The 44,889-nt window shown below is 71.9% G+C and carries 34 protein-coding genes (1 of these 34 running past the window's edge); 19 read left to right on the top strand and 15 right to left on the bottom strand.

The genetic code is table 11. The features are described 5' to 3' along the window. The 3 genes from CED_RS24940 to CED_RS01225 form a co-directional block, all read right to left on the bottom strand. A partial coding sequence (locus CED_RS24940) for a WD40 repeat domain-containing serine/threonine protein kinase (RefSeq protein ID WP_235186848.1) occupies nucleotides 1-1,595 on the bottom strand: 1,595 nt, incomplete at its 3' end. Between the two features lie 471 nt (nucleotides 1,596-2,066). Continuing rightward, entirely contained in the window at nucleotides 2,067-4,145 is a 2,079-nt protein-coding gene (locus CED_RS01230; RefSeq protein WP_235186841.1) for a DUF2142 domain-containing protein, read from the bottom strand. A gap of 511 nt (nucleotides 4,146-4,656) precedes the next feature. Then, nucleotides 4,657-5,331 carry a DapH/DapD/GlmU-related protein gene (locus tag CED_RS01225; protein ID WP_011435182.1) on the bottom strand — a complete coding sequence of 225 codons (675 nt, stop codon included), beginning with the start codon at nucleotides 5,329-5,331 and terminating at the stop codon, nucleotides 4,657-4,659. 212 nt (nucleotides 5,332-5,543) lie between these two features. Between CED_RS01225 and CED_RS01220 the strand changes: the two genes are divergently transcribed. The 10 genes from CED_RS01220 (at nucleotide 5,544) to CED_RS01175 (ending at nucleotide 16,597) form a co-directional block, all read left to right on the top strand. Next, nucleotides 5,544-6,527 (top strand): glycosyltransferase family 2 protein, encoded by a 984-nt coding sequence (locus CED_RS01220; protein WP_023839898.1) that lies wholly within the window; start codon nucleotides 5,544-5,546, stop codon nucleotides 6,525-6,527. Nucleotides 6,528-6,532: 5 nt separating this feature from the next. Continuing rightward, nucleotides 6,533-7,726, top strand: coding sequence for a glycosyltransferase family 4 protein (locus CED_RS01215; protein ID WP_011435184.1), 1,194 nt, complete (start codon nucleotides 6,533-6,535; stop codon nucleotides 7,724-7,726). 151 nt (nucleotides 7,727-7,877) lie between these two features. Next, the gene (locus CED_RS01210) at nucleotides 7,878-8,591 is read left to right on the top strand and encodes a class I SAM-dependent methyltransferase (protein WP_011435185.1); all 714 of its coding nucleotides are present in this window, start codon (nucleotides 7,878-7,880) and stop codon (nucleotides 8,589-8,591) included. Nucleotides 8,592-8,594: 3 nt separating this feature from the next. Beyond that, nucleotides 8,595-8,870: a hypothetical protein gene (locus CED_RS01205; RefSeq protein WP_035908212.1), complete on the top strand. Its 276-nt coding sequence runs from the start codon at nucleotides 8,595-8,597 to the stop codon at nucleotides 8,868-8,870. Between the two features lie 81 nt (nucleotides 8,871-8,951). Next, nucleotides 8,952-10,367 carry a glycosyltransferase family 1 protein gene (locus CED_RS01200; protein WP_011435187.1) on the top strand — a complete coding sequence of 472 codons (1,416 nt, stop codon included), beginning with the start codon at nucleotides 8,952-8,954 and terminating at the stop codon, nucleotides 10,365-10,367. 82 nt (nucleotides 10,368-10,449) lie between these two features. Beyond that, entirely contained in the window at nucleotides 10,450-11,580 is a 1,131-nt protein-coding gene (locus tag CED_RS01195) for a glycosyltransferase family 1 protein (RefSeq protein WP_011435188.1), read from the top strand. Between the two features lie 136 nt (nucleotides 11,581-11,716). Next, nucleotides 11,717-12,637 carry a glycosyltransferase family 2 protein gene (locus tag CED_RS01190; RefSeq protein ID WP_200875351.1) on the top strand — a complete coding sequence of 307 codons (921 nt, stop codon included), beginning with the start codon at nucleotides 11,717-11,719 and terminating at the stop codon, nucleotides 12,635-12,637. A 205-nt stretch (nucleotides 12,638-12,842) separates the two neighbouring features. Beyond that, complete coding sequence (locus CED_RS01185) at nucleotides 12,843-13,916, top strand: sugar phosphate nucleotidyltransferase (protein WP_035908211.1); 1,074 nt, start codon at nucleotides 12,843-12,845, stop codon at nucleotides 13,914-13,916. Nucleotides 13,917-14,091: 175 nt separating this feature from the next. Continuing rightward, a complete protein-coding gene (gene dnaN / locus CED_RS01180) occupies nucleotides 14,092-15,348 on the top strand; it encodes a DNA polymerase III subunit beta (RefSeq protein ID WP_035730754.1) in 1,257 nt (418 codons plus the stop codon). A gap of 364 nt (nucleotides 15,349-15,712) precedes the next feature. Next, nucleotides 15,713-16,597 carry an alkaline phosphatase family protein gene (locus CED_RS01175; RefSeq protein ID WP_023839902.1) on the top strand — a complete coding sequence of 295 codons (885 nt, stop codon included), beginning with the start codon at nucleotides 15,713-15,715 and terminating at the stop codon, nucleotides 16,595-16,597. Between the two features lie 98 nt (nucleotides 16,598-16,695). On the opposite strand, the gene CED_RS01170 is transcribed toward CED_RS01175, so the two are convergent. From CED_RS01170 to CED_RS01155, 4 genes are all read right to left on the bottom strand, one after another. Further along, nucleotides 16,696-17,502: a DUF3105 domain-containing protein gene (locus CED_RS01170; RefSeq protein WP_035908339.1), complete on the bottom strand. Its 807-nt coding sequence runs from the start codon at nucleotides 17,500-17,502 to the stop codon at nucleotides 16,696-16,698. Between the two features lie 160 nt (nucleotides 17,503-17,662). Next, the gene (locus CED_RS01165; RefSeq protein ID WP_011435194.1) at nucleotides 17,663-18,991 is read right to left on the bottom strand and encodes a coenzyme F420-0:L-glutamate ligase; all 1,329 of its coding nucleotides are present in this window, start codon (nucleotides 18,989-18,991) and stop codon (nucleotides 17,663-17,665) included. Then, complete coding sequence (cofD, locus tag CED_RS01160) at nucleotides 18,984-20,003, bottom strand: 2-phospho-L-lactate transferase (protein ID WP_023839904.1); 1,020 nt, start codon at nucleotides 20,001-20,003, stop codon at nucleotides 18,984-18,986. Before cofD ends, CED_RS01165 begins: the two co-directional genes overlap by 8 nt. 162 nt (nucleotides 20,004-20,165) lie before the next feature. Continuing rightward, nucleotides 20,166-20,774: a TetR/AcrR family transcriptional regulator gene (locus CED_RS01155; protein WP_035908209.1), complete on the bottom strand. Its 609-nt coding sequence runs from the start codon at nucleotides 20,772-20,774 to the stop codon at nucleotides 20,166-20,168. Nucleotides 20,775-21,052: 278 nt separating this feature from the next. On the opposite strand from CED_RS01155, the gene CED_RS01150 reads away from it, so the two are divergent. The 4 genes from CED_RS01150 to CED_RS24935 all read left to right on the top strand — a co-directional run bounded on the left by CED_RS01150 (nucleotide 21,053) and on the right by CED_RS24935 (nucleotide 30,392). Further along, a complete protein-coding gene (locus CED_RS01150; protein WP_011435197.1) occupies nucleotides 21,053-21,349 on the top strand; it encodes a hypothetical protein in 297 nt (98 codons plus the stop codon). A gap of 135 nt (nucleotides 21,350-21,484) precedes the next feature. After that, nucleotides 21,485-24,169 carry a bifunctional FO biosynthesis protein CofGH gene (locus tag CED_RS01145; protein WP_035908207.1) on the top strand — a complete coding sequence of 895 codons (2,685 nt, stop codon included), beginning with the start codon at nucleotides 21,485-21,487 and terminating at the stop codon, nucleotides 24,167-24,169. Nucleotides 24,170-24,617: 448 nt separating this feature from the next. Next, nucleotides 24,618-25,223 (top strand): WhiB family transcriptional regulator, encoded by a 606-nt coding sequence (locus tag CED_RS25960; protein ID WP_035908206.1) that lies wholly within the window; start codon nucleotides 24,618-24,620, stop codon nucleotides 25,221-25,223. A gap of 27 nt (nucleotides 25,224-25,250) precedes the next feature. After that, nucleotides 25,251-30,392, top strand: coding sequence for a DUF5719 family protein (locus tag CED_RS24935; RefSeq protein ID WP_051868611.1), 5,142 nt, complete (start codon nucleotides 25,251-25,253; stop codon nucleotides 30,390-30,392). A gap of 139 nt (nucleotides 30,393-30,531) precedes the next feature. On the opposite strand, the gene CED_RS01125 is transcribed toward CED_RS24935, so the two are convergent. Then, nucleotides 30,532-31,833, bottom strand: a complete 1,302-nt coding sequence (locus CED_RS01125) for a type I phosphomannose isomerase catalytic subunit (protein ID WP_035908205.1) — start codon at nucleotides 31,831-31,833, stop codon at nucleotides 30,532-30,534. 70 nt (nucleotides 31,834-31,903) lie between these two features. Further along, nucleotides 31,904-32,296, bottom strand: a complete 393-nt coding sequence (locus CED_RS01120) for a metallopeptidase family protein (protein ID WP_035908331.1) — start codon at nucleotides 32,294-32,296, stop codon at nucleotides 31,904-31,906. Nucleotides 32,297-32,697: 401 nt separating this feature from the next. Between CED_RS01120 and CED_RS01115 the strand changes: the two genes are divergently transcribed. The 4 genes from CED_RS01115 (at nucleotide 32,698) to CED_RS01100 (ending at nucleotide 36,015) form a co-directional block, all read left to right on the top strand. Then, on the top strand, nucleotides 32,698-33,063 hold the full coding sequence (locus CED_RS01115; RefSeq protein WP_035908204.1) for a DUF3499 domain-containing protein: 366 nt from the start codon (nucleotides 32,698-32,700) through the stop codon (nucleotides 33,061-33,063). A 232-nt stretch (nucleotides 33,064-33,295) separates the two neighbouring features. Beyond that, nucleotides 33,296-34,654, top strand: a complete 1,359-nt coding sequence (locus CED_RS01110; RefSeq protein WP_035908203.1) for a phosphomannomutase/phosphoglucomutase — start codon at nucleotides 33,296-33,298, stop codon at nucleotides 34,652-34,654. Then, nucleotides 34,654-34,851, top strand: a complete 198-nt coding sequence (locus tag CED_RS01105; protein ID WP_011435205.1) for a Trm112 family protein — start codon at nucleotides 34,654-34,656, stop codon at nucleotides 34,849-34,851. Before CED_RS01110 ends, CED_RS01105 begins: the two co-directional genes overlap by 1 nt. A 15-nt stretch (nucleotides 34,852-34,866) precedes the next feature. After that, entirely contained in the window at nucleotides 34,867-36,015 is a 1,149-nt protein-coding gene (locus CED_RS01100) for an SIS domain-containing protein (protein ID WP_011435206.1), read from the top strand. 36 nt (nucleotides 36,016-36,051) lie between these two features. Here the strand turns inward: CED_RS01100 and CED_RS01095 are convergent, their stop codons facing one another. Both CED_RS01095 and CED_RS01090 read right to left on the bottom strand, forming a co-directional pair. After that, a complete protein-coding gene (locus CED_RS01095; protein ID WP_235186847.1) occupies nucleotides 36,052-38,295 on the bottom strand; it encodes a transglycosylase domain-containing protein in 2,244 nt (747 codons plus the stop codon). Between the two features lie 718 nt (nucleotides 38,296-39,013). Beyond that, nucleotides 39,014-39,976 carry an RDD family protein gene (locus tag CED_RS01090; RefSeq protein ID WP_035908201.1) on the bottom strand — a complete coding sequence of 321 codons (963 nt, stop codon included), beginning with the start codon at nucleotides 39,974-39,976 and terminating at the stop codon, nucleotides 39,014-39,016. Between the two features lie 167 nt (nucleotides 39,977-40,143). On the opposite strand from CED_RS01090, the gene CED_RS01085 reads away from it, so the two are divergent. Continuing rightward, nucleotides 40,144-41,154: a stage II sporulation protein M gene (locus CED_RS01085; RefSeq protein WP_011435209.1), complete on the top strand. Its 1,011-nt coding sequence runs from the start codon at nucleotides 40,144-40,146 to the stop codon at nucleotides 41,152-41,154. 30 nt (nucleotides 41,155-41,184) lie between these two features. On the opposite strand, the gene CED_RS01080 is transcribed toward CED_RS01085, so the two are convergent. From CED_RS01080 to CED_RS01065, 4 genes are all read right to left on the bottom strand, one after another. After that, the gene (locus tag CED_RS01080; protein WP_011435210.1) at nucleotides 41,185-42,060 is read right to left on the bottom strand and encodes an ABC transporter substrate-binding protein; all 876 of its coding nucleotides are present in this window, start codon (nucleotides 42,058-42,060) and stop codon (nucleotides 41,185-41,187) included. Between the two features lie 311 nt (nucleotides 42,061-42,371). Further along, nucleotides 42,372-43,667, bottom strand: coding sequence for a DUF58 domain-containing protein (locus CED_RS01075; RefSeq protein WP_035908200.1), 1,296 nt, complete (start codon nucleotides 43,665-43,667; stop codon nucleotides 42,372-42,374). A gap of 9 nt (nucleotides 43,668-43,676) precedes the next feature. Continuing rightward, on the bottom strand, nucleotides 43,677-44,732 hold the full coding sequence (locus tag CED_RS01070) for a MoxR family ATPase (protein WP_035908199.1): 1,056 nt from the start codon (nucleotides 44,730-44,732) through the stop codon (nucleotides 43,677-43,679). Continuing rightward, nucleotides 44,729-44,889: the end of a DUF4350 domain-containing protein gene (locus CED_RS01065; protein WP_235186839.1), read on the bottom strand. 1,402 nt of this gene lie beyond the right edge of the window; the window shows 161 of its 1,563 coding nt (coding positions 1,403-1,563); the start codon falls outside the window, past its right edge; it ends in the stop codon at nucleotides 44,729-44,731. The genes CED_RS01070 and CED_RS01065 overlap by 4 nt, the downstream gene beginning before the upstream one ends.

The raw sequence follows: 44,889 nt of genomic DNA, 5'->3' as shown, positions 1-44,889 counted from the left end.
CGGCGCGGATCGGTGACGTCCCACAGCCGGGCCGTGTTGTCATAGCCCGAGGTGGCGAGGACCTTCCCGTCCGGGCTGAACGCGGCGTCGAGTACCCAGCCGTTGTGTCCGAGGATGACGGAGAGTTCGACGGGGTGGCGCGGATCGCCGAGGTCCCACAGGATCACCGACCGGTCGTAGCTGACCGTGGCGAGCAGCCGTCCGTCCGGGCTGAACGCCGCGTCGAGCGTCCACGAGGTGTGCCTGGCCAGGGTGGCGAGCTTCACCGGATGGGAACGCGCGGAGATGTCCCACAGCTGGACGAGGTTGTCGGCACCGGTCGAGGCCAGCAGGCGCCCGTCCCGGCTGATGTCCACACCGAGCGCCGACTGCGTGTGCCCGTCGAGCACCGTCGCCGTCGCGGCGGCGAAGGAGGTGCGCAGGGCGGCGCGGGCCTCCCGCACCGGGCTGATGCGGTAGGCCGCCAGGGACAGCCGGGCGGCCAGGTTCGCATCGGAGTTGCGGACGGCCTCGGCGGCCAGAGCGACGCGAGCGGCCGTCTCCTCCCGGCTCGGCCGCCGGTCACTGCCGGTGGTGAGCGCGAATGGTATGAGGGCCGCGATGAGCAGGACCGCGAGGAGCGGGGCGGCCAGCAGCGCGACGCGGCGCCAGTTCCACCGGCCGCGGTCCCGTGCCGACAGGTCGACGGGCGGCCCGGCGCCGACCGACCCGCTTGAGGCAGACCCGCCCGGGGCAGACATCTGTCCGGGCGCGCAGCGGTCCGGGTCGGTCCGCTGCGGGGGCGCGGGCATCGACACCCCGGCACGGATGACGCGGGTCACCTCCGGGTCGGGATGCGTGGTCGGACCCATTCCGACCAGACGCAGGAACAGCTCCTGGGCACTCGGCCGGGTGGCCGGGTCCTTGCGCATGGCCTCTTCGACGATCGGCCGCAGGGCTGGAGCGAGACCGTCGAGCAGTGGTTCGCGGTGTACGACGCGGTAGAGCTGCACCGGCGTCGGCCCGTCCCCGAAGGGGAAGGAACCGGTGCCCGCATAGGTCACCAGGCCACCCCACGCGAAGACGTCCGCCGCCGCCGTCACCGGCTCGCCGTTGGCCTGCTCCGGGGCCATGAACGCCGGTGTACCGATCCGCTGGATCTCCTGGCTGAGCATCGTCGGGGCGTCCAGCGCCCGGGCGATGCCGAAGTCGATGACGCGGGGACCCAAGGCTGAGAGCAGCACGTTGGACGGTTTGAGATCACGGTGTACGAGGCCGGCGCCGTGGATGGCGGTCAGCGCCGCGGCCACGCTGACCGCGACGCGCTCCAGGTCGGCCGACCGCAGCGGGCCGTCCGCGGCCACCGTCTGGGCGAGGGTGAGGCCGTCGATGTACTCGGTGACGAGGTAGGGCCGCCCGTCCGGCGGATCGACGACGCCGAGTACCTCGGCGGTGCAGAAGCGGGCGACCCGGCGCGCGATGTCGGCCTCCCGGCGGAACCGGGCCCGGAACTCGGGCACCCGGGCCAGGTCGGGCCGAATGACCTTGACCGCGACGAGCCGGCCGGCGTGCTCGGCGACGTCCGGCCTGCCCCGCCCGAGGAAGACGGTCCCCATCCCGCCCTCACCGAGGCGTCCCAGCAGCGTGAACTGGCCCAGTTCGGTCGGGTCGCCGCTGTCGAGGGGCTCGATGGACGGCCCCGTCAGACCGCTGCCGCCCACCGGGCCGAAGCCCGGCGCCGAGGACGTCCCCCGTCCCGACCGAGCGGCGGGTCCGGNGGGCGTCTCGGGTCCCACGGGGTTCGCTTCGGAGGCGGGGTCGGGTCGAGCGGGCGATGCGGACGGGGGCGCCACCGTCCCCGCGTTGCCCGTCTCCCGCTTGCGGCGCAAGACCCCTCCCGAACCGAGATGGTTGACATCGCGGATCCTATGCGCCTCGGAATCACCATCCGAGGCCCCCGAGCCCCGATGCGCAGCGCCGCCGTGGCCGGTTGCGCCTTGTCCGAGGCCCAGGATTCAGTGTTACTCTCCGTGAGAGAACGCGCACGATGGTCGGATGGTTTCCGGTTCCTTGTCGGCGATGCCGGATCAGGGGGAGCGCGGATGCCCCGCGGCGGAGGGGCCCTGGCCGGTGGGCTCCGGACTCGTGCCGGCCGCCGGGCCCGAGCCGGTGACCGCCTTCGAGCCGGTGGTGGCATCCGGCGCGCCGGCGGTCCGCGGCCGTTTCGGCGGCAGGTGCGACGGATACGGCGCGAGGGGTGGAGCCGGCCGCTGTCCCGTCGATGGCGACCGTCCCCTGGACGAGGACGGAGGCTGAGCGGGGGCCTCGCCGGCGGAGCGGGTGGCCGGACCGCCGGTGACAAGGACCCCGATGCAGCAGGCCAGGGCTGCCACGGCGAGGACGCACACCGCGCCGGCAAGCCACGTCAGGGCGCCCTGCGGCCATGGGGCCCACGCCACCATCGCGTCCCACGCGTCGCTGAGGTCGCCGCCCGTGGGTCGCCAGAAGTGCGGAAACACCATCGAGATCGCCCAGGCCTGCAGGGTGGTCGCGCCGGCCAGGAAGAGCAGCGGCATGATCCGGGAGAGATAACGGCCGGTCGCCGCCGCACCCATCCCGACCCCGATCGCCAGCGACGCCAGGCCCGCGTACAGGTAGCGGCCGGAGATCCCGCTGACGTGGAAGTACCTGTCGAAGTTCTTCGCGGACTGCAGGGTCATCAGGCCGAACAGCGCCCAGGTGGGCCAGAGCAGGAACAGCAGGTCCACCCGGATGCGTCCGGTCCGGGCCCGGATGAGGGCGAGGGCGAAGAAGACGATGACGACGGCGGTGCCCGTGCGCACCGGGACCGTCGTCAGGTTGACCTCGAACCATCCGAAGGATCCCCACCAGCGCAGGATCGTCCCGTTGATCAGCAGCTCGGTGTAGGCACCCCAGTCGTCGCCCAGATACTGGCCGAGCGGGAATCCCGGCGTCTCCGGTTGGAAGGTGCCGTAGCGGACGATGTTGACGATCCACCACCAGCCGCCGAGCGCGATCGCCAGCGCGCCGCCAAGCAGCAGCTGGCGCCAGGGCACGCGAAGCGCGGAGGCGGGTGGTCCCGCGGGTCCGGCCTCGGCGAGCAGGAAGGGCTCCGTCCCGGTGGGGTGAGGGCCCGTTGTGCGGGGGGCGGTTGTGCGGGGGCCGGCGGGGNAAGGGGNGGCCGGGNAAGGGGCGATGGCGGCTGGTCCGGTTACTGCCACGGCGACCGCTGGTCCCCGCGCCCACGCAGCCCGGGCGTCGCGTCGGGCCCGGCCCCAGGCGACGAGGTAGGCCAGCGCCGCCATGGGAACCAGCGTGATCGCCAGTGACTTCGTCATCAGGGCGAGGCCGACGAAGACCCCCGTCCAGGTCGCGGTGCGCAGGGAGGTGTCCCCGCGCAGCACGTAGACGATCGAGACCGTGGCCAGGCCGCTGGTCAGAACCAGCAGGTTGTCGTTGTTGACGCTGGATCCGATGTGGGTGAGCTGGGGGATCCCGAGCGGTACCAGGGCGGCACAGATCCCCGCCACCCGGCTGCCACCGCTGAGCCGGTTCGCCCCGGCCCAGGCGAGCAACGGCAACGGCGCGACCATTGCCACGCTGATCAGGCGCAGGATCCCGATGATCTCGTCCCAGCGCAGGTGGTCGCCACCGCCGGGGACGGCCTTGAGAATCATGGCGTCAACCCAGTAGTACAGCGGGGGATGCTGCACGAGCTGCTGGATGCTACCCTCCGGCGCCGGCGTCCGGTCCAACTCCTCCCAGCTGGGACGATCGTGGCGGGGGNCGGCGTCGGCCGCGGNGAACGGGCCGGCGGNCAGGNCGCGGGGCCGCTCCTCGGATCCGTAGGGGGCAGCCATGATCGCCCCCACGCCGCCCTGCGTCACGATCGCATGGCCCGGATGCGGCCAGCCCTTGCCCTCGACGAGCCGCATCACAGCGTCCACGTGGTTTGGTTCGTCGGGCGCATGGTATTGCGGCATCATCACCGACCAGCCGGCCAGCAGCGCGGTGAAGAGCAGGGTGATCACCCAGATGGCCGCGGGGATGGTGCGGAGAATCCCCCACGGCCGGAAGCGCGTCCCCATCGGGAACACGTCTCCGCCGGCCTCGGCGTCGGCGCGGGCCGTTGCGGTCGAATCCACAGAGTCACCCACGAGTGGCAGAGTCCCATCGGACGAAGGTGGAGTCATGCTACGGACCCCCGATTCCCCGTCGACATCATGGGTGCCCTTCTCCCGTCAGCCCTGGTCGCGCACGGTGGTGAGGGTGCTCCCGGGCGGGTGTCCAGACCGTTGTCGCGGTGTTCCCGGACCGTCAGTGTTCCCGGACCATCAACGTCGCAGCCCGCAACCATCATCCTGACCGCCCGAGGGCCGGTTCACCGTCATTGAATCGGGAGGTCGATACGGATGTCCTCGGCTATCCGGCTGCGAAGTCCGCCGGATAGCAGGACCTGTCGGATAGCAGGATCTGTCGGATTTCGGCGAGGCGAAGATTCCGGTTTAGGCGTGGCCGCGGAGGTGTCCGCGTGGCACGCGGACAGCCGAGGCCGCCTTTGACGTCCGACTGCCCCCGACGTCCGGCTTCCCACCCTGGCGTCCGAGGTCCGAGGTCCGAGGTCCGGCGTCCGGAGCGCGTGATCCGGACGCCGGATCAGCGCCAGGAGTCGATGTGGCCGACGATCTTCGCGGGGGATCCGGCGGCGACGGCTTTGGGCGGCACGTCCCGGGTCACCACCGAGCCCGCGGCGACGACGGCGCTCTCGCCGATCGTCACGCCCTTGAGCACGATGGCCCCCGCGCCGATCCAGGCCCGGTCCTCCAGCACGATCGGTCCGCTCATCGGCTGCTCCACGCCGTCGACGACCATCGGGTGAAAGTCGTTGTCGAGTAGCTGGGTGTCCCACGAGACGTTGCAGCAGGCGCCGATCGAGACGCGTTCGCGCACGAGGATCTTGGCGAACCCGTTGATGTTCGCCCCGGGGCCGAGTTCCAGCACGCCCGAGTCGACGACGATCCGCACGCCCCGCTGCAGCGACACGACACCTTCGCAGCGCAGGCGGCCCTCGGGATGCACCCGGATGATCGAGGTATCGCGTCGGGTCGACAGCCCGAACGCGCCGAGCCCCACCCGCAGCGCCGCGCCCTCGGCGAACTCGATGCGCTCCCGGCCTTCGATCACGGTGGGGGAACCGGTCCAGATCGGTTGCCTGTATGCGAGCGGGTAACGCAGCCCGGCCACGAACGAGCGGGCCGAGGTCTCCTGCGCCGCCCGCAGCGAACGAACGTGCCGCACATACTCCCGCAGATCACTTTTGAACGCACCCACGGAGCAACAGTAGGCGCTGCCCAGGTGGCCGGACCGCCCGGCTGTCGGCTCGCCGGGTCGGGCGTGCCACCCTAGAGTCGTGCGCGAGCCCTCGACGGAGCGTGCACCACCGCCACGGACCGGCGATCGGAGCGGGAACGACGACGTCGGACCGCCAGGACGCCGGCCCGGGACGCCGCTGGGCCGGAACGACGACCGGGAGCCACACCGACGTGAGTGTCAGCGCCATCCACCGACCTGAACATCCGCAGGCCGGCACCCCAGTGCAGGCGGCTTCCGGGGACGGCGTCGCCGCCGTCGGTCCGGACGCCCCCTACGTGACCATCGTGCTGCCCTGCTACAACGAGCAGGACCATGTGCTGCTCGAACTCGAGCGCATCACCGCCGCGATGGACGCGAGCGGTTACTCCTACGAGGTCCTGGCGATCGACGACAAGTCGACCGACAACACGCTCGCGGTGCTGCGCGAGGTGGCCCCGCGGTTTCCGCGCATGCGGGTGATGCCGTTCCGCCGCAACGGTGGTTCCGGCACGGCCCGCCGGATCGGGACCCAGGAGGCCCGCGGCAAGATCGTCGTCTGGACCGACGCGGACATGACGTACCCGAACGAGCGCATCCCGGAGTTCGTCCGTTACCTGGACGACAACCTCGACGTCGACCAGGTCGTCGGGGCGCGCCGCACCGAGGAGGGCACTCACAAGTGGGCCCGGGTGCCGGCGAAATGGTTCATCCGGATGATCGCCCAGCGGCTGTCCGGCATGAAGATTCCCGACCTCAACTCCGGGCTTCGCGCCTTCCGCCGGGACGTCTCCCTGCCCTATCTGCGGCTGCTGCCCCCCGGTTTCTCCTGCGTCACCACGATCACGATGTCCTTCCTGTCGAACCAGCATCCGGTGGATTACATCCCGATCGATTACGCAAAACGGTCCGGAACGTCGAAGTTCCATCCCTTCCGGGACGCGCGGCGTTACATCCTTCAGGTGCTGCGGATGGTGATGTACTTCGATCCGATCAAGGTTCTCATGCCGGTCGCCCTGTGGATCATGGGCTTGGGTTTCGTCAAGCTGATCGTGGACCTGATCCGCTACGACTTCCATGTGGCGACGTCAACGCTGCTGGCGATTCTGGTCGGCTTCCAGATCGTCGTGCTGGCGTTGATCGGCGATCTGGTGGCCCGCTCGCGCAGCGACACCTGACCGGCGTGCGCATCGCGATCGTCGGTCCGACCCATCCCTACAAGGGGGGGATCGCGCAGCACACCACCGAGCTCGCGCACCGGCTGTCGGCGCGGGGCCACGAGGTGGCGGTCGAGTCCTGGTCGGCGCAGTACCCCGCGCGGCTCTATCCCGGCGTGCAGCGCGTCACCGAGCCCGAGATGGAGCCGTTCGAGGTCACCCGCTACCCGTTGTCGTGGCGCCGGCCGGACGGATGGATCCGGCTCGGCAGGCGCCTGCGGCGGCAGGCCGACGCGGTGATCCTGGTCGTCGTCACTCCCGTGCAGGCCCCGGCGTACCTGGGCGTCCTCGGCGCACTGCGGGCCCGGGGGCCGCGCGGCCGGGGCACGGCTTCCGGGCGAGCGGGTTCCGGGGGTGCGGACCCCGGGGGTGCGGGTCCCACGGTCGTCGCGCTCTGCCACAACGTCCTGCCACACGAGCGCCGGGCCGTGGACGAACCGCTGACCAGTGCGGTGCTGCGCCGGTCGTCGGCTGTTCTCGTCCACACGCCGGCCCAGGCGGAGCTCGCCGCGCGCCTCACCCCTGCTCCGGTCCTGGTGGCCGAGATGGCCACGCACCTGTGGTCCTCGGCTCTGTCGTCCTCGCCGCCCGGGCCGGTGGCCGGCCGCGGTGGGCCATCCGCCGACGTCACCCGGCGCAACCTGCTGTTCTTCGGGCTGGTGCGGCCGTACAAGGGACTGGACGTCCTGCTGCGGGCGTTGGCCCGCGGGCCGGCGGACGTCCGTCTCACCGTCGCCGGCGAGTTCTGGGGCGGGACGGGGGAGATCGCCCGGCTGGTCGAGGAGCTCGGCCTGGCCACCCGGGTGGACCTGCGGTCGGGCTATGTCGACGCGGCGGAGGTGCCCGCGCTGTTCGCTGGTGCCGACGCCCTGGTGCTTCCCTACCGGGCCGGAACGGCGTCGCAGAACGTCGGTCTCGCGCACCTGCACGGCGTGCCGGTCGTGGCGACCACGGTGGGAACGCTCGCCACCACGGTCCGCGATGGGGTGGACGGTCTACTCGTGCCGCCCGACGACGCGGAGGCGCTGGCGGTGGCGCTGCGGCGGCTCTACGAGCCCGGCGTGCTCGCCGGTTTGCGCTCGAAGGTCATACCGCCGGACGTTGACGGGGCGTGGGAGCGTTACCTTGATGTGACGTTGGGCGCGCTTGGGCGCACATGAGCCGTGGCGCATACGCGAGTCACGGCCCATCCATGGGTCACGGCCCATCCATGGGTCACGGCCCACGGGTGAATCGTGGACTCGGAAGGCGGAGTGGAATGAGCAAGGCGGACCGGATCGGCGGGGCTGACTGGACGGGCGGGGCCGACCTGTGAGCCCGGTGCGGGACGACGCCCTCGCCTTCGTGGGCCATCAGGTACATGTCATGCGCCGCCGGGAGGTCGGCACCCTGCTGTCGTGGGCGGGAGAACTGGCCGGGCGCACCCTGCTCGATGTGGCCGGCGGTGACGGCTACTGGGCCGGCCAGGCCGTCCGTCGCGGGGCTCGGGCGGTGTGCCTCGACCTCGCCCGGCACAAGCTGCAGTTCGGTCGCCGGCTGCGCGGGCATCCCGGGCTCGTCGAGGGGGACGCCTTGGCGCTGCCGTTCGCCGCGGCCACGTTCGACGTCGTCATGTCGGTCTGCGCCATCGAGCACTTCGACGATGGTCCGGCCGCGCTTGCCGAGATGGCGCGGGTGCTGCGTCCGGGTGGCGACCTGGTGATGTCCGCCGACGCCCTCACCCGGGCGGCGTCCTGGCCGGACCTGTTCGACCGGCACCGCGAGCGCTACCACGTCAGGCACACCTATTCCGGCGACCATCTCGCCAAGCTGCTCGATGATGTCGGGCTTGAGGTCATCCGGCAGACGTACATGTTCCGCAGCGAACGCGCCGAGCGGCTCTACCTGACTTTGTCCGCCAAGGGCGGCAGGACGGGATGGAACGCCGCGGCCGTGCTCTCGCCGGCCGTCGCCCTGTCGGACCGGCGGGCTCCCGACACCGCGGGCAGCGTCGTACTCACCCACGCCCGCAGACGGGAGGGCTGAACGATGGCGCCCGCCGGCCGGTCGGCAGGCCCGGGCCCCGGCCGTGAACCGCGCCGGCAGCCGGAGCACGACCCGCGGANGGGCCCGCCGGCGCCCCCCACCTCCCTGCGCAACCAGCGCATCCTCGCCGCCGTCCTGACAGTGCTGCTGTTCGGGCTGATCGTGGCCGGGACGGGTGCCGGGTTCGCGCTCTTCGGCCATCGGGGCTGGGGATACCTGGTCGGCGGGATCTCCTGCGTCGTGATGGTACTCGCGGCTCTGCGCGCCCGCGGCCGCTGACCCGCTGACCCGCCGGCCCCGGCTGTCCGGGGACCGGGCCGGCTGTCCGGGGACGGAGGAGGCAGGGGCAGACTGTGACCCGTGCGTGTGGGTTTCCTTGTCGAGCAGCTGCTCGCGCCGGTTCCCGGCGGGACCGGGCGCTACTCCGCCGAACTCGCGGCGGCGCTCGCCCGCACCGCCGCTCCCGAGGATCGGGTGACCGGGTGGTGTGCCGGGCGCCGAGAGGTCGGTCCGGCCGTGCTGCCCGGCGTCCTCGGTCCGTTCCGGCTCGGTCTGCCTCGCCGCGCACTCGCCGTGGCCTGGGCGCGTGGCGTGGGTCCGGCTCCGACGGGGGTAGACGTCATTCACGCTCCGACCCTGCTGGTGCCACCCGCGGGTGGCACCCGGGGGTTCGTGACCGGTTCGGTGGCGGACGCCCTGCGCGGCCTCGACGACCGGACCGGGTCCCGGCGCGGGCAACGGTCCGGTGGCTCCCGGCGTTCTCCTGGTTATCGGCGTTCTCCTGGTTATCGGTGCTCCCCTGGTTATGTGGACTCATATCCACCTTCCGGACTTTCCGGCGCGCCGCCCCGTCCGTCGCTGGCTTCCTGGGCCTCCGGAACCGTCGCGCCGGCCCTGGGCGATGCCCTGGACCGGCGCCGGCCGCGCCCGAAGCTCGTCGTGACGATCCACGACGCCGTTCCCTGGACGCATCCCGAGACCCTGACCCCGCACGGGGTCCGGTGGCACCGGCTGATGGGCGAACGGGCCGCACGCCACGCCGACGCGATCGTCGTGCCGACGCTCGCGGTGGCGGCCGAGATCGCCCGGCATCTGCCGATCCCCGAAGATCGCCTGCACGCGATCGGGGAGGGAGTCGCCGACGCGGTGGTCCGGGTTCCGCCCGATGCCGACGCCCGCGCCGCGCGGATGGGGCTACCCCCTCCGGGGCGTTATCTACTCACCCTCGCCACGCTCGAACCCCGTAAGGGCCTCGACACCGCGCTCGCGGCGCTGCGACGACCGGACGATCCGGGCCTGCCGTTGGTCCACGTCGGCGCGACCGGCTGGGGTGGGCTGGACGTGCGCGCGGCGGCGGCCAGGCACGGTCTGGGCGCGGACCGGGTGCGCACCCTTGGGCGGCTCAGTGACGAGGATCTCGCCGTGGTCCTGTCCCGTGCGGGCGTATTGCTCGCGCCGAGCCGGTCGGAGGGCTTCGGGCTGCCGGTCGTCGAGGCGATGGCGCACGGTGTGCCGGTCATCGTCTCGGATGCCCCCGCGCTGGTCGAGGTCGGCGGGGACGCCGCCGTGGTGGTCGGGGTGGACGACCCGGCCGCGCTGGGCGCCGCGGTGGCGAAGGTCATGGGCGATCCGGACCTGCGGGGGCGGCTGTCGGAGTCTGGACGTCTCCGTGCCCGGTCATTTACCTGGAAAGGGGCAGCACTGGCGACGTGGGCGCTCTACCGTCGAGTCAGCGGTTCCCCCGCCGTGTCCGTCGCCGACGACGGGCGGGCGTAGTGTTGCCCCCGTTGAGAAGCAAGCGGTCACCGTGAAGCAAGCGACCACCCCGTCGCGGGTGGCGCGTCAGGGAGGGAGCGCCGTGGGACCCCGGGTGCTCGTCGACGCCACTTCGGTCCCGGCCGACCGTGGTGGCGTAGGGCGTTATGTCGACGGGTTGGTCGCGGCGCTGGGCGCGACCGGCGCGGACATGGCGCTCGTCTGCCAACGGTCGGATGAGGAACGCTACAGCCGGATGGCCCCACACGCCACCGTTCTGTCCGGGCCGGCGGCCATCGCCCACCGGCCCGCGCGGTTGGCCTGGGAACAGACCGGGCTGCCACTGGTCGCCGAACAGGTGAATGCCGATGTCATCCATTCACCGCACTACACGATGCCGTTGCGGGCGCACCAGCCCGTGTGCGTGACGATTCACGATGTCACCTTCTTCACCGAGCCCGACATGCACACCGCGGTGAAGGGCACGTTCTTCCGGTCCGCGATGCGCACCGCGGTGCGCCGGGCGGCCCGGATCATCGTCCCCTCGAAGGCCACCCGGGACGAGTTGGTGCGGGTGCTCGACGGGGAGTCGACGACCACCGACGTCGCCTACCACGGCGTCGACACGTCGACCTTCCATCCGCCGACCGAGGAGGACAAGCGGCGGGTGCGCCGCCGGCTCGGGCTCGGCGACTCGCGCTACGTCGCGTTCCTCGGGATGCTGGAGCCGCGCAAGAACGTGCCGAACCTCATCCGGGGCTGGGCCGAGGCGGTGCACTGGCGGGACGAGCCGCCCGCGCTCGTCCTGGCCGGCGGCTCCGGCTGGGACGACGACGTCGATGCCGCCGTCGCCTCGGTGCCGAGCCACCTGCGGGTGATCCGGCCGGGTTATCTGCGCTTCTCCGACCTGCCGGGCTATCTGGGAGGTTCGTCACTGGTGGCGTATCCCTCGCACGGTGAGGGCTTCGGGCTGCCGGTGCTGGAGGCGATGGCCTGCGGCGCCCCGGTTCTCACCACGCCGCGTCTGTCGCTGCCGGAAGTCGGCGGCGACGCCGTCGCCTACACTCAGCCGGACGCCGGCTCGATCGCCCGGGAGATGGGCGCCCTGCTCGATGACGCCGAGCGGCGCAGGCAACTCGGTGAGGCCGGTCTCGCCCGGGCCCGGGAGTTCACCTGGGCGGCCAGCGCCGAGGCGCATCTCGCGAGCTACGCGCGGGCGGTCGCCGAGCACTGAGGCGCCCGTCGGCCCGGCCCCGGGGCAAGGACCGCCGCAAAGGGCGCGCTACGGTCTCCTCGGTGCACAAGGTGCCGTGCGTCGTCACGGGAATGTGTCGGGCGACCGGTGGTGGGCGAGAACGGGCGGGCGAGACATGGGTGTGGATCCGGAGATCCGGGTCGTCGTCGTGACCTTCCGGTCCGGGGAGGTGATCGGAGCCTTCCTCGACTCGCTGGCGAAGGCGACCACGCGGCCCTACGAGGTCGTCGTGGTGGACAACTCGCCGCACCTCGACGAGGGCACGGCGGCGGCCGCCGAGCGGGCCGAGGTGCGCTTGGTGCGCCCGGGTCGCAACCTCGGCTACGGCACCGCGGTCAACCGTGGTGCCGCCGGAGCCCGCGGGCCCTGGCTGGTGATCTCCAATGCCGACATCTCCTTCGCGCCCGGTGCGGTCGACGAACTGCTTGCCGCGGCCGACCGCTGGCCGGGGGGCGGGGCCTTCGGCCCGGGGATCATCAATCCGGACGGGGCGCTCTACCCCTCGGCCCGGGACCTGCCCTCGCTCGGCCGCGGGGTGGGGCACGCCTTGTTCGGCTGGTGTTGGCCGACGAACCCGTGGACGGCCTCCTATCGGCGGGAGCGGGGNCTCCCCCNGGAGATGACCGCCGGCTGGTTGTCCGGTTCCTGCCAGCTGCTGCGCCGGGAGGCGTTCGAGGCGGTCGGCGGGTTCGACGAGTCCTACTTCATGTTCATGGAGGATGTCGACCTCGGCCGCCGCATCGGCGAGGCGTCCTGGCAGTCGGTGTACGTGCCGTCCGCGGTGGTCGAGCATCTCGGCGGACACTCGACGAAGCGGTCGTCACGGCGGATGGTGCTGGCTCATCACCGCAGCATGTTCCGCTACCTGTCCTGGCAGTACCCCGGCAACGCGCGCGCGCCGCTGCGGCTGCTGCTCGGGGTCGGTCTCGTGGTTCGGCTGCTGCTCGCGCTGATCTTCGCCCGGGACAGCGCGGGGGCGAAGGCGACCCGTTCTGCGGATCTGCTTCCCCGGGGTGGTGCCGCGCGGGGCGCCTGAGCGGACCGCGGCCGGCCGATGGCCGGCAGGCGAGTTGCTGGTAGTCATGGATGTCCTGGATGTCCGAGATATTTGGAATATCCGGGCGGCTTGGTGAACCCCGGTCCGACACAACGTGTCGAAACCATGGCATGCCGTTCGTCGTATGGTCCTGACCCCGATCCGTTTTCAGCGTCCACCGCGTGTTCTGCGACACTGACGCCCCATGGACGCAGTGATGCTTGTCGGCGGTCAGGGGACCCGCCTGCGACCGCTCACGATGTCGGCGCCGAAGCCGATGTTGCCGGTCGNGGGGGTGCCGGTCACCGCGCACATGCTGGCTCGCGCGCGAGACGCGGGAATCGACCGGGTGGTGCTCGCCACCTCGTACCGGGCGGAGGTCTTCGAGGAGTACTTCGGGGACGGCTCGGCGCACGGACTCCAGCTGGAGTACGTCACCGAGACCGAGCCGATGGGCACGGGCGGTGCGATCCGCAACGTGGCCGAGCGGCTCCACGGGGGACCGGGCGATCCGGTCGTGATCTTCAACGGTGACATCCTCGCCGGTCTGGACATCCAGGCCCTCGTCGCGCGGCACACGGGGACCGGCGCGGCGGTCACCCTGCATCTGACCCGGGTGGTGGACCCGCGTGCCTTCGGGGTCGTGCCCGTCGACGACGATGGTCGCGTCACCGCCTTCCTGGAGAAGACCCCGGACCCGCCCACCAATCTGATCAACGCCGGGTGCTACGTGTTCCGGCGGTCCGTCATCGACACGATCCCGACGGGACGACCGGTCTCGGTCGAGCGGGAGACCTTCCCGGGACTGCTGGCCGCCGGCACGGCGGTCATGGGTTACCCGGATGACACCTACTGGCTCGACCTCGGAACTCCCGCGGCGTTCGTGCAGGGCAGTCGCGACCTGGTGACCGGCCGGATGGCGTCGCCGGCGCTGCCGGGGCCGGTCGGGGACTGCCTGGTGCTGCCCGGTGCCGTCGTGGCCGCCGACGCCAAGATCGGTGGCGGGGCGACCGTCGGGGCCGGCGCGTGGGTCGGCGCGGGTGCCGCGATCGACGGTGCGGTGCTGTTCGACGGTGCGGTTGTCGAGGCCGGGGCGGTCGTGCGGGACAGCGTGATCGGTCGGGACGCGGTGATCGGCTCCGGTGTCGCGCTCGACGGGGTGGTCATCGGCGACGGGGTACGGATCGAGCGAGGCAACGAACTACGGTCCGGGGCGCGCGTGTTCCCCGGAGTCGTCCTCTCGGCGGGCGCTGTGCGATTCAGCTCGGACCGCACCTGAGCGCAGCCGACCGGTTGCGGGNGGCGGCGGACCACTGGTAGCGCCGCCGCGTTTCCTCACGACGCGGCGGCTGCGGTCCGTCCGTGCGGAGATCTCGCGGACATCCACGGACGGGGAACAAAAACCGTCCGCTGAATGCGGCGATTCCGCGCCGTGGCCGAGGACAATCGCACTCATGAGGTTCAGCGTGGAACGCGACGCGTTCGCCGACGCGACCGGCTGGGCCGCTCGGCATCTGCCCAACCGGCCGGGCCCGGCCCGGAACGTCCTGACCGGCATCCTGCTCGCCGCGGGCCATGGCTCCCCGGCGTCTCCCGGTTCCGCGGCGGTTCCCCTGCCGTCGGGCTCCGCGGCGTCTCCCGGTTCCGCGGCGCCCCTGGGGGCGGCCACGGCCTCGGTCCTGACGATCTGCGCGTACGACACGGAGGTGGCGGTGCGGGCTCCGGTCGCGGCCTCGGTGGACGAACCGGGGCGGGTGCTGGTGCCCGGCCGGCTCCTCACGGACATCGTGCGCAGCCTGCCCGCGACGACGGTCGACGTCGTGGTCGACGGTGACCGGCTGGTCCTGCGCTGCGGCAGCGTCCGTTTCACCGTGCCGCTGATGGACCCGGGTGAGTACCCGCAGCTCCCTAGCTTTCCCGGACCGATCGGCGAGGTGGACACGCTTGGGTTCGCGTCCGCGGTCGGTCAGGTCGCCCCGGCGGCCGGCCGGGACGAGACCATGCCCGTGCTCACCGCGGTCCGGATGGAGATCTCCGGGCGTGGGCTGGCCCTCGTCGCCACCGACCGGTACCGGCTCGCGGTACGCGGCATACCCTGGCAGCCGACAGTCGACGATCCGTGGGCGCTCGCGCACGTGCCTGCCAAGGTTCTCGCCGAGGTGGCCCGCACGCCGACGTCGGCCTCCCGCATCGTGATTGGTCTGGACCTCGACGATCCGTCCGGCGCCCGGCTCGGCCTCGCCGCCGGCGGCCGGCAGACCATCGTCCGGCTCATCGAAGGGACGTTTCCCAACTACCGCAAGCTCCTGCCCGAGGCGGCCGCGCTCGTCGTCACCGCGCAGACCGCGGCGCTCGCCGCGGCGGTCCGTCGGGTGGCCGTCGTCGCCACCCGCACCGGGCCGCTGCGGTTCACTTTCACCCACAACCAGGTCGTCGCCGAGGCCGGGGACGGTGGTGGCGCACAGGCCAGCGAGACGATTCCGGTCGAGTACGCAGGTCCCGAGCTCTCGGTGCTGTTCAATCCGTCCTACCTGCTGGACGGGCTCGGTGCCGTCGAGGACGATCAGGCGACGATCGGGTTCGTTGACGACGATCCGGTCGAGGCCGCCGCGAAACCCGCGGTGCTCACCGGCAAGGACAGCGGCCGCGGCGCTGTCGACGAGGGCGCCTACCGCTACCTACTGATGCCGATCCGCCACGGCGGGGGCTGAGCCGAGGGCCAGGACCGTTCCTCCTGATCGTCTGGTTCGGCGGTCCAGGGNATGGATCCGGGGTGATGAGCCGGCCCGGCCGCGGCCCTGACGAGGACCGGACAGCCTTGTACCCGGATAGCCGGAGACAGGCCACAGATACGCCGAAGAAACACCGTGGGAAATTCGTCCCGCGGCCTCCGCGCGACCCCGCTCGGGTTACCGATGCGGAGAGAACCCGACATCTCCCGTTCGGGATCCGGCCCCTCCTGTTTCCCCGGTTCTTACCTCTGGTGCACTGACGATGTCCGGTGGAGGCTCTAACCTGATCTGGCTCCACGGTAAGAACTCGTTGTTACTTTTCTGGTTCCTCGGGAGGCCTGCCGTGTCCGTTCTCGCCGGTGTCCGGCGTTCACGTCTCGTGTTGACCGCGTTTGCCGTCGGTCTGATCGTCGCCGTGCTCGTATCCTGGAATATCGCGCCCGCGCGGGCGGCGGCGCTGCCCAGCCCTGACCATGTCGTCGTGGTGGTGTTCGAGAACCATTCCTACTCGCAGATCATCGGTAGTTCCAGCGCCCCTTACATCAACAATACACTGAAAAGTGGTGGCGCCAACCTCACCGCGTCGTACGGCCTGACTCACCCGAGCCAGCCCAACTATCTCGCCCTCTTCTCCGGAGGTACCCAGGGCATCACCAACGACAACTGCTACACGCCGGGGTTCAGTAGCGCCGCCAATCTCGGCTCCGAGCTGATCGCCGCCGGTCGCACCTGGGGAAGCTACAACGAGGGCCTGCCCGCCGAGGGCTCGACGGTGTGCACCAACAGCAGCACCAAGTATGCGCGCAAGCACAATCCATGGTTCGCCTTCAGTAACGTGCCGCTGAACACCGCCCACACCTTCGCCCAGTTCCCGAGCAACTACTCCACGCTGCCCAAGGTCTCGTTCGTCATCCCGAACCTGTGCAACGACATGCACGACTGCTCGGTCTCCACCGGTGACACGTGGCTGAAGAGCAATCTCAGCGCCTACGCGACCTGGGCCCAGACCCACAACAGTCTGCTCATCGTGACCTTCGACGAGGACAACGGCTCCAGCGGCAATCACATCACCACGGTGCTCTACGGAGCGCACGTCACCCCCGGAAGCAGCTCGTCGACGACCTACAACCACTACAACGTGCTACGTACCCTGGAGGACCTGAGTGGACTGACCACCCACGCGGGTAACGCCGGAAGCGCATCGGACATCACCGGTATCTGGAGCTAGCACCGGTATCTGGAGCTAGCCGGGCGGGCCGTGCCCGGGACGGTGCTCGTCCTGGGCGGCCCGCCTCGTCACCGACATCTCCGCCCCGGCCGAGAGGGTTAGGGTGCCGGGGCCGGGGTGGTGGGCGACAGTGACATGGTGCCCGCGCCGGGGATCGGGGAGGCGGCCGCGCCCGGATCCACCAGGGGGCCGTCCGCCGTCACGTTCAGGGTGCCGCCCGCCGCGCCGGACTCCGGCGCGGTCGGTGAGTCCCAGGTGGCCCCGGCGGCGTCCGGGTTCGCATGCTTGGTGACGAAATNCTTGATTACGTCCGCGGAGACCGTCGAGCAGCGCTGGGTGCGGTCCCAGGCGGTCAGGACGAAGTGCTTGTTGTCGACGAAGGTGCTCCGGGGCCAGGGCACACCGATGAACCGCGGCCCGGCGTCCGCCGCGAGCTTGCGCAGCTTGTCGACCTGATCCGTCGGCAGGCTCTTGTCGTACCAGCCGATCACGAAGCCGTGTTCGAGGTTGTGTACGGCCCGTTCCACCGAGATGCCCGAGTTCGGGTTGTAGAAGGGAATGCCGTCGGGCAGGGGGTCGGGGTTGTGGTTACCCGAGGATGGCGGTGACGCCTCGTACGTGACCGCCGTGCTGACGTGCGTCGAGCCGCGGAACGGGTCGTTCGCCGTGCCGGTGCACCCGGCCGCGGTGGCGGCCGCCGAGGCCGGCGCGACGTAGCCGACCTTGCGGGCCTCGTTCTTCGATCTGCTGTCCGCGACGCTGTAGATGATGATGCCGACGAGGAGCGCGACGGCGACGAGCCCCGACGTCCCGTAGATGAGCAGCGCGCGGCGGCGTTCCCTGCGCTTCTGTTCACGGCGCAACTGCTCGAGCCGGGTGTTGCGTTCGACGCTCTTCTTACCCACGGCAACTGATCCTACGAAGTGTTGAACCACGTCGTCCGGGCAGGATGGATCCGACCCGCCGAACACCACCGGACACGCCCTGTTCCGCCACGCCGCACCGTGACCGTGGCGTCCCGGATCATCCCGGAGCCGGGCCACCCGGAAGAGGTCGGCCACGAGGTCAGCGGTGGAGGACGAACGCCGCGGTATCGCGGTCCGGTCGGGCGGGTGCGGGCGCGGCGGCGTGCCCGACCCCGACCGCGCCCATCGGTGTCCAATCGGCCGGCAGGTCGAGCACCCGGGTGACCACCTCCGGGCAGAACAGCGTCGACGACACCCAGCACGACCCCAGACCCTCCGTGGCCAGGGCGACGAGCAGGTTCTGCACCCCGGCCCCGACGGAGACGGTGAACATCCGCTCCTCGGCGGCGGCGCGGCGGGCGTCCGGATAGGGATGCGCGCCGTCGAGGACCATGATCGGAACGATCAGCAGCGGGGCACGCCGCAGCACCTCGCCGCGCCGAAGCCGACGCTCGACGGCCGCCTCGTCGAACCCGTCGCGTCGTAGATCGTCCGCCCAGGCTTCGGCCATCGCGTCGAGCAGCGCGGCGTGCCGCTCGGTCACGATCACGAAACGCCATGGTGTGGTGTGGTGCGGGGCCGGGGCGGTGAGTGCGGCCGCGATCGCCCGGTCGACCGCGGCCGGGTCGACCGGGGCGTCGGAGAAGTCCCGCACGGTGCGCCGGTCGCGCAGCGCCGCCCGGCGCGCCTCGAGGGTGCCGAGGCGGAACATGTCCTCACCAGCGGGACGCAGCAGTGCCCGCCCGCCGGCGCCGTCGTCGGGCAGCCGGCCGTAGCCGCGGACGACTGCCACCGGTGTGGCGCCCAGCTTGCCCTTGACGAGGTCGGCGGCCGCGGCGAGCTCGTCGGCCTCGGCCACCTCGGTCATCCCCAGCTCGTTGCCGTAGCCGTCGAGGTCGCCGACGTGGCTGCGCAGCGCCGCCATGCCGGCCACCCCGACGGCCATGTCGGTCAGGCCGCGCCGCCACGGCCGTCCGGCGGTATCGGTGACGATGACGGCGACATCCACGCCGAGCACGGTGGCCAGGCCCGACCGCAGCCGCCTGGCGCTGGCGTCCGGATCCACCGGGAGCAGGGCGAGGGAGTCCTTGGCGATGTTCGACGCGTCGACCCCCGCGCTGGCGAGGACGAAACCGTGGTGCGTCTCGACGATCCGGGTCGGGCCGCGCCGGGCGACCTCGCGTACCGATTCACTGTCGATCATGGCCTGTCTGGCTTCCTCGCGGTCGCCGGACACCGTGACGAGCCGTCCCTCGGCCTTCGAAACAATCTTTGAGGTGACCGCGACGACATCGCCGTCGGCGAGTGTCGGGCCGTGCGTCCGGACGGCCGAGGCCACCAGGACGGCGAGATCGTCGCCGGGACGGACCTCGCCGATGCCGGTGAGCGGGAACACGCGCAGCGCCCGTTCCGCGCTGCGCTCAGACACCGGCGAGCTCCAGAGCCGCCCGGACGATCGCCACCGTGGCCTTCAGATCGGTCATCAACAGGGGTGTCGCGGCCACGGTCGCGCCGGGAACGGTCGCGCCGGCGTCGGCGGTGTCGACGAGCCAGCCGTCGAGCAGGCCGTCCGCCGTCCCGTCTCCCGGGCGCGGGGCCGTCCCGTGCCCGGTCGTGGCGGGCGCGGTGGCCGGCTCGGCGGTGCGCCCCCGGCCGCCGTAATGCACGCCTACCGCCTGGGCGGAGGTCTCGACGCCGATGGCGGCCAGGCAGGCGTCCGCCATCCCGCGCACGGCCGCGCCGCCGATGATCGGCGACACCCCGACCACCGGCGCCGCGGTCTCGTGCACGGCCGAGCGGATCCCGGGAACGGCGAGGATGGTGCCGATCGAGACGACCGGATTCGACGGGGGGAGCAGTACGACGTCCGCGTCGGCGATGGCGGCCAGGACGCCGGGCGCGGGCCTGGCCTTTTCCGCGTTTACCGGGATGATCGCCTGTGCCGGCACGGCGGCACGCAGCCGCAGCCACCATTCCTGGAAGTGCACCGCGCGCTGGCCGTCGGCGTCCGAGATCACCACGTGGGTCTCGACCCGCTCGTCCGACATCGGCAGCAGCCGTACCCCCGGCTTCCACCGCTCACACAGCGCCCGGACCACGTCCGAGAGGGAGTAGCCGGCGTCGAGCATCCGGGTGCGCACCAGGTGGGTGGCGAGGTCGCGGTCGCCGAGTCCGAACCAGGCCGGCCCGACGCCGTAGGCGGCGAGTTCCTCGGCCACGACGAACGACTCGCCCTCGCGCCCCCAGCCCCGTTCGGCCGAGATCCCGCCGCCCAGGGTGTACATGACGGTGTCGAGATCGGGGCAGATGCGCAGTCCGTGCAACGTGATGTCGTCGCCGGTGTTGCCGATTACCGTCACGTCGGCCTCCGGCAGCGCCGCGAGCACGCCGCGCAGGAACCGGGCGCCACCGATCCCGCCAGCCAGGGCTGTAACTCTCACACCGACCAATCCTGGCACCGCGCCCCGACGGATGGGGCACCGGTGGGCGGTGGTGGATCTCCCGGCCGGGGTGATAGCGGCCACCGCCGGGCCACGGACGGATTTCTCCGGACCGGGGCGGGCGCGCCGGTCGTGTTCCTGACCGAGCCTCGGTCGGGGTTCCTAACCGAGCCTCGGTCGGGCGAACAACGGCGTCATCCATCCGTGGAACTCCGGCTTCGCCGGTATCGGCGTGTCCGTGCAGAAGGCCGAGAGCAGAAAGTGCACGAGATGGCTGGTCGGCCGGGAGGGTGCAGGGTTGGCGAGCCCGCCCTCGATGGTGGCGACCACCGCGTCCNCCGCGAGCTCCCGATCGGGTTCGGGCACGAAGTCGTGCACCGCGGCGAGCGCGAGCCCGTGCAGCCAGTCGTGCAGCCGCTCGTGGTACTCCATGACCGGCGCGGCGTGCGGGGCGCGTTCGGCGACACAGGGATGCAGCGTGCGGCGCCGCTCGACCGAGTCCAGGGCAAGGAAGAGCTTCGCCGCCGGGTCTCCGGGTAACGCGGCGATCCGGTCGACCTCAACGTCGAGCAGTCGGTTCAGCACCGCCGCGAAGGCGTGGTCCTTCGACCGAAAATACCAGTAGACGGAGCCCGGTTCGATGCCGGCGGAACGGGCGATCTCCGCGATGGACGTCCCGGCGAACCCGCGGGCCAGGAACTGCTCCTCGGCGACGGTGAGCAACGCATCGATCCGTTCCTCGCGGGGAACCTCCTGGCGGTTGCGTGGCACCTGATCAGCGTAACGACTCCCATGGTGGGGCAGGAGAAAATCGATGCCCAGTAGTGGTAGCCCCCGTGCGGTACGCCGGCGCACGCCGGCGCCGTCCCGACGCCGGCATGATCGGAATCGTGTCCCGGTGTCGGTGGGTGCACTCCGGCCGGGCTCGGGTAGCGGGGTCCGGTGGACGTCTCGGGCGGATGTGTCCTGCTCACCGTCTTTCTCTTGATTCCGATTAGAGAGAGCTGTGAGAGTGAATCCCAGCTCTCTACGTTGCTGGAAGGACCGTCATGTCCGATATCAGAACCACCAAGAGCCTCGAAGCCCTGTCTGCCTCCCTTAATCGCGCGCTTGCTGGGGTCCGCGCCCCCCAGGTCGTGGCCGCCCGCCGGGCCCAGATGCGACAGACCACCGGTACGACGCCGGACGGGTCCGACGTCGCCGGCGCCGGCCGGCGAGCCGACCGGACGCAGGCTCTGGTCGAGACGCTGGCCTCGCGCCGGCGGACGAATATGTTGATCGGCACGCTCGACCGGCTGCGCAGACCCGCCACCGGGTGGCGTGCGGCCGGCCGCGTGACCCCCTGACTCCGGGCCGACCGGGTTTCCTCCCGAACCGCTCAGTACCGTTTCGACACCGCATCCCTTCGATCCCGATGGCCACCGACCGGACCGGTTCACCTGCCGGGCGCCGGGGGCGCCGCCGGAGAATCAGAGGAATTCATGATGAGTACGGCGGCGACATCCAGCGGTGCCGAATCCAGCGGTGCCGAATCCAGCGGTGCCGAATCCAGTTCCCCACCGTCCCCGTCGGCGCTACGCCGGGCGCTGCGCCGGGCCCGGGACGGCGCCACGCTCGACGTGGTAGAGGCCACCATTCTGCTGGCCGCGCGCGGCGATGACCTCGCGGACCTGTGCCGCTCGGCGGCCGGGGTCCGCGACGCGGGTCTGGCGTCGATCGGGCGGCCGGGTGTCGTCACCTACTCGCCGAAGGTGTTCATCCCGTTGACCCGGTTGTGCCGGGACCGCTGCCACTACTGCACCTTCGCCACCGTGCCGCACCGGTTGCCCGCCCCCTACCTCACGGTGGACGAGGTGCTCGGCATCGCCCGGGCGGGCGCCGCGGCGGGCTGCGCCGAGGCGCTGTTCACGCTTGGTGATCGTCCCGAGGATCGGTGGCCGGCGGCCCGGGAATGGCTCGACGCCCACGGCTACGACTCGACGCTGGGTTACCTGCGTGCCGTCGCGATCGCCGTGCTGGAGGAGACCGGTCTGCTTCCGCACCTCAACCCGGGTGTACTGAGCTGGGTGGAACTCGCCCGGCTCAAGCCGGTGGCCCCGTCGATGGGGATGATGCTGGAGACGNCCGCGACNNGCCTGTGGTCGGAGCCGGGCGGGGCGCACTACGGATCACCCGACAAGGACCCGGCCGTCCGCCTGCGGGTCCTCACCGACGCCGGGCGGTTGTCGATCCCGTTCACGACCGGCCTGCTGCTCGGCATCGGGGAGACCCGGACGGAGCGGGCCGAGACGATCTTCGAGCTTCGAGGTCTGGCCCGCCGCTATGGGTCGATCCAGGAGGTGATCGTCCAGAATTTCCGCGCCAAGGACGACACCGCGATGCGCTCCGCGCCCGACGTCGGTGCCGAGGAGTTGGCCGCGGCCGTCGCGGTCACCCGGCTGGTGCTGGGCCCCACGATGCGGGTGCAGGCTCCGCCGANCCTCGTTGACACCGTGGAGTGCGCCCTGCTGCTTTCGGCCGGCATCGACGACTGGGGCGGCGTCTCCCCGGTCACCCCCGACCACGTCAACCCCGAGCGGCCCTGGCCGGACCTGGACGTCCTGGCGGCCGTGACGGCGCAGGCCGGGTTCACGCTGCGGCCCCGGCTCACCGTCTACCCCTCCCATCTCGGTGAACCGTGGATCGACCCGCGCCTGGCCGGACACGTCGGGGCGTTGGCCGGCGTGGACGGCCTGCTCGCCGACGGCGTGCTCCCGGTCGGCCGCCCCTGGCAGGAGCCCGACGGCGGACTCGCTGACACCGGCCGCACCGATCTGCACGCCGCGGTCGACACGGTCGGGCGCCGCAGCGAGAAACGGGCGGACTTCGACACGGTCTACGGTGACTGGGAGTCGCTTCGGGCACAGGTCAGCGCGGCCGGGACGGGGGTTGACGGAGTCGTCGGCACGGGCAGCCGGGCCATCGCGAGCCGGGCCGGCGCGGCTGCCGGTGCCGGTGCCATGCGGCGGATCGACCCCGACATGCTCGCCGCCCTGCGCCACGCCGGGTCCGATCCGGCCGGGATCACCGACGCCGAGGCGCTGACCCTGTTCGGCGCGGACGGCGCCGCCCTGGAGGAGCTCTGCGCGCTCGCGGACGGATTGCGCCGCGACGTCGTGGGCGAGGACGTCACCTACGTCGTCAACCGCAACATCAACTTCACCAATGTCTGCTACACCGGATGCCGGTTCTGCGCGTTCGCGCAACGCCGTGGGGACGCCGACGCCTACACGCTGTCCTTGGACGAGGTGGGCAGCCGGGCGGCGCAGGCCTGGGCGGTCGGCGCGACCGAGGTCTGCGTCCAGGGCGGGATCCATCCCGATCTACCGGGCGCCGCGTACTTCGATCTTGCCCGTGAGATCAAGCGGCAGGCGCCGGGGTTGCATCTGCACGCCTACTCGCCGATGGAGGTTCTCAACGGCGTCACCCGCACCGGCCTGTCGATCGGCGACTGGCTCACCGCGGCCCGTGAGGCCGGCGTCGACACGATCCCCGGCACCGCGGCGGAGATCCTCGACGACGATGTCCGTTGGGTGCTGACGAAGGGCAAGCTGCCCGCGGCGAGCTGGGTCGAGGTGGTGACCACCGCGCACCGGGTCGGCCTGCGCTCCTCGGCCACGATGATGTACGGGCACGTGGACACCCCCGCACACTGGGTGGCCCATCTGCGCCTGCTACGGCGCATCCAGGACTCCACCGGCGGCTTCACCGAGTTCGTGGCCCTCCCCTTCGTCCATCACAGCTCGCCGATCTACCTGGCCGGTGTCGCTCGTCCCGGCCCCACCCGCCAGGAGAACCGGGCTGTGNACGCGATGGCGCGCATTCTGCTGCACGGCTCGATCGACAACATCCAGTGCTCCTGGGTCAAGCTCGGGGTGGAGGGCTGTCGGGCCGTGCTCACCGGTGGGGCGAACGACATCGGCGGCACGCTGATGGAGGAGACGATCAGTCGGATGGCCGGCTCGCAGCACGGCTCGCGGCGCTCCGTGGCCGAACTCGAGGAGGTGGCCGCGGGGGCGGGTCGTCCCGCTCGGCAACGCACCACCACGTATGGCCGGATCCCTGACGAGCGCTTTCGCGCTGCCCGGGGCCGCACCGTCCGGGCCATGCTGCCGGTGGTGTCCTGACACCCGCCAAGTTCTGATCACCAAAAACTACTCTCCGTAGTCGAATAGGCTGGGGTTGCCGGGTCTGGCGGCTGATCGGTATGCGCCTGCGGCGGTTNCCCNAGCTCAGACCTGCCCTTTTNGGGGNTTNTNCCCTTTNGATNTGGGCGGGATAATGCCGTTGCCGCGACCCGTCTGATCGCGCAGAGTGACGGAAGGGAGGGTTGCGTGGACCCTCGGCGACAGGCTGTAGTGACTGTGAGCTATGGTCTCATCGCTGGTTGTAGAAGATGTTGCGACGGTGGGGTTGACGCGATCGAGTCTGGAGCGTGTAATTACCGGCGTGTCATTCCCCCCGCTGGCGGGGTTCGTGCGGTAGTGCGTCGCCTGACCGGTGNGGAAACTAGTCACCTGCGCGCCGGCGCCCAGGGGTGGCCGACCGCACCGCGACGGGTCTGGAGGAGTCCACATGGAGCACGCCGACGCGGGCGTCCACACTGTCCTCGCGGACGTCGAGCGTCCCGCTGAGCATGACCCGTTCGCTGATCACCCTGAGCGGGTGCTCACCGAACGGCACACCCGGGCCACATCCGAAACGGTCCCGCGGGCGCGGGTGCCGGCCACGGCCGCTCCCGCCCTCCCCGAGTTGACCGGTCGGTCCGTCGCCGAGGGCACCGACCTCGTCGAGGACATCCAGGACGATTCCGTCGAGGACATCGACGATGTCGACGAGGCTGACGATGTCGACGAGGCTGACGAGGCCGAGACCGAGGACTTGGAGGATCTTGGTGGATCGGCCGGGAGGTCCGCCCTCGCCCAGGTGATCGATCTGGGGATGGGGGACCTTCTCGGCGAGGCGATGGAGTGGCAGGAANGCGCGCTGTGCGCGCAGACCGATCCCGAGGCGTTCTTCCCGGAGAAGGGCGGCTCGACCCGCGAGGCCAAGCGCATCTGCTCGGGCTGTGAGGTCCGGGCCGAGTGCCTGGAGTACGCGCTGGAGAACGACGAGCGGTTCGGGATCTGGGGCGGCATGTCCGAGCGGGAGAGGCGCAAGCAGCGACGCCGAGCGGTCTGATCCCGACCGGTGACCGGCGGTCGGCGCATGACGGGCGATCCGGGCAGGTCACAGGCGGCCACGGTCGCCGCGGTGACCGTGGCCGATGACGCGGGGCCGCCGGTCGTCGCGGTCTGCGTGCTCGGTCGAGGGGGTGGTGGACCCGACGTTGCCGCCCAGGTCCGGGCCGCCCTGCGTGCCCAGACCAGACCGCCGGACCGGGTCGTCGAGGTGCGGCTCGGTGGCGGGGGATGCGTTCCCCGGCAACGCGCGTCTCCCCTGGACGGGGAGGGTCGCCTCCCGTCCGCCGACCATCCCGTCGACCCGGGCACCGACGGCGCGGATGCTCAGGCCGGTGACCCGGTCGCCGAGCCCCTCGTCGTAGAGGTGCCGTCCGCCACACCGTTCGGCGCCGCCGTAGCCGTGGGGCTGGCTCGGCTGGGGAACCCACCGGAGCACGGATTCGTCTGGCTCCTCGACGACACCGCGATCCCCACCCCGGGCGCGTTGCACACCCTGCTGGCCTACGCCCGGCTGGACCGGGGCGCCGCCGTCCTCGGCCCCAAACTGCTCGCCCGCGCTCCGGAATCCGCCCCACCCGCCGAATTCGTCCCACCCGCCGGAGCGGGCGGTTCCGCTGGACCGGCAGGTGCGCGGTCCCGGCCGGTGACGAGACCCCGGGNGGTTGAAGCCGGGGTGAGCGTCGACCGGGCCGGGCGACGGCATCCCGGAATTCGCCCGGACTATGATGATCATGGACAGTGTGACGGGGTACGTGACGTCCTCGCCGTCGCGTGTTCGGGCATGCTCGTGCGGGCGGTGGTCTGGCGACTGCTGGGTGGACTCGACCCCGAGCTCGATGGTGGTCATGACATCGATCTCGGCTGGCGGGTGGCCCGTGCCGGCCTACGGGTCGTCGTCGTCCCGTCGGCCACGGTGACCGTGACCTCGGCCTCAGCCTTTTCCGGGGGGCCGGCCTTCCCCAGGGCATCGGCCGACCGCGCGGGGGTTCTACGGGTCCGGCTGGCGAACACGGCGACGGTGCTGTTTCCGGCGATGGTGGTCGCCCTGCTCGTCGGAACGGTCGTGCGCACCCTCGGCCTGCTCCTGCGCGGCCGACGCCGGGCGGCGCTCGCCGAGCTCACGCTCGCCGGTACCGTGCTGGGGCGGCCATGGCAGCTGCGCCGGATGCGTCGGCGCGCCGCCCGCACGTGGGCGGTGCCGCATCGGGCCGTCCGCCCGTTGTTCCCGGCCCGCCTGCCGTGGCGGCGCGGAGCCGGCGCCGATGATCTCCTTGATCGGGCCGGAGCCGCCGAAGACGTCGCCGACACCACCTTGATGGTCACCGGGCCCAGACCGGATGTGCACCCGCGCCGGCCGGCCTGGCCGCCGACGACCCTGGCGGCCCTGCTGGGTGCCGTCGGGCTCCTGGCCATGCGGGGGATGCCGGCGGACATGCTCGGCGGGGGCCTGCCGCTCCCGGCAGGCAGCCGGAACCTGTGGTCGGCCGTGTGGTCTGGATGGGCGGGGGCGCCCGATGGACCTCTGAGTGGTCCTAGGCCGGCACCCCCTTTCACCGCGCTGCTCGCCGCGGCAGCCACTCTGCTGGGGGGGAGGCCGGCGCCGGCCGCTTGGATCCTGCTGGCGGCCGGCCCGGCGCTCGCGGGCCTGAGCGTCTACCGGGCCCTCGCCCAGCTGGGACCACATCCGATCGCCCGGTTCGGGCTCGCCGCCGGCTACGGGTTGAACCCGGTGATGACCGGGTCGGTCCTCGCCGGCCGCACCGACACCGTGGGCGCGGTGATCGGCCTTCCCCTGGTGCTCGCCGCCGCCGACGCGGTCCTGCGGGACCGGCGGGNCGGCTCCGGCTTTGGCGTCGGTGGGGCGCCGGGCCGGCCGGTGTGGACGCTCGCGATCTGTCTGGTCGGGTTCATCGCCTGCGCCCCGTCGACGCTGGCCATCGCCTGGGCGGGCCTGGTCGTCGTCGCGTTCCTGACCGCGCGGTCCAGGCTGCCCGGTATGATCGTCGCTCTGCTCGCGACGATCATACCGGTGCTTCCGGACCTGCGGGTGGATCCCGTCGCTGTCCTCACCGAATCGGCGATCACCCTGGCCCGGTTGCCCCAGTACTCCCTGGCCCTGCTGGCCGGTGCGGACAGCGGACCCAGGGCCGATGTGGCCGGCTTCGTCGGTGGATGTCTGGCCTGCTGGTTGTTCGGCCGCCTCGCGGGCCGGGAGCGGGGCCGCCGGCGGCGCACGGCCGTGCTGGTGGTCCTTCCCGTGACGCTGCTCCTCCTCGTCGGGCCGCTGATCCTTGCCGCCCGCTTCCTGGCCGTGGACGTGGCCCGGCCCGGCGACACCACAGGGGCGAACCCGGCCGGCGTCGAGGGGTCCGCCCTCGCCCACGCGGTCGCGGCCGTGACCCGCGCCGCCGGGCCGGGTGCCCGCGTCCTCGTCCTGCACCAACCGGCCTCGGCCAGAACGATCCGGTACACCCTGGCCTCCGCGTCCGGGCCGACGTTTCCCGAGGCCGGCGCCCGCACCCCGCGGCGGTCCGGCCGGTTCCTCGCCGACATGGTCGCGGACCTCGCCACCAACGGTGGCCGGGCAGCCGGCTGGCTCCCGCTTCTGGGCGTGACATCGGTCGCTGTACCTACGGTCGACTCGGCCTCTCAGCTCGTCGCCCGCCTGGACGCGACGCCGTCCTTGATCCGGGATCGTCCCCGCCCGGGGGCGATCCTCTGGCGCCCCGCCGTTGCGGCCCGTGGTGCGACGGCCTTGGGAGAGCCCGGTGGGGCCGGCGCGCCGCGACCGGACGCATCCGGGTGGGCGGGCGGACCCCTGGCCTGGGTGATGGAGTCCGATCGGGCCGATCGTCGTGAGCCGGTGGCGCGGCACTCCGCTCCCGCGGCGACGAGGCCGACAACCCGCCCGATCGGTACGGCGCCGGGTGTTCCTCCCCTCCTCTCGGCGCCGCTGCCGCCAGCGCCCTCCTCGGTACGTCGGTTGGCCTCCGGCGAGCGGTTGCCCGCCCTCGCAGCCCGGTCCGGCCCGGCACGCTGCCTGGTGCTCGCCGTGCCGGCGGATGCCGGATGGCACGCGTGGCTGGAAGGCCGGCCGCTGGCTCCGTTCCGGGCGTGGGGCTGGGCAGCCGGATTCCAACTGCCGCCCGACGGCGGTCGGCTCCGCATCGACCACGACCGGACTTCACCCCACCGGGCAGTGGTGGGCCAGGCTGCGGCACTCGCCGCGCTCGTCCTGCTGGGAATCCCGGTCATGCTGGGAATCCCGGTCATGCGGTCGCGGCGGATGGCTCCCCCGGCTGCGACGCAGCCGGGGCGGGTCGGGAAGGTCGAACGGCCGTCATACCAGCGGCCGTCGTGTCACGTCGTGGTCGTTTCGCGGACGGTCGTTTCGCGGACGGTGCTGCCGCTGGCGGTCCTCGGACTGCTCGGGCTGACCGGGGCGTTCCTCGCCGGCACCGGCACCGGCACCAGCACCAGCACCAGCACCAGCACCGGTGCCGGGAAGGGACGGATCTGGCCGCTGTCAGGCGCCATGCTGGCCTGCCCGGACCTGACGCTGGTGGCACCCGATCCGGACGGGCCGGGCGGGCGGGCCCGTTCGCTCGGCCTGGACGTGGCCGCCGGCGGTGGACCGACGGGCCGGGTGCGGGTGTCCACGGTGGGGTCCGAGGTTCCAACCAAAGGGCTTGGACTACGGATGGACGCCCGTGGTCGACGTCACCTGGACCTTCCGCGGCCCTCGGAGAGCAGCGCCGTCACCGGCGTGGCGGGCAGCCGCGGATCGATCCTGGTGACCGCCCAGGGTGCGTCCGCCGGGGGACTGTCGGCCACCGTGACGGCCCGGGACAAAGACGGCGTCGGGTCAATGGACGGCGTCGGGCCGATTCAGGCGCGTTGCGAGCCGTCCCGGGCCCGGGTCTGGTTCACCGGACCATCGACCGTGGCCGGTCGGGATCCGGTGGTGATCTGGTCGAATCTGGCAGATGAACCGGCCCTGATCAACGTGCGGGTGCTTTCCGACGGACCGGCGACGTCGCCGCAGGACATCACCGTGCCCCCGGAGCACGCGGTGATCCGGCGACTCGCCTCCCTCGCACCGGAGGCCACCGCGACCGCGCTCGACGTCCAGGTGCGCTCCGGCCGGGTTCTCACCTGGGTCGCGGACCGGCCCAGCGCGGGGCGTACGGACTCGGTGCCGGGGACGGACCGGGCGGGGCGTGCGGATCCGGTGAGCCTTGTCCCGAGCACCTCCGCCCCGGCCCGGCGTCTCCTGCTTGGCGGGGTCGTCGTCCCGGCGGGGTCAGCGTCCTCGACGGCGCACCTGGTGCTCGCCGCACCGTTGCGGGAGGCCACGGTGCGCATCACGGTCCTCACGGGTACGGGTCGGCACACGCCGATCGGCCTGGAGGCCGTCGTCGTGCCCGCCACGGGTGCGATCACCACGCCCGTGCCGCTGCCGGCGGGCGCCGCCTCGGCGGTCCTGGTCGAATCGGCCGATGACGCACCGGTGCTCGCCGGACTGGCCGCACCGTCGGGCCGGGCGGGAGAGCGGTCGACCGGCTCGGCCGGCGGATCCACCTGGGTCGGCGCCACCAGCCTTGATCCTCCGCTCGACCCGCGCGGGCTCGACGCGTACGGCCAGGCGGTCGGCCTCTCCGGGCCGACGGGGCTGGCCGCCGGGGCGGGATCCGCGCCGGACGCGGTCGTCTCCCTCCCACCGGTGCCGCCCGGCGCGACCGGCGTCGTCGTGCTCGCAGCTCCGGCGGGAGCGGTCACGGCGTGGATCGACGGCGAGCTGGTACGGGTACGGCCGGGCACCGTCGCGACTGCCCGCATGCCGATCGGACGGGCCGGTGGACGGCTTGTCGCGGTCGGCGGCCCGCTGGAGGCCACCGCCGTGATCGGCCCTCCCCCCGGTACGCCGGGGGAGGGCCGGGTATCCGGGGATCCGCCCCGTGGGCCTACCCCCTCCGGTTCCTCCGGCTCCACCGGCTCCGCGTCGTCGACCGCCGCGTCGTCGACCGCCGCGTCGTCGACCTTCGGGATGCCCAAGCCCGTGATGCCGCGGAGCATCTCCACCGTCGTTCCGTTGTGGGGGGCGTCGAGGCTCCTCGACGCTCCGGTCTCCATCGAGGATCCCACCGTCCTGTATCAGCGCGGCTAGGCCTGTGTCCGCCGACCTTCGACCTTCGCCTCGTGGCGGGCCGGGCACCGGTCGGCGTCCTCCCAGGACGTGCGGGNGGNTCGTGACGTTTCCGGTCTTCCGGGCCGTCAGCACCCCGCCCTGTCGGTGGCGTCGCCCGTCAGCGGCCGGAAGCGGCGAGAAAGACCCGACCGGTGNCGGTGAGGGTCAACGCGGCGGATCCGGCCAGCAGGGCGGACCGGCCCCCGCGCAACTCCACCGGGGCGACGGTCGTCCCGTCGTCGGCGGTGCCGGTCACCCGGACCGCACCCTCGATGGCCAGCAGCAGCATGGGCCGTCCCACGTCCAGGGCACCCCCGGTGCAGATCGCCTCGGTGAGGGCGAAGTCCCCGACGGGGACATCCCAGCCGCGGAGCAGACCACCGGAGGAGACCGCGAGGGTACGGGGCATGAGGATCGGTGCCGCGCTCGGAGTGGGATCGAGGATGCGTAGGAGCTCGTCGACATCGATGTGCTTGGGGGTGAGCCCGCCGCGCAGCACGTTGTCCGAGGCCGCCATGATCTCGATACCCAGGCCGGAGACGTAGGCGTGGAGCAGCCGCGCGGGCTGGAAGAGCCCCTCCCCGGGGCGCAGGGTGACGTCGTTCAGCAACAGGGCGGCCGCGATCCCGACGTCGCCCGGGTGCGCGGCCGCGAGCAGACCGATCAGATCGGCCGCCCGCGCGACGTCATCGGCTTCGGCGCCGTCCACCGCGGCCCCGTCCGTCGCCGTGTCGTCCGTTTCGGCGCTGGGCGGCCCCGGCGCCGTCGGCGCTGCCGCGCCGTACGGGCCGGCGGCGAGCCGGCGGGCCGTCGCTACGAGGCCGCGAACGAGGTCACGGGCGGGTTCGCGCGGCATGGTCAGCAGGGAGCGGAGCACCTGTGCGGCGCCGCCCGAGGGATCGTCGGCCAGTGGTCGGAAGGCGGCGGTGAGGGCCGGTGAGCCCAGCCGGGCGACGATGGCGAGGGTCCGGCCGGGATCACGCATGCCGGCGAGAGCCCGAAACGGGGACAGCGCGACGATCAGTTCGGGCTTGTGATTCCGGTCACGGTAACGTCGACGTGGATCGCCCAAGCCGAGACCGGCCGCGTCGTCCGCGTCGAAGCCGGCCCGGGCCTGCGCCAGGTCCGGGTGCACCTGCAGCGACAGCGCCTTCTCGGCGGCCAGCACCTTGAGCAGAAACGGCAGCTGACCGACGAGGTCGGTGGCCGGACGGCGGATGCCGTCGTCCTCGGCGAGGGCCGTCGCCACCGGATGGGTGCCGAGCCACAGCTCCGCGACCGGCTCACCGGTCGCGGCCGCCCCGAGCAGGTTCGGAATCGCGGTTGGGGACCCCCAGGCGTACGACTGCGCCTGACCGTGCAGTGGCAGGACCCGGGCGCCGGATGCCGTCGCCCGAGCGGGCTCGTTCCTGGTGGTCACGGTCTCCCTCGTGGTGGGTGTCCTGCGGCCGGCCAGCCACCGCGGCTCGGCTGTTCCTCGCTGTTGCTCGCTATTCCTCGTCGCCCCAGCCGTGGCCCTCCGGGTCGATCACGGCGGGGNCGACCCCCNTCATCTCAGCCNTCTCGTGGATGATCGCATCGAGGACGAGCTCGGCCAGGTCCTCGCTGTCGACGGCCCGCGCCTCGATCGGGCGGCGGTAGACGACGATGCGTCGCGGGGTTCCCGACCGACCCTTGCCGCCGGCCGGCTGGTAATGGGCGAGCGGGATCTCGTCATCGGTCACCGCCACCGGCGGTACGTCCTCGACGGCGAACTCGACGTCCGCGAGCTCAGTGGACCACCGGTGGTCGAGATGCTCGACGGCGTCCAAGACGAGATCGTCGAAGCGGTCGCCGCGGGTGGCGTAGGCGGGCACGTCCGGCGGAAGGAGAGTGCCCCGGATGCCACGGCCGCGCCGGTCGCGCCGGCGCCGTGGCGGGATCGGCCGGGCGACTGCCGGGAACCGCTCGGGCTCGGTCACCCTGTCAGCGTAGCGTTCAAGGATGGACGGTCGTCCGTCGATCGCGGTGAACTCCGCGCCGCTTCCGGCATCGCTCGGAGTGGTGCGCCGATCCGTGGGCGCGGCAACGACGGTTCCGGTCACATCCCTGCGCTCCATCCCCCATCGCTACCAGCTCGAGGACGGTCCATGATCTCAAAATCGCTCTGGATACGTGCTGAACGAGGGATATTGTATGCGGGCCGCGNTGGCATGGTCGACGCCGCGTGACGATTAGTCGTCGCGCCACGCGACACGACCCGAGGTGGTGGCCGTCGTCCGTTCCGGGGGCTACCGTCCGGAACGTGAAGCCTCGGCGCTGCTCCCGCTCGGCCTGTTCCGCAGCCGCGGTCGCCACGCTCACGTACGCCTACGCGGAATCCACGGCGGTATTGGGCCCGCTCTCCCCGTACGTCGAACCACACTCCTACGATCTGTGCGGCACCCACGCGGATCGGCTCACCGTGCCGCTTGGCTGGGCTGTGGTCCGGCTCGAGGCCGAGGCACCCCGTGAGGGGGGTCGTGAGGTGGCCGGGGACGATCTGGAGGCCCTCGCGGACGCCGTGCGTGAGGCGTCCCGGCGGGGAGGGCCGGAGCCCCCGCAGGGTCCGCAGGCCCCACCCCCGGGTGGCCGGCGGGGTCACCTGCGGGCCGTTCCCAGCCCGTCCTGATCCGGAGCGCTCCCACCTCTTGGCCGTCCCGGTCAGGTGGTCGTCCCGATCTTCCGTTTGTCCTGGTACCGGTGGTTCGGCGAGTGGTTCGGCGCGAGTTCGCCCGGACGCGGTTCCAGCGGTGTCGGACCCGGCGGATAAGGTCAACCGAGCCGGTCGCAGTAGTGGCCGCGCGGCCGGGAGGCACCATTCACCCGGTGCCGGGGGACACCAGGGAGAAGGGTTGGAAGGGATGCGTGACCTCTCGCGGATCTTCAAGGCGTACGACGTGCGTGGCGTGGTGCCGGCGGAGTTCGACGCCGACGTCGCCCGAGCCACCGGAGCCGCCTTCGTGCGGCTGCTCGGCGCCCCGCGGATCGTGACCGCGCACGACATGCGGGAGTCGTCGGTCCCGCTCGCCGAGGCCTTCGCGGAAGGGGCGGCCAGCCAGGGCGCGGACGTGATCGCCGCCGGGCTGGGATCCACCGATCTGCTCTACTTCGCCGCCGGTTCGCTGAACATTCCGGGTGCGATGTTCACCGCGTCGCACAACCCGGCGAAGTACAACGGCATGAAGCTCTGCCGGGCCGGCGCGGCACCCATCGGCCAGGAGACCGGGCTCGCCGACATCCGCGCGATGATCGAGGCGGGCATTCCCGCCGGTCCCGGTCGTCGCGGCACCGTGGCTCGGCGGGNCCTGCTGGNCTCCTACGTGCGTCATCTGCGCACCTTGGTCGACTTGGCGCAGATCCGGCCGCTGACGGTCGCCGTGGACGCGGGCAACGGCATGGGCGGGCTGACCGTCCCGGCCACCTTCACCGGGCTGCCGCTGACAGTGATCCCGCTCTACTTCGAGCTGGACGGCTCCTTCCCGAACCACGAGGCGAACCCGATCGAGCCGGCGAACCTGCGGGACCTGCAGGCCGCCGTCCGCAGCTCCGGAGCCGACATCGGCCTGGCCTTCGACGGCGACGCCGACCGCTGCTTCGTCGTCGACGAGCGGGGGGAGATCGTCTCTCCGTCGACCATCACCGCCCTGGTGGCCGATCGCGAGCTGGCCCGGGAGCCGGGGGGCACGATCATCCACAACGTCATCGTCAGCCGGGCGGTCCCCGAGCTGGTCACCGAGCGCGGGGGGGTCCCGGTCCGGACCCGCGTGGGCCACTCGTTCATCAAGGCCGAGATGGCCCGTACCGGCGCGGTTTTCGGTGGCGAGCATTCCGGTCACTTCTACTTCCGCGACTTCTGGCGAGCGGACTCCGGCATGCTCGCCGCGCTCCATGTGCTCGCCGCGTTGGGCAGCCAGGACCGGCCGCTGTCCGAGCTGCTCGGGGGGTACGCCCGTTACAGCGCGTCCGGTGAGATCAATTCCGAGATCGCGGACGCCGCGGCGGCGATGAACGTGATCGAGAAGGCGTACGCGCCGGACGCTGCCGACGTGGACCACCTGGACGGGTTGACGATCTCCTTCTCGGACGGATCCTGGTTCAACCTCCGCCCGTCCAACACCGAGCCGCTGTTGCGGCTCAATGTGGAGGGGCCCGACGACGCCACGATGCACCGGCTGCGCGACGAGATCCTCGCTCGGATCCGGAGCGGAAGGGAAGCCTGATGAGTCTCGACCCGCTGCTGTTGGAGATCCTTGTCTGCCCGTGCAGCAAGCACGGTGAGCTGCGGCCCGACGAGCTGAGCGGCGCCCCCGTGCTGGTGTGCCTCGCCTGCGACCTGGCGTTCCCGGTGCGGGACGACATCCCGGTGATGCTGCTCGACGAGGCGATCCCGTTCTCCGGCGCGTCGGCGTCGAACTGACGCCGCGGCCTCGACGTGTATCTCGACGAGGCGATCCTCGACGACACCGCCCGGATCGACGCCGGTCACGCCGGCGGTCTCCTGCCGCACATCGCCTCCGCCGCCCGCCAGGTCCGTCGCGGTGCCACCCTCGCCCAGGAGGCCGGGGTCGGTCGCCTCGCCGCCGACGGACGGCCCCGGGCGGTCGTCGTGGTGGGTGTGGGCGGCGCGGCGCTGGCCGCCGAGGTGCTCGCCGCCGTCGCCGGGCCGGCCAGCCCGGTGCCCGTCATCGGTCACCACACCTACGGCCTTCCGGGCTGGGTGGGGGTGGCCGACATCGTCCTCGCGGTGTCGGCGTCCGGTGCCTCCGCGGAGACCTGTTCGGCGGTGGAGGAGGCGAACCGGCGCGGCGCGCGGGTGGCCGTGGTCGCCCCTGCCGACACCCCCCTGGCCTACCTGGCCGGGGTGGCCGGTGCGCCCCTCGTCGTGACTTCGGCGGAGCGGCCCGCTCGTGCCGTCCTGTGGTCGTTGTCGCTGCCACTGATCATCGTCGCCCGGGCCCTGGGTATCGCGCGGGTGGCGGACGAGGCGATCGAGGCGGCCGCCGTCCGCCTCGAGGACGTCGCGACCCGTTGCCGTTCGTCCAGCGAGTCGTTCGTCAATCCGGCGAAGACGCTCGCGCTCGAGCTGGCCGGTACGTTGCCGCTCATCTGGGGAACCTCACCGGTGACGAACGTGGTGGCCGAACGTGCCGTCACCCAGCTCGCGACGAGCGCGAAGTATCCGGCCATCGCCGGGGCGCTGCCGCATCCCGCCCGCCACCAGGTCGCGCTGTTCGACGGTGCCTTCGGGGCGGGTCTCGCGGCGGCTGGCGACCCGGCGCGCGACGACCTCGACGACTTCTTCCGCGACCGCGCCGAGGAGGACGAGTCGATCCGGCTCCGCCTGGTCCTGCTGCGCGATCCCGACGTCGAACGTCCGGATGTCGCCCGGCAGGCCGAGGCGGCGGTGGCGGTGGCGGCCGAGCGAGGCGTCGGCGTCACCGAACTGCGCGCCGACGGCGGCGGGCCGTTGGAACGGCTCGCCTCACTCATCGGCCTGTTCGACTACACGGCCGTTTATCTCGCCTTGGCGCTCGGGGTCGATCCCGTGCAGGTACCCGCCGCCCACGACCTCAGGCGCTGACAGACCTCAGGCGCTGACAGACCGCCGGAAGGCGGGCTAGTGGGCGGCAGGCTGATCCCCTCTGCCGGATCCCGGTTCGGCGCCGTTCTGGGGTTGCTGCGGCTGTCCCTGGTTCTGCCCGCTCTGGTCCGTGCCGGGCTGGCCGAGCGGGGTGCCGCCTCCCTGCGGCTGCCCGCCCGTGCCAGGGAAGATCTGCTGACCCAGGTTCTGCAACAGGTCGCCGAGGCCCTGACCGGGTGCCGGCGCTGGCGGGGTGTTCTGCAGACCTCCCTTGATGCCGCGCGCGACGGTCGGATCGGCACCGGGCAACGGGACTACCGGCTGGTTGGCTAGGGCGGCCCGCATCGACTTGCTCCAGATGATCGCGGGCAGGTCGCCGCCGAAGACACGGGGCCAGGTCCGGCCGTCGGCGACGACGCCCCGCAGCGGGTGGCTCTCCGCTCCCATGGGATCGCCGACGGCTACCGCTGCGGTGATCTGCGGGGNAAAGCCGACATACCAGGCGGCCGAGAACTCGTCGGTGGTGCCGGTCTTGCCCGCCGAGGGGCGGTCGATGGCCGCCTTGGTCCCGGTCCCGTGGAGCGGGACGCCGGCGAGCACGCTGGTCACGGTGTCGGCGACACCCTTGGCGAGTACCTGTTCGCACTGCGGCGGCTGGGCGATGTCGATCGGGTCGTGGCTGGAGTCGACGGCCCCGGTGGCGAAGCGGGGCGTGCAGCGCACCCCGCCGCCGGCGATCGTCGCGTAGGCGTCGGCCATCTGCAACGGGGAAACGTACATGTACTGGCCGCCACCGATGGCGGTGGCCCCGTCGGTGGAGCCGATCTTGTCCGCCTTCGGCGGTGTGACGCCCAGGCGTTTGGCCATCTCCAGGACCGCCGNGATGCCGGTCTTCTCCGCGAGCTGCACGTAGAAGGTGTTCACCGAGTCCCAGGTGCCCTTGGGGATGTCGTAGATGCCGGCCTCGGCGGGATCGGAGTTCGAGAAACCCCTGGGGCAGTCGCCCTCACCGCGGTCCAACGGGAACTTCTTGCTCTCGTAGCAGGCCGGGGAGTAGAAGGCCGTCGAGGTGCCGTAGCCCTGTTCGAGCGCGGCGGCGAGCACGAAGGTCTTGAACGTCGACCCGGGCTGGAAGGTGGCGTTGGTCGGCAGCGGCACCACCGTCTGGTTGGCTGCTGTGTTCGAGCCGTACACCCGGTTCACTGCCATGGCGAGGATGTTGCCGGTACCGGGCTGGATGACGACCTCGGTCGCCGACACCCGGTTGCTCGGCGATATGGTCGAGTTGACGGCGTCCTGCGCCGCCTGCTGCACCAGTGGGTCGAGAGTGGTCCTGATGACCAGGCCGCCCTCGTAGATGCGTCGGTTGCGTTCCTCCAGGGTGGAACCGAGCGCCGGGCTCGCCCGCAGCTGGGAGCGCACGTAGTCGCAGAAGAACGGCGCCGACGACGTCTCGCAGGAGTCCGCGGCTGGCGGCGGGGCTTTCACGACGTTCAGCGGCAGCTGCTTCGCCGCCTCCGCCTGGGTGGTAGAGACATACCCCTCGGCGGCCATCTTGTCCAGCACGGTGTTGCGCCGGGCCAGCGCGGCCTCCGGGTGAGCTGCGGGGTTGTACCGGGACGGACTCTGCACGAGCCCGGCTAGCAGCGCCGCCTGTTCGAGGGTGACCTGGGAGATGGGCACCCCGAAGTAGTGCTCGGCGGCGGTGCCGATCCCGTACGCGCCGTCACCGAAATACGCGATGTTGAGGTAGCGCTCCAGGATTTCGTCCTTGGAGAACCGCTTCTCGATGTCCAGGGCGTACCGGAGTTCCTGGATCTTGCGGTCCAGGGAGTCTCCGGCCACGACCTCTCGCTCCCGCGTGGTGCGGGCGTTCTGCAGCAGCACGTTCTTGACGTACTGCTGAGTCAGCGTCGNACCGCCCTGAGCGACTCCGCCGGCCTCGCTGTTGCGCAGCGCGGCGCGGAAGACGCCCTGTGGGTCGACGCCGCCGTGCTTGTAGAAGCGGGCGTCCTCGATCGAGACGATCGCCTCGCGCATGATCTTCGGGATCTCGTTGCCGGGCACGACGATGCGGTTCTCGGCGCCGCGCAACGTGGCAATCACTGATCCGTCGGCGGCCAGAATCGTCGAACTCTGCGGCAACGGAGGCGTGACGAGCTCGCCGGGCAGCCCGAGGAAGTGGTCCGCGCTTTCCTTGGCGAACAGGCCGACCGCACCGACGAACGGCAGGGACAACAACGCGACGACCAGCCCCAGAACGATCGCCGTCAGCCCCATCTTCTTCAGGACCCGACGCCGGTTCACGGGCGGACGGGGGTTGAGCGGCCTACCCGCTCCACCGGCCCCGGCCGCGCCGGCTGCGGCCGGACCGTCGCCCGTGCCGCCGGGGGAGCGACGCGCGGAAGCGCCGTCGTCCGCATAGGTGACGCCGCTCGCCACGTTGCCCGGCCTGGCGGATCGGGATGGCCTGGCGGATCGGGATGGCCTGGCGGATCGGGGCGATGCGGCGGATCGGGGCGGGGCGGGGGCACGTTCCGGCGCGACGGCGCGCGACGGGACACCCGGCCGGGCCGGCTTGCTCGCGCGCGGGGGCGGGGTGGCTTGAGATGGAGTGCTCGACTCCCGTCCGACAGACGTCAACGTCACCCCCTCCGTGGACCGGCGCAAGGGCCGGAGTCTTCCTGGGACCTGTCCAGCATGCGTGAGCCGGCACTTGGTCGCTCACCGGCATCACCGCCTCGAACCCGGTGCGACGTGGCAGCGGGTGCGCGCCGGGTTCGAGGCGGTTGGTGCGGACGGTCTGATTCCTAGGTAACGCTAGACGAGCGTTTCACCGGCGGACCAGCCGCCACGTCCGGTGTGTGCGGTACGCCCCACATTGTTTAGCAGACGTTAAGGAAGTGTGGATCTGATGGTGCGTGTCCCGGCTGGTCCGGGCGGGTGCGGCCGGATGATGGGCTGGCTGCCTGCCGGGGACCGGTGAGGGCGGCGGGGGTTACCGGCCCGGCGGGGGTTGCGGGGCCGTGGGGTAGGGGGGTGGCGGGGATTGGTCTTGGGCCGTCGGGTACTGGGCCGTCGGGTACTGGGCCGTCGGGTACTGGGCCGTCGGGTACGGGGAGAAGACGGGAGAGGGTATCGATCTCGGCCGGTTCGCCGTCAGCCGATGGTAGGCACGCCGGGTTCGCTCGGCCAACACGGCGGACAGGTAGGCCCAGCCCGGCGTGCCGAGCGGCGGCGGTGGTGTCACGACGGCCCGCACCTGCCGGACCAGCCCGCTGCCGAGGCGTTCGAGGGCTTGCGGGGACAGCTCGTGCGCCCGGCCGAGGAACTGGCGGGCACGCAGGGCCAGAGCATCATCCAACCCGGTGAGGTCGAGGGTGGCGGCCCAGCCGACGAGCTGGGGCGGGACGGACGGCGGCGCTCCGCCAGGGCGCGGCACGCTGGCCTGCAGGACGACCGTGCCGGCGAAGACGTCCCCCAGCCGCTTCGCGTGTTTCGACACCAGCATGCTGATCACCGCGGGCAGGCCCAGTAGCAGTCCGGGACGTTCGACGACCGCCCCGACCAGACCCCGGGCGAACGCGTGCCGGAAGTGGATGGGACCTCCGTCGTCGCGGACGACACGCAGCCCCATGGCCATCTTGCCGAGGGTCCGCCCGCGCGTCAGCGTCTCGCAGGTGACCGGATACCCGAGCACGACGCCGACGTAGACCAGCAGGAATACCGCGGCGATCAGGGCGTCGTTGTCGGGCCGCACGATCAGCAGGGCCGCGGCGCCGACCGCGTAGAGGATGTAGAGCTGGATGAGCAGGTCGAGCAGGCCGGCGATCAGACGGGAGCCCAGCCGAGCCACCCGCAGTTCGATGGTGATCGCTTCACCTGTGACGATCGCCTCACCCGTGAGGACACCCGTGCCGGCGAGACCGGCGGATCCCTTTCCCGTGACGACCTGGTTCATCTGGGCCCCCCGGGACCTCGATGGGTATCCGGACATCACCTTATGGCTTACGCCGCCCGGTTCGATCCTCCTCGCCGGGTGGTGCCGCCGACGGCGGTGAGGACGGTTCGGACGCGTGCGGCTCGAGGTCTGGGAGGATCTCGACGGGCTGGGAGGATGAGACCGCCATGGATCTCGATGCGTACGTCGCCGTGCACCGTCCGGAATGGGTCCGGCTTGGTCGGCTCGTCGACAAGGCCGGCCGGCCGCGGCGGATGGCACCGGACGAGCTCGACGAACTGGTCGAGTTGTACCAGCGCACGGCTACCCACCTCTCGGTCATCCGCAGCCGGTCGTACGACACGACCCTGGTCGACGATCTGACGAACCTGGTGGCGCGAGGCCGGGCGGCGGTGGGCGGCGCACCCGACCCCGGCTGGCATGTCGTCGGCCGTTTCTTCGCGGTGACGTTTCCGGTGGCCGTGTACGAACGCCGATGGTGGGCTGTCGCGACGGCGCTCGGTTCCCTGCTCGTCGCGCTGGCCGTCGGTCTGTGGGTCGTGCACGACGCCGAGGTGCAGGCGAACCTGCGTGCGCCGGACGCGGTCGCGGATCTGTGCCGCCACGACTTCGCGTCCTACTACACCGAGAATCCGGCCTCGTCCTTCGCCAGCCAGGTGTGGACGAACAACGCCTGGGTGGCCGCGCAGGCGGTGGTCTCCGGGGTGCTGCTGGGTCTCCCGACCCTGCTGGTCATGTTGCTGAACGCGCTGAATCTCGGCGTCGTCGGCGGATACATGTCCAGCTGTGGGGAGAGCGGGCAGTTCTTCGGCCTGATCCTCCCGCACGGCCTGCTGGAGCTCACGGTCGTGTTCGTCGCGGGCGGGGTCGGGCTGCGTCTCGGTTGGACGATCATTGCGCCGGGTCCGCGCAGGCGGGTGGAGGCCTTGGCCGCCGAGGGGCGCGCGGCGGTGGCCATCACGATGGGGATGGCGCTCGTGCTGGCCGCCTCCGGGCTGATCGAGGCGTTCGTGACCCCGTCGGGGTTGCCCACGGCGATCCGGATCGGGATCGGCGCGGTAGCGTTCGGCGGCTTCATCGCCTACGTCCGGCTGTATGGCGGCCGGGCGGCCGCGGCCGGAGAGACCGGTGACATCGACACCGGACGCGGCGGCGCCGACCTGCTCCCGGTGGCCTGAGCGCGGGTACACCGACTACCCGGCACCATCTCATGGGTGGCGAGCACCATCGGTTTTCAGAACGGGGGCTCCGGCCGTGGTTGAAAGCCACTGCTCGGTGATCCTCCTGAGCTCGCCGCTGGCGGTCAGTTCCGCCAGCGCGGCGTTGACGTTGCGCACCAGCGGATTACCCTTCTCGAACAGCAGGCCGAACTGCTCGGGCTCGCCGGTCGAGGGAAACTGACCGATGATGACGGAATTCTCGATCTCGGTGGCGGTCAGTTTGAACGCGGTGGGCAGGTCGACGACGATCCCGTCGATCGGGCCGTTCTCCAACGCGGTCTCGGCCTCGTTGGTGTCGTTGAAGACGGCCGGCTGCGCTGCCGGTTTCACCTGCTTGTTGATGGCGGTCAGACTCGTCGTGCCGATCGCGGCGCCGAGCTTGGCGTTCTTCAGCCCGGCGAGAGTCGTCACGTGCGCGATACGTGAGGATCTGAGCGCCACGACGGCCTGCGCGACGTCGTAGTAGCCGCTGCTGAAGTCGACTGCCTGCCGCCGTTCCGGCGTGATCGAGATCTCGTTGATGTCGAAGTCGAAGTTCTTCGCGCCGGGTGCGAACGAACTGTTGAACGGCACGTTCATCCAGTGCACCTGCGCCGCGGTGAAACCGAGTTTCGCGGCGACGGCGTAGGCGACTGCGCTCTCGAATCCCTGGCCGCTCTCCGGTCTGCCGTCGGCGAACCACGGCTCATATGCCGGTGAGCCGGTGGCGATGGTCAGCTGGCCGGGCTTGACCAGGTGAAGGGAGGCCGACCCGGTGGTGCCCGACGAGCCCGGGGTCGAACCACCCGACGACGCGCAGGACGCGAGTGCCAGTACCGCCGCGACCACCAGCGCGAGAGCGGCAGGCCGCCGTGGGCGTTGCATGGAAGACCTCCTGAGATGCCCCACCCTCGCGGATGGGCGCCGGAGCGCGGACTCTCGGGTCGCGCCGGCCTCGGGCCGGGCGGTGGGAGGGGCATGGTGTGCCTCGGCCGGCCAAGAACCGCGGAAACCGGCCTCCTGGACAAGGGCGCGACGCGGTCGGTGCGATGTCCCGTGACGCCGCCTTGGCAGCGGCCATCCCCGGACCATGCTGGTCAGAGTACCGTCTACCGCCACGGAACCATCCGGGGACACCGGCCGGCCCGGCCGGCACCTCGCGAAATCACCTTCGATGATTTCGCTGAGATAGTCGTCTAGAGCCGGCCGAGGGATTTCAGGGTGAGGTAGGTGTCGGTGACGGCCGCCGCGTAGCCGCTCGGCGGTGCGTCCACCACCTCGACCCCGCGGCGGCGCAGCGTCTCGGTGAGCTCCCGTCGCCGCAGCAGAGTCTGTTCGGCCGCCGCGGCCGCGTACACCTCACGGACGTCACCTCGGCCGGTCGTCATCTCGTCCACGCGCGGGTCGCGCAGCGCCGCGACCACGACAGTGTGCCGCGCGGCCAGCGTCGGCAGAGCCGGGAGCANCCCCTCCTCGATCACCGCCGGTACCAGGTCGGTGAATAGGACGACCAGGGACCGCCGCGAAGTCCCGCGCAGCACCGTCGACACGATTCCGCCATGATCGGCCTCGATCAGGGCCGGTTCCAGGGTGGCCATCGCGTCGCTCATCCGGGCGAGCAACCCGTGATCGTGCCCGCCTGGCAGGGTGATCCGAGGAACGCTGTCGTGCGCCACGAGACCCACCTGGTCACCCGCGCGTAGCGCCACCGCGGTGAGCAGCAGCGCGGCGTCGAGCGCGTGGTCCAGTCGGGGGGTATCGCCGATTCGCCCGGCCGAGGTCCGACCCGTGTCGAGTACGCAGACGACCCTGCGGTCACGCTCCGGTCGGAAGGTACGGACGACGACGGTCCCGCGCCGGGCGGTNCCCCGCCAGTCGATCAGCCGAACGTCGTCGCCGATCACATAGTCCCGCAGGCTGTCGAACTCGCAGCCGGCGCCCGCGCCGCGGATGGCGACCTCGCCCTCGACCTCCCGCAGCCGCGCGAGAGCGGCCGGCAGATGGCGGCGTGACGTGAACGGCGGCAGCACTCGGACCCGCCATGCGCAGTGATGCCGTCCCTGCCGGCCGGCGAGGCCGAGTGGCCCCAGCGAACGGATCGTGATGCGGAACGGCTCCCGGTCGCCGCGCCGGGTCGGATGCAGCGTCGTCTCCAGGAAGCGCCGCTCCCCCGCCGGAACGGTGACCCGGTGCTCCCGCGGCCGGGACCCCGAGGACGGCGGCCAGGCGTCGCGGATGTGGGCACGCACCGTGCGGGTGCCGCCGTTCGTGACGCCGAGCACCAGCGGAACGGGCTGACCCAGCCGCCCGGCGGTCGGTCCGGAGCGGCTGAACTCCAGCGTGCGGACCCCACCCGCCAGGGCGAGGTCGAGGGCGACCAAGCCCACCACCACCAGGTCGACCAGCACGAGGGTCAGGCCCGGGGCGGGGGACAGGACGACGACCAGCGCCCCGAACAGGGCCAGTGCGACGGTACGGCCGGTGATCGCCACCGTTTCCGCCTACCGGGGCACCGGAACGGTGGCGAGTACCTGTTCGAGCACGACATCGGCCGTCACGCCGTCCAGTTCGGCCTCCGGACGGAGGCTGATCCGGTGCCGCAGGGTTGCCCGGGCCAGCGCCTTGACATCGTCGGGGGTCGCATAGCCGCGTCCCGACAGCCACGCCCAGGCCCGGGCCGTCGCCAGCAGCGCGGTGGCGCCGCGGGGGGACACCCCGAGCTGTACCGACGGTGCCGCGCGGGTCGCCCGGGCCAGATCGACGATGTAGGCCAGCACCTCCGGGTGGACTGCGACGGTGAGCACCGCGGCGCGGGCCGCCGCGAGGTCCGCTGGTCCCGCGACCGGGTGGACCCCCGCGGCGGGCAGGTCGGAGGGGNCGAACCCGTCCGCATGGTGGGCGAGGACACGGACCTCGTCGTCGCGGGGCGGCAGTGGCAGCGTCACCTTCACCAGGAAGCGGTCGAGTTGCGCCTCGGGAAGCGGATAGGTGCCCTCGTGTTCGATCGGGTTCTGGGTGGCGAGGACTGCGAAGGGGGCCGGCAGCGGCCGCGGGACGCCCGCCACACTGACCTGACGCTCCTCCATCACCTCCAGCAGGGCGGCCTGCGTCTTCGGCGGAGTCCGGTTGATCTCGTCGGCCAGCAGGAGGTTGGTGAAGACCGGGCCCTCCCGGAAGGTGAACTCGGAACTGCGGTTGTCGTACACCAGCGAGCCGGTGACGTCGCCGGGCATGAGGTCCGGGGTGAACTGCAGGCGCTTGGTGTCCAGTGCCAACGCGGTCGCGAGCGTGCGGACCAGCAGCGTCTTCGCGACGCCGGGCACCCCCTCGAGCAGTGCGTGTCCCCGGCACAGCAGGGCGATGACGAGCCCGCTGACCGCCGCGTCCTGACCGATCACCGCCTTGGCCACCTCACCGCGCAGCGCGATCAGGGACCGGCGGGCCGTCTGCGCGTCCGGTGGTGCCGGCTGCTCTCCCGGACCCGGCGCCGCGGCGGACGACGATGCGGTCGAGGGCGGGGGGGCTGTCGTCGGCGCGTCGATGCGCGGGGATGTCACCGTATGCCTACCTGTCGATCGAGCTCGTCGAGCGCGTGGGCCAGCGCCAGCAGCGCCGCGTCCTGCGTATCGCGTCGAGGGGCGCCGACGCCGGCCCGGGGAACGCCGGCCCGGGGAACGCCCGCCGCGGCGGTCCGCTCGGATCCGCCGTCGCGAT

Source organism: Frankia sp. CeD, from assembly GCF_000732115.1.
Lineage (GTDB): Bacteria > Actinomycetota > Actinomycetes > Frankiales > Frankiaceae > Frankia > Frankia casuarinae.
This window is presented reverse-complemented; position numbering and strand designations above follow the sequence as displayed.

Excerpts from the sequence above, each read along its gene's own strand:
- CED_RS01105 (WP_011435205.1), top strand. The coding sequence starts at position 34,654 with ATGAGTCTCGACCCGCTGCTGTTGGAGATCCTTGTCTGCCCGTGCAGC.
- CED_RS01090 (WP_035908201.1), bottom strand. The coding sequence starts at position 39,976 with ATGAACCAGGTCGTCACGGGAAAGGGATCCGCCGGTCTCGCCGGCACG.
- CED_RS01080 (WP_011435210.1), bottom strand. The coding sequence starts at position 42,060 with ATGCAACGCCCACGGCGGCCTGCCGCTCTCGCGCTGGTGGTCGCGGCG.
- CED_RS01150 (WP_011435197.1), top strand. The coding sequence starts at position 21,053 with ATGTCCGATATCAGAACCACCAAGAGCCTCGAAGCCCTGTCTGCCTCC.
- CED_RS01085 (WP_011435209.1), top strand. The coding sequence starts at position 40,144 with ATGGATCTCGATGCGTACGTCGCCGTGCACCGTCCGGAATGGGTCCGG.
- dnaN (WP_035730754.1), top strand. The coding sequence starts at position 14,092 with ATGAGGTTCAGCGTGGAACGCGACGCGTTCGCCGACGCGACCGGCTGG.